This is a genomic window from Umezawaea sp. NPDC059074, assembly GCF_042738955.1.
Taxonomy (GTDB): domain Bacteria; phylum Actinomycetota; class Actinomycetes; order Mycobacteriales; family Pseudonocardiaceae; genus Umezawaea.
On record NZ_JBHYHC010000066.1, the window covers coordinates 1 to 50011 of the forward strand.

At 70.2% G+C, this 50011-nt stretch carries 47 protein-coding genes; 27 read left to right on the forward strand and 20 right to left on the reverse strand.

What is annotated here, in order from left to right; translation table 11 throughout:
• Positions 1 to 476 precede the first annotated feature (476 nt).
• From ACFWW9_RS27000 to uraH, 8 genes are all read right to left on the reverse strand, one after another.
• Entirely contained in the window at positions 477 to 857 is a 381-nt protein-coding gene (locus tag ACFWW9_RS27000; protein WP_390383591.1) for a gamma-glutamylcyclotransferase, read from the reverse strand.
• 12 nt (positions 858 to 869) lie between these two features.
• On the reverse strand, positions 870 to 2291 hold the full coding sequence (locus tag ACFWW9_RS27005; RefSeq protein ID WP_390383592.1) for an NCS2 family permease: 1422 nt from the start codon (positions 2289 to 2291) through the stop codon (positions 870 to 872).
• A 107-nt stretch (positions 2292 to 2398) separates the two neighbouring features.
• Positions 2399 to 2881, reverse strand: a complete 483-nt coding sequence (locus ACFWW9_RS27010; protein ID WP_390383594.1) for a nucleoside deaminase — start codon at positions 2879 to 2881, stop codon at positions 2399 to 2401.
• A gap of 67 nt (positions 2882 to 2948) precedes the next feature.
• Positions 2949 to 5174: a xanthine dehydrogenase family protein molybdopterin-binding subunit gene (locus ACFWW9_RS27015; protein ID WP_390383596.1), complete on the reverse strand. Its 2226-nt coding sequence runs from the start codon at positions 5172 to 5174 to the stop codon at positions 2949 to 2951.
• The gene (locus ACFWW9_RS27020; protein ID WP_390383598.1) at positions 5171 to 6526 is read right to left on the reverse strand and encodes an 8-oxoguanine deaminase; all 1356 of its coding nucleotides are present in this window, start codon (positions 6524 to 6526) and stop codon (positions 5171 to 5173) included. Before ACFWW9_RS27020 ends, ACFWW9_RS27015 begins: the two co-directional genes overlap by 4 nt.
• Positions 6523 to 6984: a (2Fe-2S)-binding protein gene (locus ACFWW9_RS27025; RefSeq protein ID WP_390383599.1), complete on the reverse strand. Its 462-nt coding sequence runs from the start codon at positions 6982 to 6984 to the stop codon at positions 6523 to 6525. The genes ACFWW9_RS27020 and ACFWW9_RS27025 overlap by 4 nt, the downstream gene beginning before the upstream one ends.
• Positions 6975 to 7847, reverse strand: coding sequence for an FAD binding domain-containing protein (locus tag ACFWW9_RS27030; RefSeq protein WP_390383601.1), 873 nt, complete (start codon positions 7845 to 7847; stop codon positions 6975 to 6977). Before ACFWW9_RS27030 ends, ACFWW9_RS27025 begins: the two co-directional genes overlap by 10 nt.
• Positions 7847 to 8146 carry a hydroxyisourate hydrolase gene (gene uraH / locus ACFWW9_RS27035; RefSeq protein ID WP_390383603.1) on the reverse strand — a complete coding sequence of 100 codons (300 nt, stop codon included), beginning with the start codon at positions 8144 to 8146 and terminating at the stop codon, positions 7847 to 7849. The genes ACFWW9_RS27030 and uraH overlap by 1 nt, the downstream gene beginning before the upstream one ends.
• Positions 8147 to 8276: 130 nt before the next feature.
• Here uraH and ACFWW9_RS27040 point away from each other — a divergent pair, with 130 nt between their 5' ends.
• Together ACFWW9_RS27040 and ACFWW9_RS27045 are read left to right on the forward strand one after the other, a co-directional pair.
• Positions 8277 to 9785, forward strand: coding sequence for a PucR family transcriptional regulator (locus ACFWW9_RS27040; protein WP_390383605.1), 1509 nt, complete (start codon positions 8277 to 8279; stop codon positions 9783 to 9785).
• A gap of 1 nt (position 9786) precedes the next feature.
• Positions 9787 to 10179, forward strand: a complete 393-nt coding sequence (locus tag ACFWW9_RS27045) for a hypothetical protein (RefSeq protein WP_390383679.1) — start codon at positions 9787 to 9789, stop codon at positions 10177 to 10179.
• Positions 10180 to 10240: 61 nt separating this feature from the next.
• Here the strand turns inward: ACFWW9_RS27045 and ACFWW9_RS27050 are convergent, their stop codons facing one another.
• The 5 genes from ACFWW9_RS27050 to ACFWW9_RS27070 all read right to left on the reverse strand — a co-directional run bounded on the left by ACFWW9_RS27050 (position 10241) and on the right by ACFWW9_RS27070 (position 14056).
• Positions 10241 to 10651, reverse strand: coding sequence for an Imm1 family immunity protein (locus ACFWW9_RS27050; RefSeq protein WP_390383607.1), 411 nt, complete (start codon positions 10649 to 10651; stop codon positions 10241 to 10243).
• A gap of 2 nt (positions 10652 to 10653) precedes the next feature.
• Entirely contained in the window at positions 10654 to 12075 is a 1422-nt protein-coding gene (locus ACFWW9_RS27055) for a DUF1996 domain-containing protein (protein WP_390383609.1), read from the reverse strand.
• Between the two features lie 184 nt (positions 12076 to 12259).
• Positions 12260 to 13495 carry a hypothetical protein gene (locus tag ACFWW9_RS27060; protein WP_390383611.1) on the reverse strand — a complete coding sequence of 412 codons (1236 nt, stop codon included), beginning with the start codon at positions 13493 to 13495 and terminating at the stop codon, positions 12260 to 12262.
• Between the two features lie 7 nt (positions 13496 to 13502).
• Positions 13503 to 13799, reverse strand: coding sequence for a hypothetical protein (locus tag ACFWW9_RS27065; RefSeq protein ID WP_390383613.1), 297 nt, complete (start codon positions 13797 to 13799; stop codon positions 13503 to 13505).
• Positions 13796 to 14056: a zinc finger protein gene (locus ACFWW9_RS27070; RefSeq protein WP_390383615.1), complete on the reverse strand. Its 261-nt coding sequence runs from the start codon at positions 14054 to 14056 to the stop codon at positions 13796 to 13798. Before ACFWW9_RS27070 ends, ACFWW9_RS27065 begins: the two co-directional genes overlap by 4 nt.
• Before the next feature lie 43 nt (positions 14057 to 14099).
• Between ACFWW9_RS27070 and ACFWW9_RS27075 the strand changes: the two genes are divergently transcribed.
• From ACFWW9_RS27075 to ACFWW9_RS27105, 7 genes are all read left to right on the forward strand, one after another.
• Positions 14100 to 14954 carry a helix-turn-helix domain-containing protein gene (locus ACFWW9_RS27075; RefSeq protein ID WP_390383617.1) on the forward strand — a complete coding sequence of 285 codons (855 nt, stop codon included), beginning with the start codon at positions 14100 to 14102 and terminating at the stop codon, positions 14952 to 14954.
• Positions 14955 to 14971: 17 nt separating this feature from the next.
• The gene (locus ACFWW9_RS27080; RefSeq protein ID WP_390383619.1) at positions 14972 to 15208 is read left to right on the forward strand and encodes a DUF397 domain-containing protein; all 237 of its coding nucleotides are present in this window, start codon (positions 14972 to 14974) and stop codon (positions 15206 to 15208) included.
• A 166-nt stretch (positions 15209 to 15374) separates the two neighbouring features.
• Positions 15375 to 16304: an SMP-30/gluconolactonase/LRE family protein gene (locus tag ACFWW9_RS27085; protein WP_390383621.1), complete on the forward strand. Its 930-nt coding sequence runs from the start codon at positions 15375 to 15377 to the stop codon at positions 16302 to 16304.
• A gap of 254 nt (positions 16305 to 16558) precedes the next feature.
• The gene (locus ACFWW9_RS27090; RefSeq protein WP_390383623.1) at positions 16559 to 18994 is read left to right on the forward strand and encodes a nitrate- and nitrite sensing domain-containing protein; all 2436 of its coding nucleotides are present in this window, start codon (positions 16559 to 16561) and stop codon (positions 18992 to 18994) included.
• 41 nt (positions 18995 to 19035) lie between these two features.
• Positions 19036 to 19473 (forward strand): roadblock/LC7 domain-containing protein, encoded by a 438-nt coding sequence (locus ACFWW9_RS27095; RefSeq protein ID WP_390383625.1) that lies wholly within the window; start codon positions 19036 to 19038, stop codon positions 19471 to 19473.
• The gene (locus ACFWW9_RS27100) at positions 19473 to 19844 is read left to right on the forward strand and encodes a DUF742 domain-containing protein (RefSeq protein WP_259628708.1); all 372 of its coding nucleotides are present in this window, start codon (positions 19473 to 19475) and stop codon (positions 19842 to 19844) included. The genes ACFWW9_RS27095 and ACFWW9_RS27100 overlap by 1 nt, the downstream gene beginning before the upstream one ends.
• Complete coding sequence (locus tag ACFWW9_RS27105) at positions 19825 to 20418, forward strand: ATP/GTP-binding protein (RefSeq protein ID WP_390383627.1); 594 nt, start codon at positions 19825 to 19827, stop codon at positions 20416 to 20418. Before ACFWW9_RS27100 ends, ACFWW9_RS27105 begins: the two co-directional genes overlap by 20 nt.
• 40 nt (positions 20419 to 20458) lie before the next feature.
• Here the strand turns inward: ACFWW9_RS27105 and ACFWW9_RS27110 are convergent, their stop codons facing one another.
• Positions 20459 to 21835: a flavin-containing monooxygenase gene (locus ACFWW9_RS27110; protein WP_390383629.1), complete on the reverse strand. Its 1377-nt coding sequence runs from the start codon at positions 21833 to 21835 to the stop codon at positions 20459 to 20461.
• A 137-nt stretch (positions 21836 to 21972) separates the two neighbouring features.
• On the opposite strand from ACFWW9_RS27110, the gene ACFWW9_RS27115 reads away from it, so the two are divergent.
• Complete coding sequence (locus tag ACFWW9_RS27115; protein WP_390383631.1) at positions 21973 to 23112, forward strand: tryptophan dimethylallyltransferase family protein; 1140 nt, start codon at positions 21973 to 21975, stop codon at positions 23110 to 23112.
• Positions 23113 to 23144: 32 nt separating this feature from the next.
• Complete coding sequence (locus tag ACFWW9_RS27120) at positions 23145 to 24182, forward strand: phenylacetaldoxime dehydratase family protein (RefSeq protein ID WP_390383633.1); 1038 nt, start codon at positions 23145 to 23147, stop codon at positions 24180 to 24182.
• Between the two features lie 37 nt (positions 24183 to 24219).
• Here ACFWW9_RS27120 and ACFWW9_RS27125 read toward each other — a convergent pair whose 3' ends face one another.
• Entirely contained in the window at positions 24220 to 25083 is an 864-nt protein-coding gene (locus ACFWW9_RS27125; RefSeq protein ID WP_390383635.1) for a 3-hydroxybutyryl-CoA dehydrogenase, read from the reverse strand.
• 60 nt (positions 25084 to 25143) lie between these two features.
• Positions 25144 to 27033, reverse strand: coding sequence for a tachylectin-related carbohydrate-binding protein (locus ACFWW9_RS27130; RefSeq protein WP_390383637.1), 1890 nt, complete (start codon positions 27031 to 27033; stop codon positions 25144 to 25146).
• A gap of 204 nt (positions 27034 to 27237) precedes the next feature.
• Between ACFWW9_RS27130 and ACFWW9_RS27135 the strand changes: the two genes are divergently transcribed.
• From ACFWW9_RS27135 to ACFWW9_RS27155, 5 genes are read left to right on the forward strand one after another with little or no spacing between them, the layout of a single operon-like run.
• Entirely contained in the window at positions 27238 to 28599 is a 1362-nt protein-coding gene (locus ACFWW9_RS27135; protein ID WP_390383639.1) for a glutamine synthetase family protein, read from the forward strand.
• Positions 28580 to 29284, forward strand: coding sequence for a gamma-glutamyl-gamma-aminobutyrate hydrolase family protein (locus tag ACFWW9_RS27140; RefSeq protein ID WP_390383641.1), 705 nt, complete (start codon positions 28580 to 28582; stop codon positions 29282 to 29284). Before ACFWW9_RS27135 ends, ACFWW9_RS27140 begins: the two co-directional genes overlap by 20 nt.
• Complete coding sequence (locus tag ACFWW9_RS27145) at positions 29281 to 30654, forward strand: aldehyde dehydrogenase family protein (protein ID WP_390383643.1); 1374 nt, start codon at positions 29281 to 29283, stop codon at positions 30652 to 30654. The genes ACFWW9_RS27140 and ACFWW9_RS27145 overlap by 4 nt, the downstream gene beginning before the upstream one ends.
• Positions 30654 to 31421 carry a 3-oxoacyl-ACP reductase gene (locus ACFWW9_RS27150; RefSeq protein WP_390383645.1) on the forward strand — a complete coding sequence of 256 codons (768 nt, stop codon included), beginning with the start codon at positions 30654 to 30656 and terminating at the stop codon, positions 31419 to 31421. Before ACFWW9_RS27145 ends, ACFWW9_RS27150 begins: the two co-directional genes overlap by 1 nt.
• The gene (locus ACFWW9_RS27155) at positions 31421 to 32134 is read left to right on the forward strand and encodes a FadR/GntR family transcriptional regulator (protein ID WP_390383647.1); all 714 of its coding nucleotides are present in this window, start codon (positions 31421 to 31423) and stop codon (positions 32132 to 32134) included. The genes ACFWW9_RS27150 and ACFWW9_RS27155 overlap by 1 nt, the downstream gene beginning before the upstream one ends.
• Here ACFWW9_RS27155 and ACFWW9_RS27160 read toward each other — a convergent pair.
• The 3 genes from ACFWW9_RS27160 to ACFWW9_RS27170 all read right to left on the reverse strand — a co-directional run bounded on the left by ACFWW9_RS27160 (position 32131) and on the right by ACFWW9_RS27170 (position 35514).
• The gene (locus ACFWW9_RS27160; RefSeq protein ID WP_390383649.1) at positions 32131 to 32457 is read right to left on the reverse strand and encodes a hypothetical protein; all 327 of its coding nucleotides are present in this window, start codon (positions 32455 to 32457) and stop codon (positions 32131 to 32133) included. The two genes, ACFWW9_RS27155 and ACFWW9_RS27160, sit on opposite strands and share 4 nt — an antisense overlap.
• 14 nt (positions 32458 to 32471) lie before the next feature.
• Entirely contained in the window at positions 32472 to 34886 is a 2415-nt protein-coding gene (locus tag ACFWW9_RS27165; protein ID WP_390383651.1) for a CHAT domain-containing protein, read from the reverse strand.
• A 61-nt stretch (positions 34887 to 34947) separates the two neighbouring features.
• A complete protein-coding gene (locus tag ACFWW9_RS27170) occupies positions 34948 to 35514 on the reverse strand; it encodes a hypothetical protein (RefSeq protein ID WP_390383653.1) in 567 nt (188 codons plus the stop codon).
• Between the two features lie 119 nt (positions 35515 to 35633).
• Here ACFWW9_RS27170 and ACFWW9_RS27175 point away from each other — a divergent pair, with 119 nt between their 5' ends.
• The 5 genes from ACFWW9_RS27175 (at position 35634) to ACFWW9_RS27195 (ending at position 43333) form a co-directional block, all read left to right on the forward strand.
• Positions 35634 to 36182: a GNAT family N-acetyltransferase gene (locus ACFWW9_RS27175; protein WP_390383655.1), complete on the forward strand. Its 549-nt coding sequence runs from the start codon at positions 35634 to 35636 to the stop codon at positions 36180 to 36182.
• 38 nt (positions 36183 to 36220) lie between these two features.
• Positions 36221 to 38278 carry a threonine--tRNA ligase gene (gene thrS / locus ACFWW9_RS27180; protein ID WP_390383657.1) on the forward strand — a complete coding sequence of 686 codons (2058 nt, stop codon included), beginning with the start codon at positions 36221 to 36223 and terminating at the stop codon, positions 38276 to 38278.
• On the forward strand, positions 38275 to 38823 hold the full coding sequence (locus ACFWW9_RS27185) for an HIT family protein (protein WP_390383659.1): 549 nt from the start codon (positions 38275 to 38277) through the stop codon (positions 38821 to 38823). Before thrS ends, ACFWW9_RS27185 begins: the two co-directional genes overlap by 4 nt.
• 62 nt (positions 38824 to 38885) lie before the next feature.
• Positions 38886 to 41087, forward strand: coding sequence for an ATP-binding protein (locus ACFWW9_RS27190; RefSeq protein ID WP_390383661.1), 2202 nt, complete (start codon positions 38886 to 38888; stop codon positions 41085 to 41087).
• A gap of 47 nt (positions 41088 to 41134) precedes the next feature.
• Positions 41135 to 43333 (forward strand): ATP-binding protein, encoded by a 2199-nt coding sequence (locus tag ACFWW9_RS27195; RefSeq protein ID WP_390383663.1) that lies wholly within the window; start codon positions 41135 to 41137, stop codon positions 43331 to 43333.
• A gap of 818 nt (positions 43334 to 44151) precedes the next feature.
• On the opposite strand, the gene ACFWW9_RS27200 is transcribed toward ACFWW9_RS27195, so the two are convergent.
• Complete coding sequence (locus ACFWW9_RS27200; protein WP_390383665.1) at positions 44152 to 44706, reverse strand: YceI family protein; 555 nt, start codon at positions 44704 to 44706, stop codon at positions 44152 to 44154.
• Between the two features lie 174 nt (positions 44707 to 44880).
• Here ACFWW9_RS27200 and ACFWW9_RS27205 point away from each other — a divergent pair, with 174 nt between their 5' ends.
• The 6 genes from ACFWW9_RS27205 (at position 44881) to ACFWW9_RS27230 (ending at position 49883) form a co-directional block, all read left to right on the forward strand.
• Entirely contained in the window at positions 44881 to 45720 is an 840-nt protein-coding gene (locus tag ACFWW9_RS27205; RefSeq protein ID WP_390383667.1) for a helix-turn-helix domain-containing protein, read from the forward strand.
• Between the two features lie 60 nt (positions 45721 to 45780).
• A complete protein-coding gene (pgsA, locus tag ACFWW9_RS27210) occupies positions 45781 to 46389 on the forward strand; it encodes a phosphatidylinositol phosphate synthase (RefSeq protein WP_390383669.1) in 609 nt (202 codons plus the stop codon).
• Positions 46386 to 47312, forward strand: a complete 927-nt coding sequence (locus ACFWW9_RS27215) for a phosphatidylinositol mannoside acyltransferase (protein WP_390383671.1) — start codon at positions 46386 to 46388, stop codon at positions 47310 to 47312. Before pgsA ends, ACFWW9_RS27215 begins: the two co-directional genes overlap by 4 nt.
• On the forward strand, positions 47309 to 48442 hold the full coding sequence (locus ACFWW9_RS27220; RefSeq protein ID WP_390383673.1) for a glycosyltransferase family 4 protein: 1134 nt from the start codon (positions 47309 to 47311) through the stop codon (positions 48440 to 48442). Before ACFWW9_RS27215 ends, ACFWW9_RS27220 begins: the two co-directional genes overlap by 4 nt.
• Positions 48439 to 49437 (forward strand): NUDIX domain-containing protein, encoded by a 999-nt coding sequence (locus tag ACFWW9_RS27225; RefSeq protein ID WP_390383675.1) that lies wholly within the window; start codon positions 48439 to 48441, stop codon positions 49435 to 49437. Before ACFWW9_RS27220 ends, ACFWW9_RS27225 begins: the two co-directional genes overlap by 4 nt.
• Positions 49438 to 49637: 200 nt before the next feature.
• Positions 49638 to 49883, forward strand: a complete 246-nt coding sequence (locus ACFWW9_RS27230; RefSeq protein WP_390383677.1) for a helix-turn-helix transcriptional regulator — start codon at positions 49638 to 49640, stop codon at positions 49881 to 49883.
• Positions 49884 to 50011: the final 128 nt, after the last annotated feature.

Here is a 50011-nt window from a genome sequence, read left to right on the forward strand (position 1 = left end):
GTGTGGGAGAGTAGGTCACCGCGGGGCAATCTTTCCCGGTGGGGGACTCCAGTTCTGGAGTCCCCCACCGGGCTTTTTTGCGTTTGGGGGTATGCGGTGGCGGGGGTCGCCTGGTCGTGAGGCCCCCCCGATTCACACGCTAGTCGAGGGGTCTGACAGTTTTGGTCAGCTTGGCGGCGGTCTGGGTGAACGGACCGTTCACGCGTCCTGGGAACCCCCGAAATCCACACTAGTCCAGGGGTACGACAGTTCTGGTTGCTGGCGAAGTTTCAGGTGAACGGACCGTTCATCGGCTCCGGGAGCCCCCGAATTCCACTCTAGCGGTGGGGTACGACAGTTTGTTGGCTGTGTCCTTGACGGAAGTGGGTGGTCGGGGAGCCCCCTGCTGGCCCGACCACCCCACGTCCGCGGTCCTCTCCACCCCCAGCGGGGAGGTCCTCATCTGGGAAGAGTGGGGAGGAGGGTGGCTGATACGTTCAGCCGCTCTTTTGCTGGGTCAGGTAGGCGTGCCAGTCACCTATGTGGGTGATGTCGACCAGGTCCGGGCTGGTGAGGTAGTTGGGTCTGAGGATGGTGGCGAGGCAGGCCGCGCCGTCGGAGAGTTCGATCACACCCAGCTCCAGCTCCGGGGGTTCTGAGGGGAGTAGGTGGTCGCGCAGGATGGTGAGGGGGAGGTCGTAGACCTCGCCTTTGACCGTCCCCGTTCCTGAGGCGTGCATGGCTGGGAAGCGGTCGCCTACGGAGAAGTACCGGTACTTCGGTGCGCTGGTCGCCTGGTAGAGCATGGGGGTGCCTTGCAGTTCGCCGTGGAGTGGGCCGCCGCGCATGCCGCCGCCGTTGAGGAAGATCAAGGTCATGGGGTCTCCTGGTCAGCGTAGGACTGCGGTGATGGCCTCGACGCCGAAGTAGACGACGAAGAGACCGGCGATGACCGTCATGAGCCAGCCGATCTCGCGCCACTGGCCCTTGCAGAGCTTGATGAGGACGTAGGAGATCAAGCCCGCGCCGATGCCGTTCGTGATGGAGTAGGTGAACGGGATCAGGGCCGCCGTCAGGAACACCGGGATGGTGTAGTCGGTGTCCTGCCACGGGATGCGGCGGACCTGGGCCATCATGAGGCCGCCGATCACGACCAAGGCCGGGGCGGCTGCTTGAGCCGGGACTACCGCTGCCAGTGGGGTGAACAGCAGCGTGGCGGTGAGGAGGGTGCCGGTCACGATGCTGGCCAGGCCGGTTCGTGCGCCTTCGCCCACGCCTGCCGCCGACTCCAGGAACACGGTGTTCGGGGAGGAGCCGGTGATGCCGCCCGCGATGGCTCCGGCACCGTCGACCAGCAGGATGCGGCCCATGCCCTCGACCTTGCCGTCCTTGGTGAGCCCGGCCTCGTCGGAGACGCTGGTGATGGTGCCCATGGCGTCGAAGAACCCCGAGAGCACGAGCGTGAACAGGAAGACCGTCGCACTGATCGCGCCCGCCGAGGCGAAGCCGCCGAACAGGTCGATCCGGCCGAACAGGCCGAAGTCGGGGGCGGCGACGATGCTGTCGGGCACGGTCGGCTCGACCAGGCCCCACCCCTCGACGTGGAAGAGGGAGTTCACCACGATGGCGAGCACCGTCGCCGTCCCGATGCTGATCAGGACCGCACCGGGCACGCCGCGGCTCATCAGGACGATCATGAGCAGCAGGCCTACCGCGAAGACGACGATCGGCCAACCCACGAGGTGGCCGTCGACGCCCATCCGCACGGGCACGGTGGAGTGGGCGGCGTCCGGGGTTCGGGTGACGAAACCGGCGCTGACCAGGCCGACGAACGCGATGTAGAGGCCGATGCCCACGGTGATGGCGATCTTCAACGGGGCCGGGATGGCGTTGATGATCCGCTCCCGGACGCCGGACACCGCCATGACGACGATGCAGACGCCTTCGAGCACCACCAGGCCGAACGCCTGCGCCCACGTCATGGTCGGGGCCATCTGGAACGCGACCACGCCGTTCACCCCGAGCCCCGCGGCCAACGCCAACGGGGCGTTGCCGACGACGCCCATCAGGATCGTCATCACGCCCGCCGCCAGCGCCGTGGCGGTCGTGAGCTGCTCGGTCGACAGGCGGGCGCCGGTGATGTCGGCGGACGCGCCGAGGATCAGCGGGTTGAGCAATACGATGTACGACATCGCCACGAAGGTGGTGATCCCACCGCGCACCTCGCGGCCGAGGGTGCTCCCGCGTTCACCGACGCGGAAGTACCGGTCGAGGGGTGTTCGTGCGGGGATGTCATTCCTTAGCTGGGTCATGACGTCCTTCCCGTGCCGGTGGGCGCGTTCGGCGGGGCCCGTGCTTGCCGGCCTCGGTCCCGTCGAACGCGTTTTCTTTTCGGTGCCCCGGTCGGCACCAGGTCTTCCTAGTAGTCGACGCGGTCGGCGCGGGACAGCCAGGCGCTGAAGGGCGCGTTGTCCACGTCGGTGCTGACCCGGTCGACGGGCAGGCTCCAGTCCTCCCTGGGCTTGCCGAACAGCTCGTAGAACTCGCGGTCGTCGAACCCGGCCGCGGCGGCGTCGTGGCGGTCGGCGGCGAACACCACCCGGTCCACCCGCGCCCACAGGGCGGCCGAGAGGCACAGCGGGCACGGCTCGCACGACGACACCAGTACGCACCCGGTGAGCTTGAAGTCGCCGATCGTCTGGCAGGCCGCGCGGATCGCGACGACCTCGGCGTGCGCGGTCGGGTCGAGCAGCGGCGTGACCTGGTTGGTGCCCGTGGCGATCACCTCGCCCGCGCGGACGATCACCGCGCCGAACGGGCCGCCGCCGTCGGCGACGTTGCGCGTGGCCAGGTCGATCGCGTCGCGCAGCCAGGCCTGGTCGGCGTGCAGGGACGTGGTCATGAGTGCTCCTTGGGCGTGCTCGTCCGCGCCGCGGCCGGAAAAGGCCGCGGCGGGACGGGAGGGGTGACTAGGTCTGGGTGATGTGCTCTGGTCGGACCGGGACACGGGTGAGCGCCAGGCCGGTCGCGGCCCTGATGGCGGCCACGATGGCCGGGGTGGACGAGATCGTCGGCGGCTCGCCCACGCCCCGGACGCCGTAGGGCGCGTGGGGATCGGCCAGTTCGAGCACGTCGATGCTCATCGGCGGCATGTCGAGGACGGTCGGGATCAGGTAGTCGGTGAACGACGGGTTGCGCACCTTGCCGCCCGCGGTCTGGATCTCCTCCATGACCGCCAACCCCAGACCCTGCGCCGATCCGCCCTGGATCTGGCCCAGCACCGCCTGCGGGTTGAGGGCGTTGCCCACGTCCTGCGCGCAGTCCAGCTCGACCACCTTCACCAGGCCGAGCTCCACGTCCACGTCGACGACCGCGCGGTGCGCCGCGAAGCCGTACTGCACGTGCGCGTTGCCCTGCCCCGTTTCCGGGTCGATCGGCTCGGTCGCGCGGTGCCGCCACTCGACCGTCTCGTCGACCACGTCGTCGCCGAGCAGCTCCACCAGGTCCACTTCGGACAGTTCCCGCCCACTCGCGAGCTTGGCCAGCTTGTCGCGCACGGCCGCGCAGGCCGCCTTCACCGCGCCGCCGGTGACGTAGGTCTGCCGCGACGCCGACGTGGAGCCGCCGTTGCCGATGGTGGTGTCCATCGGCAGGATCGTCACGCGCTGCACGCCGAGTTCGGTCCGCACGATCTGCTGCATGATCGTCACCAGGCCTTGGCCGACCTCGCACGCCGCCGTGTGGGCGAGCGCGACGAGTTCGCCGTTGATGACCTGGACGCGCACGCGGGCGGTCGAGTAGTCGTCGTAGCCCTCGGAGAAGCACACGTTCTTGATGCCGACGGCGTAGCCGACGCCACGCACGACACCTTCGCCGTGGGTGGTGTTCGAGACGCCGCCGGGCATCGAGCGCAGGTCCACGGTCGTGGCCACGGGCGGCATCGGCTTGTCCTTCACCAGCTTCAACAGCTGCGCCACCGGGGCCGCTGAGTCGACGACCTGGCCGGTCGGCATGACCGAGCCCTCGGTCATCGCGTTCGCGATCCGCAGGTCGACCGGGTCCACGCCGAGCGCCTCGGCCAGCTTGTCCATTTGGGACTCGTAGGCGAAACCCGCTTGCACGGCCCCGAATCCGCGCATCGCGCCGCACGGCGGGTTGTTCGTGTACACGCCGTAGCAGTCGACTGTCACGTTGTCGACCTCGTACGGGCCGACGCCGAGCGTGGCGGCGTTCGCGACGACCGCGCCGGTGCTGGACGCGTACGCGCCGCCGTCGAGGAAGATCCTCGCCTTGACGTACACCAGTTTCCCGTCACGGGTGGCGCCGTGCTCGTAGTGCAGCACGGCCGGGTGCCGGTGCACGTGGCCGTAGAACGACTCCTCGCGGTTGTAGACCATCTTCACCGGCTTGCGGGTGTGCAGCGCCAGCATGCACGCGTGGACCTGCATCGACAGGTCCTCCCGGCCGCCGAACGCGCCGCCGACGCCGGACAGCGTGAGCCGCACCTTGTCCAGCGGCATCCCGAGCGCCGACGCGACTTGGCCCTGGTCGACGTGCAGCCACTGCGTGGCGATGTAGAGGTCGACGCCGCCGTCCTCGGCGGGCACCGCGAGACCGGACTCCGGGCCGAGGAACGCCTGGTCCTGCATGCCGACCTCGTACCGGCCGGTCACCACGACGTCGGCGGTCGGGGCCTGGTCGCCGCGCCGGATCGGCACGTGCCGCACCAGGTTGCCGCCGGGGTGCAACGGGGTGTCGTCGGCCGCGGTTTCCATGTCCACCACGGGTTCCAGGACCTCGTACTCGACCTTGATGCGCTTCATCGCGCGCGTCGCGGTCTCCGGGTGGTCGGCCCCGACGAGCGCGACCGCCTCACCCTGGTAGCGCACGACGTCGACCGCGAGCACGGGCTGGTCCTTGTGCTCCAGGCCGTACAGGTTGGAGCCGGGCACGTCCTGGTGCGTCAGCACGGCGTACACGCCGGGCACCTTCAACGCCTCGGTCAGGTCGATCGACACGATCCGCGCGTACGGGTGCGGGCTGCGCAGCGTCGAACCCCAGATCATGTCCTCGTGCCACAGGTCCGACGCGTAGGCGAACTCGCCGCGCACCTTGAGGTTGCCGTCCGGGCGCTGGGGGCTCGTGCCGATGCCCCCGGTGACGCTGGAGGTGAGTTCTGCGGGGGTGAGACTCATGCGGATACCTCGATCAGCTTCGCGCTAGCAGCCTTGAGTTCACGGGCCAGGTCGTCGGCGGGCGCGGTGCGGAGTTCGTCGTCGGACACCACGGTCCGACCGCCGACCAGCAGCAGCCTCAACGGCGGTTGCGGGCCGAACACCAGTGCCGCCACGGGATCGGTGATGCCCGCGTGGTCCACGCCGTCGAGCCGCCACAGCGCCAGGTCGGCGAGCTTGCCCGGCTCGATCGAGCCGATCTCGTCCTGGCGGCCGAGGCAGCGGGCGCCACCCATCGTGGCCAGCCACAACGCCTGCCGGAACGTCATCGCCTTCGGCCCACCGCGTTGCCGCGCCTGCATCACGGACTGGCGCAGCTCCGCGACCAGCCCACCGTCCTCGTTCGACGCCGCCCCGTCGACCCCGAGGCCCACGGGCGCGCCCGCGTCCAGCAGGTCGCGCACCGGCGCGATGCCCGTGCCCAGCCGACCGTTCGACGTCGGGCAGTGCGCGGACCCGGTGCCCGTCGCGCCCAGCCGCTTCACGGCGTCGCCGGACAGGTGCACGGTGTGCGCGAGCCACACGTCGTCGCCGAGCCAGCCGAGGCGTTCGGCGTACTCGGTGGGCGTGCAGCCGTTCTCGGCCTGGCACTGCTCCTCCTCGTCGACGGTCTCGGCGAGGTGGGTGTGCAGGCGGACCCCCTTGCGGCGGGCCAACTCCGCCGCGCCGGTCATCAGCTCGGGGCTCACGGAGAACGGCGAGCACGGACCGACGGCCACGCGGACCAGCGCGTCGCGCGCCGGGTCGTGGTAGTCGTCGACGGCCTTCTCGGTGGCGGTCAGCGCGGCCTCGGTCTCCTCGACCAGGTTGTCCGGCGGCAGCCCGCCGTGCGACCGGCCGCGGTCCATCGACCCGCGGATGGCGTGCAACCGGATGCCGATCCGCCTGCCCGCGCCGACGAGCGCGTCGAACTGGTCGCCGCCCTCGCGGGGGAACACGTAGTGGTGGTCCGCGGCGGTCGTGCAGCCGGTGACCGCGAGCCGGGCCAGGCCGGCGGACGCGGCGGCGTGCGTGACGCCCGCGTCCAGGCCGCGCCACACCGGGTACAGCTCGGTCAGCCACTCGAACAGGGTCGCGTCCTGCGCGAAACCCCTGGTGGCCCACTGGTAGAGGTGGTGGTGTGTGTTGACCAGGCCCGGCGTGAGCAGGCAGCCGGAGCCGTCGACGTAGGTGTGCGGGCCCTGCTGCGCGGGAGCGGGGCCCGCGCCGACGGACGTGATCGTGTCGCCCTCCACGACCACGTGCCCGTAGAGGTGCTCGGTGCCGACAGCGTCCACAGTGGACACCGCGACCCGGTCGATGACGGTGATCATCGGCGAGCCGCCGCGAGCCGCACGGCGTCCAGGATCTTCTCGTACCCGGTGCAGCGGCACAGGTTCCCGGCCAACGCCTCGCGGATCTCCGGGTCGCTGGGCTTCGGCACGCGGTCGAGCAGGTCGTGCGCCGCCACGACCAGGCCGGGCGTGCAGAACCCGCACTGCACCGCGCCCGCCTCGACGAACGCCTCCTGCACCGGGTCGAGCCGGTCGCCCTCGGCCAGGCCCTCGACCGTGCGCACCTCGCGGTCCTGCGCCTGGCCCGCGGCCACCAGGCACGAGCACACCGGGACGCTGTCCAGGTACACCGTGCAGGAACCGCACTCGCCCTGCTCGCAGGCGTTCTTCGAGCCCGGCAGACCCAGCCGCTCGCGCAGCATGAAGAGGAGGCTCTCGCCCTCCCACACGTCGTCGGCCTGCCGCTGCTCGCCGTTCACGGTCACGGTCACGCGCATGCGCGAGCCTCCTCGTCCAGGTGGTCCTGCCACGCCCAGCCCAGCGTCCGCCGGGCGAGCACGGCCAGTGCGTGCTTGCGGTACGCGGCGCTGCCGCGCACGTCGTCGATCGGGCTCGCGGCCTCGGCGACCAGCTCGCCGAACCGGCGCTTCACCGAGTCCAGCAGCGGTTTCGGCGCGTCCCAGTCCAGTTCGCCCGCCAGGAACTCCTCGGCGGCCGTGGCGTGCCGGGGCGTCGGGGCGGCCGAGCCCACGGCCGCGCCGACCCGCTTCTCGGCGGGGTGCAGGGCGATGGCGAACGAGCACACCGCGATGACCATGGCGTTGCGCGTGCCGACCTTCGCGAACTGCTCCGGGCCCGGCGAGGGCGTCAGGTGCACGGCCGCGATCAGCTCGTCCGGCTCCAGCGCGTTGCGCTTCACGCCCAGGTAGAACTCGGCGGCCGGGATCATCCGGGTGCCGCGCGTGGAGGCGACCTCGACGACGGCGTCGCCCGCCAGCAGCACGGGGTGCGTGTCGCCCGCGGGGGAGGCCGCGCCGAGGTTGCCGCCGACGGTGCCGCGGTTGCGGATCTGCGGCGACCCGACCGTGCGGGACGCCATCGCGAGACCGGGCAGCTGCGCGCCGAGCTGCTCGATGATCCGCGCGTACGGCACGCCGGAGCCGACGCGGAGCTTCCCGTCGACGGTCGACCACTCGCGCAGCTCGGCGACGCGGGTCAGGTCCAGCAGCGACGACGGCCTGCGGTGGTCGAAGTTCAGCTCGACCATCACGTCCGTGCCACCGGCGATCGGCACGGCGTCCGGCCGGTCTGCCTTCACGGCCAGCGCTTCGGCGAAGGTGTCGGGGCGGAGGAAATCCATCAGCTGCCTCGGTAGGTCGAGTACGCGAACGGGGACAACAGCAGCGGCACGTGGTAGTGCTCGGCCGGGTCGGCGACGTGGAACGTCAGCACGACCTCGGGGAAGAACGGCGCGATCGGCCCGGTGTCGAACACCAGCCGGTAGACGCCGACCTCGGTGGCGTCCCAGCCGGTGATCCGGCCGTCCGCGCCGGTCTCCCCGGCCGACACGAGCGTCCCGTCCGCGCGTTCGAGCCGCACGGCGAGCCCGGTGGCGGGTCGGCCGCGCTGCGCGTCCAGCACGTGGGTGGAGATCGTCACTCGCCCTCCAATCGGTGTGTGAGCCAGTACACAGAGCGGGGCCGGTCGACTGCTACGGCCCCGCGCATGAACCCAAGGCTCCTACAGGCAGTGCTTTTGTGCTTTCCTACAAACCCGATCGGACGAGGAGGTGGACGTGGTGCTGGTGCGCGCCCTGCTCGGGATGCCGGAGCTGCGCTTGCGCCTGAGGTCCGGCGACGAGCTGCTCGACCGGCCTGTGACCAGGCTCTACGGCACCGAACTACCTGATCCGGCACGGTACCTCTCCGGGGGCGAGCTGGTGCTGTCCGGACTGCTGTGGCATCGGGAAGCCGCAGATTGCGAGGTGTTCGTGTCGTCGCTCGCGCACGCTGGCGTGGCGGCGCTGGCGGCCAGCGAACCGGAGGCACGCGAGCTGCCGTCGACGCTGGTGGAGGCGTGCGCCCGGCACGGCGTGCCGCTGCTGGAGGTGCCGGTCGACCTGTCGTTCGCGACCATCACCGAACGCGTCGTGCTCGAACTCGCCGCCGAGCGGGTCGGCGACGCGGGGACCATGCTCGGACGGCACCGGCGGCTGCTGACCGTCGTCGCCGAGGGCCTGCCCGCGCTGGTGGAGGCCGGTGCGCGGGAGCTGGGCGCGAGCTGCTCGGTGCTGTCCACCACCGGGAGGCTCGTGGCGGGCGCCGAGGTCGACCAGCCCGCCGCGCTCGTCCGCGACTTCCTGCGCGCGGACCGGCTGCCGAAGGTCGTGCGCGGCACGACGCTGCTGCCGGTGGCCGACCGCGGCGGCGGCAGGCTCACCGGGTGGATCCTCGTCGTCGCGGGCGACCTGGCGCACGACGAGGTCGCAGCCGAGCTGGCCAGCCTCGTGGCGCTGGAGCGGTCGCGGATCGCGCAGGGCCGGGCGATCGAGAACCGGGCCGCCGGACCGCTGCTGCGGCTGGTCCTGGACGGGTCTGCGGGGCCGGGGGAGCTGCGGTCGCGGATGTCGGCGGCGGGCTTCGACCCGGACGCGCCGCTGCGGGTGCTGGCGCTGTCGGCGTCCGACCGCCGCGTCGACCTCGCGGCCGCCGTGCTGGAGGAGCTGGTCGCGCGGATCGCGCCCCGCGCCCTGGTCGCGACGATCGGGCCCGAGGTGTTCGCCGTGACGCCCGCGGACGTCGAGCAGGTGGCGGAGACGGCGCGGAAGGCGTTGCGGACACTGGAACCCGGCCTGGACTCGACCCGGCTGCTGGTCGGGATCAGCTCACCGGTCGGCGTGGCCGGACTGCGCGGCGCGCTGGAGGAGGCGTCGCACGCGCGGCGGCTGGGGGAGTCGCGGGCCGGGCGCACGTGCGTGGTGGCGGGCGAGGAGATCGCGCTGCACCAGCTGTTGTTGGCCGGGGTGCCGGAGGAGTTGCGGGCGTCGGTGCGGCGACGGCTGCTGGGCGCGGTGCTGGACTACGACGCCGAGCACGGCACGGACCTCGTGGGCACGCTGCGGGTGTTCCTCGACGACTCGGGCTCGTGGACGACCGCCGCCGCGAAGCTGCACGTCCACGTGAACACCCTGCGCTACCGGATCGGGCGGGTGGAGGAGCTGCTGGGCGTGGACCTGGGGTCGTTCGCCGTCCGGGTGGACCTCTACTTGGCCCTGCACTCGGGGTCCGGAACGCCGTAGCATTTCCGGTATGGCCGAGGTCCCGGTCCAGAACCTGGTTCTCTACGCCGTCGTGGTGGCCACGCCGGTGGTGCTGGGCTGGGTCGCCATCACGGCCCCGAAGGTGGCGCGGAAGATCAAGCGCCGAGCGCCGGTCGTGCCCGGCGGGCCGTCGATCGAACAGGTGTCGGCCGATCTGCGGCGCGTGCACCGGGTGCTGGCGGAGTTCGAGTCCGGCACCCCCGTGGTGCGCCGCCGCGGCGCCCGGCAGGCGTACGACGCGCTGCTGGTGCAGGCGTGCCGGGCCGTGGAGGTCGAACACCGGCTGGGCTACCTGCCCGAGGGCATGGACCGCGAACTGGAACGGCTGCGCGTCGAGGAGTCGCTGCGGTCCGCGGGACTCGCGATCCCGTGACCACCGCGGAGGAACCCGTACAGGGCGGGCCCCTCCACGGCGCTTCCGGCGACGGGGGACGTCACCGGGCCTGTTGCCACGGCACTCTCGTCGGCCGCTGACCGGTCACGAGGAACTCCTCGATGGCCACGGCCAGCGTCGGCACGGGGATCTCGCAGTGCGTGGGGAACTCGATCCCCGCGTAGACGGTCCGCTGGGGCGGGCCCTCGCCGAGCGTCACCCACGTGCCGGTGACGCTGTCGGTGAACAGGATCGCGCCCCGGTCACCCCGCACCCCGACCGTCACCTCGTGGTCCGGGTACCCGGAGTCCAAGGTGGGGCGGTCGGTGTGGATCAGCAGCGCGTTGTCGCTGCGCGGATCGGTGAGCCGGTCCAGCAGGCGCTGGACGTCGTCGCCCCGGCGCAGCTCGTCGACCTGGCCGAGCCACCCGCGGTCGCCCGTCACGGCCACCGAGTAGTGCGCCTCGATCATGCCTACTCCTTGCAGGTCTTGTTGCTGTTGATGCAGTCGACGAGCCGGTTCATGATCTGGTCGGACATGACGTTCGCGAAGTCGTCGTGGTCGGTCAGCGGGTCGTGCTTCTCGGCCGGGAACGAGTCGACCTTGTACTGCGCGTTCTGCTGCACGTCGGCCGGGATGTCGTAGGTCAGCGTGATGCGCAGCTGCGGGATCGCCTTGAAACCGTTCTGGCACTTGCCGTTGGCGTCGGCGAACGCGACGTGGTCGCGGTGGTTGGCGCTGTCGGTGTTCTTGCCGTCCCAGCAACCGGGGAAGTCGTGGATGCGCTTGACGTTGGCGCCGTTCGGGCAGATCGGGTACTTGTCGGTCAGCACCTTGTCCTCGAAGCCCGCGCAGGTCCAGGACGCCTTGGTGTTCTTGTCGCCGTTGATGGAGCGCTTGGCGTCGCCGTAGAGGATCTTGAGGAACTTCGGCATCGCCACGACGTCGCCGACCGGGCTGCCCCGGAAGGTGATGTCGGCGGCCTTCGGCTCCTGGATCACGCCGTCGTTGCCGGGGAGGTCGATCGCGGCGTCCTTGCCCAGGTTGGCCTCGTTCTGGGCCACGTCCGCGCCCGCCTGGCCGTTGCCCGCGTCGGCGTTCTGGTCCTTGTTGTTCTGGCCCTGCTTGTTCTGCTGCTGGTTGTTGTTGTTCTGGCCGTTGCGCTGGTTGCCGTTCTGGTCGTTGTTGTCGCGCTGGAGGCCCTGGGGCTTGTCGTTCTGGTTGTTCTGCCCGTTGTTCTGGCCGTTGCGCTGGTTGTTGCCCTGCTGGTTGTTGCCTTGCTGGTTGTTCTGGCCGTTCTTCTGCTGCTTGGCGTTCGGGTCGGCGGCGGCCGAACTGGGGGCGGCCGCGCTGGGGTCGGCGGCGGCCGAGTCGGCGGCGGCCTTGTCCTTGGCGGCCTGGCCGTTCTTCTGCCCGGCGGCGTTGTCCGCGGCGGCGGCCTCCGCCTCGCCCTTGTCGATCCGGATGACCGGCCAGAAGTAGGCGGACTTGTCACCGTTCGCGCAGGTGGTGCCACCAGCCTGGAGGCTCTGGTTGCTGGAGTTCGCGTCGGTCGTGAGGTTGCCGACGTAGTCGTGGAGGTGCTCCGCGCCGTTGTTCACGCCGGGCGCCGCGATGAAGTTGTCCCCGTTGAAGTGCTTGTTCTCGTTCAGACCGCAGTCGACCGTGAACGTGCCGGTGGTCGCGTCCTGCTGCGCCTTCGGGGTCTTGACGTTGGGCTTGACCTTGGTGATGTCGACGAACAGCGATTTGTCCGCGCCATCGGCCTTGGCCTCCCCCTGGTCCCCGGTGGTGGTGAACGCGACGGCCAGACCAACCGTGAGTGCCAATCCGGTCATTCCCGCTGTCAGCTTCGCGCGGCGGGAGAAGGTGTGCCGTCCCTGGGAACGCGTCATGTGATGTGTCACCTCGTCGTTTGGTACGCGCAGAGCGCTTCGAACCCCGGCCGCCTGACGGCGGTGGACACTGGGGCATACGTACCAATGCCGTGCCGATGCTCCTCCGCGATCCCGTCGTTATCGGTCCGTTATCTTCGGATTTCTGGACCAACGGGGTGTGCGGGGGGTGTGGCCTGGTGTTTCACGATTCCCTCACGGTTGGTGAATCGGCACCGACTTGAAGCCGATTTAAGGCCCGCCGGCCGCCGACGCCGTAGAACGCGCGGTCTGACGAAAGCCCTTGAGCCACATGGGTTTCCATCCCGAACCCAGCGGCGTGGAGGAGCGGAACGGGAACCGCCTCCACGGGCCGCACCGGTTCGTCGAGACCCAGCATCCGGTGAATCGTCAACCGGAGAACGGCCGCCGCCGACCCCGGTCGGGACGTGATCGACTCGACGAGCACCTCGTGTCCGCCGTGCGCCGCGTCGAGCTGCGGCAGCAGCGGCCGGGAGAGGTCGAGCACCGTCGCGCGCCGGGCCAGCACGTCGGCCGGACTGCCCGCGCGCACGTCGGGGAACGGGACCAGCGCGATCCGCCGACCGATCGCCGCCGCGTACTGCGTGGTCGACCCGTGGTCGCCCAGCACCACGTCGCTCGCCACCACCGCCGCCCGCCACCCCTCCTCGGGCGGGACCAGCAGCAGCCCGTCGCGCAGGCAGTCCGCCAACCACGACCGCACCTGCCACGGCCCGTGCACGGCCCAGGTGTTGGGGTGCAGCACCGCCGCCACGCGCGTCCGCTTGTCGGCCCGTTCGTCCAGCAACCGCCGGAACACCTCCGGGTGCGCGCCGAACACCGACTGCGGCGTCCACGTCGAGCAGACCGTGATCAGCTCCCGCTCGACGCCCAGCGCGCGGCGGTAGTGCTCGCGGTGGGGCAGGCTCGCGACCATCCGGTCCAGGCACACGTCTCCGCCGACCACGGCCGCGGGAACGGCCTCCGGGCAGGACTCCCGCAGCACGGCCAGTTCACCCTCGTGCGCCACCACGATGGCCGCCGCGACCACGCGACCGTTGCGCACCAGCGCTTCCCGCGCCAGCCCGTGCGACCGCCACGGGCGCGTCCGCGACTTCAACGCCCCCACGCCGTGCGGCAGCACCAGCACCGGCCCCCGCACCCGGTCGACACCGCGGTGGCTGGCGGCGAGCACCAGGTCGAACCGCTCGGCCACCGCCTGCCGCCAGGGCAGCACCACCCCGCCCAACCCGCGGACGAACTCCTCGGTCCCGTGCCACGCCCCGTCCCAGTCCGGCACCGCGAACACCACCTGCACGCGCAGGTCCCCCTCCAACACCGGCAGCACGTCCACCAGCCGCGTGCCAGCCACCACGTGCGGCACGAGCACCAACACGGTCTTCAGGCCCGCCCTGGTCACACGTCGCTCAGCACCCGGTCCGACCGGTCCTTTGATCCACTCCATACCCGCCAGCCTGCCCGCGCGGACGTCTCGGAAGCGCGCCGGCTGTTGGTGTGACGCAGCCGTTGATGTAGCCGTTGATGATGTGCCCGGCATTTGTGTGGTCGAGTAGTAATTGGCCGGTGGTCAAAAGGTGGTCGGCTAGTTCGCGTTGGGAGTCCGGGTTTACCGGGGTGGCGCCCAGGGTGGCTATGAGGAAATCCGTTACGTGGGTGGTGACGTGTTTCAGTTCCGCTAGTAGTTCGCGGTCTTCCTTGATCATGTGCGGGTCTTCGCGGTGTCGTAGCACTGTTGGCAGGTGGGCCAGAGCCACTCCGTCTTGGTGTTTCGTTGGCGGGGTACTTGCAGGTCAAGGCCGCAGAAGGTGTGGCCCTCGTCGCCTGGTAGGAGGTCCTGGGAGATGACGTGGCGGCCGCCGTGGGCCGGTTGCCAGCGGAAATCGAGCACGGGTCGAGGATGGCGCTTAGGGGGTGTTGTTAACCACGGGGAACGGGGTTTTAACGGTTGTCCCCACACCATCGTGGTAGTGGTGTCGTGGGGATTCGGCTTTAGAGTTGGGTGGGTGAGCGACTTTCAAGCCTCCATGATCGAGCGGGCCATTGGGCGGACGTTGCGGAAGTGGCGGCGGGGGAGGGATTTGAGTTTGGTGGAGGCCGGGCGGTTGATGCGGTGCTCCAACGCGAAGATTTCGATGATGGAGAACGCTGTGCGGCCCATCAACCCCGTGGACGTGATGGCTGCCGGGTTCGCCTACCAGGTGTCGGGGCCCGAGCGGGACAAGCTCTACGGCGACGCGGTCTACGCGAAGCAGCAGCGGCTGATCGACGGGGTTGAAGGTGGGCTGCTGTTCGACGCCGCGCTGGACTACATCGAGTTGGAGTTCGAGGCCTCGTTGTTGCGGATCTTCCGGTTCGACCTGCTGCCGGGGCTGCTCCAGATCCCGGAGTACACGAGGGCGACCATCCGGGCCGATGATCTTGAACGGGTGGAGGTGATCCTGGCGCAGCAGGAGGTGCTGAGGGCTGAGAGGCAGGCGCGGCTGCACGAGAAGGATCCACTGCGGGTGCGAGCCGTGTTCAACGAGGCGATCACCCGGTCGGTGGTGGGTGGGCCCGCGGTGATGAGGGCGCAGTTGTTGCACCTGATGGCGCTGACCGAGTTGTCGAACGTCGAGATTCGGATCATGCCGTTCAGCCAGGGGGCCTATCCGGGGATGGGGTCGACCTTCACGCTGATGTCCTTTCCGCACGAGCAGCACGTCGATGTGGTGTACGTGGAGAACTTCATGCAAGGGCAGTACATGGAGCGCCCGAGTGATCGCGAGCTGTGTAACCTCAGGTTCGAGGGCATGTGGAGACTCGCGATGAGCCCCGAGGAGTCGCTGGAGCTGATCGCGGAGGCCGCCGAGAGCTTGTAGTGGCTAGGGGGAGCGCGATGAGTGAGATCCAGTGGCGCAAGTCGAGCCGGAGTGTCAGCCAGGGGGCGTGCGTCGAGGTCGCAGTCTCCTGGCGTAAGTCGAGTCGCAGCGTGAGTCAGGGCGAGTGCGTCGAGGTGGCGTACGCCGGGCTGGTGCGGGACTCGAAGGATCCCTCTGGGGCTGTTCTTGCTGTTGGGCGGCGGGGTTTTGCTGCTTTCGTGGGCGCTGTGAAGGCCAATCGCTTCGGGGGCTGATGCATGTGCCATCATGTGATTAGGCCATGAAGGTTATTCGCATCTCTTATGGTGATGTGATCTCCATTCGACCTGTCGGTTTGCTGAAGAGCGGTGGTTCAGCCACCGTCACTGCGAAAGACTCCTGCGTGCGGGCACAAACCGCACAAACGACAGGAGTTGGGGCATGTCTCGCAAATTCGGCGTGATGGCTGCCGTCGTACTCGGTCTATCGCTGGTGAGCGCGGTACCCGCGGTGGCGGACCACGGTCGTGCGTTCCCGACGGAGTTCGCGCTTCCCAATGGTTTTCTGCCCGAGGGCATCGCCATCGGCTCCAAGCCGACGGCGTACTTCGGGTCGCGCGGGGACGGGTCGATCTACCGGGTCGACCTGCGCACCGGAACCGGTTCCGTGTTCAGCGCCGGGCCTGGCACACCGTCGGTCGGGTTGAAGATCGACTCGCGGGAACGGCTGTTCGTCTCCGGCGGCGGGGCGGGGAATGGTCGAGTGGTCGACGCTCGTTCCGGGGCGATCCTGAAGAGCTACCAGTTCTCGCCGGACGCCGACACTTTCGTCAACGACGTCGTCGTGACGGACAAGGCGGTCTGGTACACGGATTCGCGTAAGTCGGTGCTTTACAAACTGGCACTGGGGCGCGGTGGTTCGTTGCCCACCGAAGCGGTCGCGGTGCCGTTGACCGGCGACTTCGTCCTGACACCCGGTGTTAACAACGCGAACGGCATCGCGGAGACCCCGGACGGTCGCGCGCTGCTCATCGTGCAGAGCAACACGGGCAAGTTGTTCCGCGTCGACCCCTCCACGGGGGCGACGAAAGAGGTCGATCTCGGTGGCGAGTTGTTGACCAACGGGGACGGCCTGCTGGTCGTCGGCCGGTCGCTCTACGTGGTGCAGAACCGCCTGAACACCGTGGCCGAGTTCGCGGTGGACCGCAGGGGAACCAGTGGTCGGCTCGTGCAAAAGGTGACCGATCCTCGGTTTGACGTGCCGACGACCGTCGCCTCGTTCGGCGGCAGGCTCTACCTGCCGAACGCGCGGTTCTCCACGCCGCCCACGCCGGACACGACATATAACGCCGTCGCGATCCCCAAGCCGTGAGTCGTAACGGGAGGTAAAGCAGGAGGTGGACGGGGTCGGCGTTCCCAATTCAGGGATTCCACGTCGGCCCCGTGTTCCCATGTGTCACACGAATGGGTACCCTCTCGCACGCGCCGTGCGAGTGATCGCTGTCTCTTGGTAATGATGATCTTCAGTGTTACCGTTTCGTGGCCAAACGAATGTCGTGGCCGCTGGCGGATCTCACGTGCAGCGCCTGCCCTGGCAAAACCAGATTCACGAAGCTGCGGAGCGCTGTGAAGCAGAAGAGCAAAACGGAGACCGACCACACGACAATCAGGTCCCGGCTCACGGGCGTGGTCGTCGTGCCCAGTGTCATCCTGCTGGTGATGTGGTTCGCCTTCTCGTCGTACACCGTCTTCGACGGCTTCTACATCCGCGCCGTCGCGTCGAGCGTCAAGGACGCGTCGATCCCGGCGGTGAACACGTTCGTGGCGATCCAGCGCGAACGGCAGCTCTCCATGACCGCGCTCAGCGTCAGCTCGCCCGACCTCGAACCGCTGAGAGCCCAGCAGCGCCAGGTCGACCAGGCCGTCACCACGATGAAGGCGGCGTTCGACAAGCTCTCCGGCAGCGCCCCGCCCGAGGTGAACGACCGCATCTCGCGGCTCAACGCCACCCTCGCGGAACTCCAGCAGCGCCGCGCGCAGATCGAGGCGGGCCGGGTCAGCAAGGCCGACATCTACGCCTACTTCAACGGCGTGATCGACGCGGGCACCGCGCTGTTCGGCACGCAGGCGCGGATCGTCCCGGACAACGAGGCCGGTCAGGGCGGTCTGAACGCGACCGAGCTGTTCCGCGCGGCGGACTGGATGTCCCGCGCGTCCTCGATCGCCGCGGGCGGCACGAACGCCGGTGACCTGTCGAACGCCGACCACCTGGAGTTCTCCGGCCTGGTCGGGTCCTACCACTCGTCGCTCACGTCGACGATGCCGTTCGCCGAGCCCGAGGTCCAGACGCTCTACCGCGACCTGGAGGCCTCCGACGCCTGGCGCAAGCTCACCGAGCTGGAAGACCGGATGGTCGGCGACGCGTCGACGCGGGTCGACCTCGCGGAGTGGCAGAACCTGATCACCCCCGTGTCCGAGGGCCTGGTGACGCTCGCCGTCAAGCAGGCGGCCGCCGCGTCCGACATCGGTCTCGCGAACGGCAACAGCAAGTTCATCCTCGTCATCATCGGCAGCCTCATCGCCCTGATCGTCGTGCTCGGCGGCATCATGCTGGCGGTGCGGATCTCGCACACGCTGGTGAACAAGGCGTTGATCACCCGCCTCATCGGCCTGAAGAAGGACTCGCTCCAGCTCGCGCACGAGCGGCTCCCGAACATCGTCGAGCGGCTGCGCAAGGGCGAGCCGGTCGACGTGGAGGTCGAGGTCCCCTCGCTCGACTACGGGCGGGACGAGATCGGGCAGGTGGCGGACGCGTTCAACGCGGCCCAGTTCACCGCCGTCGCCGCGGCCGTCAAGGAGAGCCAGGTCCGCGACGGCGTGAACCGGGTGTTCCTCGACATCGCCCACCGCAACCAGGGCCTCGTGCACCGCCAGCTCAAGATCCTCGACAAGCTGGAGCGCGAGGAGGAGAACCCGGACCAGCTGGACGCCCTGTTCCAGCTCGACCACCTCGCCACCCGCGCCCGCCGCAACGCCGAGAACCTGATCATCCTCGCGGGCGAGCAGCCCGGCCGTCAGTGGCGCAAGCCCGTGCGCATGATCGACATCCTGCGCGCCGGTGTCGCCGAGACCGAGCAGTACGTCCGCGTGAAGATGAACCCGGTGCCCGAGACCGCCCTGGTGGGCGGCGCGGTCGCCGACACGATCCACCTCATCGCCGAGCTGGTCGACAACGCCACGGCGTTCTCGTCGCCCCGCTCCCAGGTCCAGGTGCACAGCAGCCAGGTGCCCCAGGGCATCGTGGTCGAGATCGAGGACCACGGCCTCGGCATGAGCCCGGAGGACCGGGCCCGCGCCAACGAGATGCTCGCCAACCCACCCGAGTTCGACGCCATGTCGCTGCGCGGCGAGTCGCGCCTCGGCCTGTTCGTGGTGGCTCGCCTCGCGGACCGGCGCAAGATCCGCGTGGAACTGCGCGAGTCGCTCTACGGCGGCACGCTCGCGCTGGTGCTCATCCCGTCCGAGATCATCGCCGGACCGTCGTCCAACGTCGAGCCCGCCAACGCCGCCGAGGTGGCGACGCGGCGCGGGGCGCCCGAGCACAACCTGGTCCACTCCGAGGTCACCCGCCAGGGCGACCTCACCGAGGAGGCCAGGTTTCCCGGAGGATCGGTGGAGTTTTCCAGTGGAGTGGAGGACTTCTGGGCGAAGGCCGAGACGGACGTCGCCGGAGATACCAGCGCAGCGCCGCGATCGTCCGTGATCGCCCAGGTGGAGCTGCCCCAGCGGCCGAGGGAAGCCCAATGGCCGCTGGACGACCCGGAAGCCCCGGAGACCGTGCAGATGGAGATCGAATCGCCGAGGGACCGGCCCGAGCTCCCACGCAGACGTCGCCAGCAGAACCTGGCGCCCCAACTCGCGACGGACGATCATCTCGCCCCGCCCCCGCCCATCGCGGAGGCCGAGATCGAGCGGTCCGCCGAACGCACTCGTCAGGGCTTGGCCGCCTTCCAAAAGGGCGCGCGCGAGGCTCGTCGCAGCGACAACGACCTCGAACCGTGATTCGTCGTGGATGACGTGAGCCTGGAAGGGGCAATCTCCACATGAACGACATGAACAGCCAGCACAACGAACTGAACTGGTTGTTGGAAGACCTGGTCGGTCGAGTGGTGGGAGCACGGCACGCCGTGGTCCTCTCCGCCGACGGGCTCCTCCTCGGCCGGTCGCCGGGACTGTCGAAGGACGACTCGGACCACCTGTCCGCGATGGCGTCGGCCTTCCAGAGCCTCGCCAGAGGGACGGGACGGCAGTTCGGGGGCGGCGCCGTGCGGCAGACCATCGTCGAGATGGAGCACGCGTACCTCTTCGTCACCGCTGCGGGCCACGGGGCGTGCCTCGCTGTGCTCGGGGAGGAGGACGCCGACATGGGCATGATCGCCTACGAGATGAACATGCTCGTGAAAAGAGTCGGAACTTACCTCTCCTCGGCGCCGCGGGTCGAAGTAGTGCCGCCCCTGCCCTCGGCTCGTAGGTCGTCCTGATGACCGGCCGCGGCGACTGGTGGTACGACGAGGCGGCGGGCCCGGTGGTGCGCCCGTACGCGATGGTGCGCGGCCGCACCCGACCGGTGACCGCCGAGCTGCACCTGGTGACCCAGGTGCGCGCGATGCCGTCCGCCTCCGACCCGGAGTCGTTGACGGTGGAGCACTTGGAGATCATGGAGCTGTGCAGGCGCCCGCTCTCCGTCGCCGAGGTCGCCGCCTACCTCGACGTGCCGCTCGTCGTGGTGAAGGTGTTGTTGAGCGACCTCATCCAGCGCGGTGACGTCGTCATCCGCGATCCCGCACGGATCGCGGAAATTCCGGACAGGAACCTACTTCAGGCGGTGCTGGATGGCGTCCGTGGAATCTGAGCGGCCAGGCGGAGAACTGCTCGTCCCCACCCCGGTCAAGATCGTCATCGCCGGTGGCTTCGGCACCGGCAAGACGACGATGGTCAAGTCGGTCAGCGAGATCGCCCCGCTGCAGACCGAGGAGCTGCTGACCGAGGCGAGCGTCGGCGTCGACGACCTCGCGGGCGTCGAGGGCAAGACGACGACCACGGTCGCGCTGGACTTCGGCCGCATCACGATCAGCCCGGAGATCGTGCTGTACCTGTTCGGCACGCCCGGCCAGGGTCGGTTCTGGTTCATGTGGGACGAGCTGGCGCAGGGCGCGATCGGCGCCGTCGTGCTGGTCGACACCCGAAGACTGGACAGCAGCTTCCCGTCGATCGACTTCTTCGAGCGCCGGGACATCCCGTTCATCGTCGCGGTGAATTGCTTCGAGAACGCGCACACCTACGGCATCGACGAAGTGCGGCGCGCGCTCGACTTGGACGCCGCGATCCCGGTGATCCTGTGCGACGTGCGCGACCGGGAATCGAGCAAGTCGGTTCTCGTCGGCATCATCGAGCACGCCATGGCCCGCCTCGACGCGATGGCCTGATTCGGCCGGAGCCCCGCCACTCCGGTGGCGGGGCATTCCCTCAGCCGTGCTCGCGCATCCGCACGGGCGAATGCCGGGCGCGTTCCCGTTTGAGCGCGCCCAGGTACGGGGCGACATCCACCTGGATGGAGTCCTGCGCGGTCGTGCCGTACCGGCTCGCCGTCGCGGAGAGGTGTTCCTCCACCTCCGCCTCCATGACGTCCGCGGGCGGCAGGACGGCTTTTTCCTGGATCAGGTCCGCGATCCATTTCGACTGCATTTCCACGAGTCGCGTGATGGAACCGACGGGCTTGAGCAGACCCGCGAAGTAGAGCCCTTCGTGCCGCGGGGCGACGACCCGCTGGTACAGCCCCACCCTGCCGGTGCTGGTGAAAGCGCAGTCCGGGGGCAGGAACGGGAACGAGATGTGGTACCCGGTGCAGTAGATCACCGCGTCCAACTCCTCGCTCGTGCCGTCGGTGAACCACGCCGTGGAACCCTCGAAACGAGCGATGGACGGTTTCACCGTGATATCGCCATGGCTGATCCGGCTGAGCAGTTCGTCGGAGATCGTCAAAGGCCCGGTGAACAGCTTGTGGTCCGGCTTGGGGATTCCGTAATCGGTGAGTTTCCCGCGAATAATCCTCAGCAGCAGGGTGATGAACCGTTGTTGCTCGGCGAACTTCATGCGGCTCCACCAGCGGGTGGTGGCGATCTCGTCGATCGGGATCCCGACGAGGGTCTTCGGGACCACGTGGAGGCTGCGGCGGAACGACAGGATTGTTTTGGAAGCCAGGCGGGACAACTCGACCGATAGATCGGCCGCCGAATTACCGAAACCGACGACCGCGACTCGCTTTTCCAGGTGGTCGAACGGGGTCGAGTAGTCGAACGTGTGCAGTTGTTCGCCGGGGAATGAATCGGCTCCCGGAATGCCGTCGTGCGGGCGCACCGGGTCCCACTGGTGGCCGGTGGCGACCACGACGTGCCGGAAGCTCCTCCGGGTCCGCTCGCCGGTGGGCCGGTGCACCGTCGTGACCTCCCACGTGGAATTTTCGCCCTGTTGCACGCCTACGACGTCCGTGTCGAACTCCAGTCGGGGGAGGAGGTCGTGGGCCCGCGCGTAGGCCTCGAGGTAGTCCCGGATCTGGTCGTGGCGGGGGTGCCGCGGATAGTGCGACGGCATGGGGATGTCGGCGAACCCGGTGATCTTCTGCGATGTGTTGAGGTGCAGCGATCGATATCCGGGGCCGGGTTCGCCGGTGCTCGGCTGTCGCCAAATACCACCCACACCGCTGGTCCGGTCCACGCAGACGAAAGGGACGTTGCGTTTGCGAAGTGTTCGGGCGATCGCGAGACCCGAGATGCCGGCTCCGATCACGCAAACGTGATCGACGATGGGCTGTTCGGCGTATTGACTTTTCTTCTTGCTGGCCACAGGGAGAGTCACCCTTTCGGTCTAATTCGGTGACGGAGTGTGCGGGGAAACATGGCTGTGACCCATAGCTCAGTCGGCAGGCGGTCATTGCGTTTTATAAGGCGTATGGAGTATTCCTTACGCCCGGAGGTGCGGAAATGTCCAGTCGCGCTACGGTCGTCGACGCTGCGCAGCGCGATGGGCTGTTCACCGTTTCCACTATCTCCTACACCCAGTTCGTCGTGGACACCTGGATGGCCCTCTGTTCCGGCCTGGGATATCCTCCCGAGATCGCCGCGGAGCCGCTGGCCGAACTGGAGTTCATCACCGCCGGATGGGGCGCGAATCTTATAGGTCCGCAACGGCGTTATCCCTCTTATGTCTCACGGGACGGCTTCCCGGTCGAGTTCTCGGTCAGCTGGCGGGACGGGGTGCCGGAAGTCCGGATCCTATTCGAGTCGCTGGGGCCGGAGCTGAGCCCCGCGAGTTGTCAAGCGGCTGGTCAGGAGCTCACGCGCTCCCTCGCCGGGAAACCGGGGGTGTCGGTCGACGGGTACGCGCGGATCGAGGACCTGTTCGTCGTGGAGGCGCCGGAGCTGTACCGGCCGACGGTGTGGAACTCCCTCGCCTGGCGGCAGGGCGCCGCTCCCCGCTACAAGGTCTACCTCAACCCGCAGGCGCAGGGCGTCGAGCGCTCCGCCGAGGTCGTCGGCGAGGCCATGGCCCGGCTGGGCCGGGCGCGGGCGTGGGAGCCGGTCGCCCAGCACTGCCGCGCGCTCGCCGCGGACGGCCACGAGCTCGAGTTCTTCGCCCTCGACCTGACCGACGACGGCGACGCCCGCGCGAAGGTCTACTTCCGACATCCCCCGATGGACCTGCCCGAGCTGAACCGCGTGGCCTCCCTCGCCGCGGCGCACGACCAGGACCGGGCACTGCGCGCGTTCCACGCGGTGTACGGGCAGGACGCGACGCGGGTGGAGAACTCGCCGATGACGTGCCTGTCGTTCCGCGCGGACGGCGACGGCGCCGCCGAGGCCAACGTCTACCTGCGGCTGCCGCGCAACGCGCCGTCGGACGCCGACGCCGGTCGCCGCATCGCCGACGTCATGAGCGGCGAGGACCTCGACCCCGCGCCCTACCTCGCCATGCTGGAACGGGTCGCGCCGCGCTCGCTCGACGGCTCGGCCGGGCTCCAGGAACTGCTCGCCTACCGCACGGGTGGCGGGTCGCGCGCCGACATCGGCGTCTACCTGCGGTGCAGCGTCTACGGCACGTCCGTGGACACCCGGCACGTCTGAGGAACGCCCACCACATCCCGAGGAGCACCCCCATGCCCAGCACCCACCGGCCCGCGGGCCACGAACCGCGCGGGGGCCCCGCGCACCAGGTCAGCTGGCCGGACGGCGTGGACGCCGTGGTGTTCGCGCAGTTCGGTGTCCAGGCCCCCACCCGCGAGGCCGCCGAGGGCGCGGTCGCCGCGGTCGTCGACCTCCTCGCGCTGCCGGGCGGCCCGGCGAAGGTGGACCGCGGTCGGCACGAGGACGCCGCGGGCGCGGTCAACGAGGTGTTCCTCTGCTACTGGACCGACGTCGCGGGCCACGCGGCCTGGTGGGAGTCCGCACCCGTGCGCGAGTGGTGGACCGGGCTCGACGTGGACGGCCCGGTCGGCCACTGGGTGGAGGTGCTGACCAGCCCGGTCCGGCGGCACGAGACGATGTACTCCGCTCCCGCGCCCGTCGGCCCCGCCGAACTCGGGCAGCCGATGGAGCCGACGGACCTGCACGACTACGCGTTCGCCGCGCTGGACCGGATCCCGGACAGCGAGCACGACGCGTTCGAGGCCGAGGGCGTGCCGTTCGAGACCGACCTCCCGGAGGGCGCGTCGACGCTCGGCAGGCGGGTCACCGTCACGCGGGCGCCCGGCAACCTGTGCCTCATCCGCACGGCGCAGGACTGGTCGGTCGCGCCGGACGAGCAGCGCGAGGTCTACCGGGACAAGGTCGAGCCCGGTTTCCGCGCGGGCTTCGAGTACATGCGGGACAACCCCGTCGACAGCGGCTGCCTCTCGGCGCGGCTGCTGCACGACGTGCACCCGACGACCGGCGAGGACCTGCCCGGCAGCTGCACGGTCGCGTGGTGGGCCGGGATCGCCGACCTGATGCGCTGGGCCCACCACCACCCGACGCACCACCGGATCCTCGGCGACTTCTGGACGGCGCTGGTGGAGCCCTACAACGTCGACCTGCGGCTGCTGCTGTGGCACGAGGTCCACGTGGCCGAGGCCGACGCCGTCCGCTTCGCCTACGTCAACTGCCACCCCGGCACGGGCGCGCTGGCCCGCACGTCCGCGGCGGTCGTCGCGAGCTGACCGGTGGGGCCGCCCCGAGGTGGGGCGGCCCGTCCCGTCAGCGCGCGTAGTCGTGGAACCCGCGCCCGCTCTTCTTGCCCAGCAGACCCGCGTCCACCATGCGCAGCAGCAGCGGCGGCGGGGAGTACAGCGGCTCCTTGAACTCGTCGTACATCGACTCGGCGATGGCCTTGGTCGTGTCCAGGCCGATCAGGTCGGCCAGGCGCAGCGGGCCCATCGGGTGCGCGCAGCCCAGCACCATGCCGCTGTCGATGTCGTCCGCCGACGCGAACCCGGACTCCAGCATCCGGATCGACGACAGCAGGTAGGGGATCAGCAGGGCGTTGACGACGAAGCCCGCGCGGTCCTGCGACCGGATGACCTCCTTGCCCAGCACGGTCGTCACGAACTCGCGCGCCCTGTCCTGGGTCTCCTGCCCGGTCAGCAGCGACGGCACCAGCTCGACCAGCTTGAGCACCGGCACGGGGTTGAAGAAGTGCACGCCGATGACGTGCTCGGGGCGGCTCGTGGCCATGCCCAGCTTCATGATCGGGATGGACGAGGTGTTCGACGCGAAGATCGCGTCCCGGTCCTCGACGACCTTGTCCAGCGCCGCGAACACCTCGGTCTTGACCTGCTCGACCTCGGCGACGGCCTCGACGACCAGGTTCCGGTCGGCGAAGTCGGCGATGTCGGTCGTGAACCGCATCCGCTCCAGCGCGGCGTCGCGGTCCCGCTCGGTCAGCTTGCCGCTGCGCACGCCCCGGCCGAGCGAGGTCGCGATCCGCGCCTTCGCGGCCTCGGTCGCGCCCAGGTCCACCTCGGCGATCAGGACGTCGAGACCGGCACGCGCGCACACCTCGGCGATCCCGGAGCCCATGAGCCCGGAACCGACCACTCCCACACGTTGAATGTCACTCACACCGCGATCGTGCCAGGTCGGGGAACGGGACGGGCAGGCCAGCCCCGTTCCCCGGCCGAGCTAGTTGTCGAACCCGCGGTCGTAGACCGGCGTGGCCGCGCCGGGAGCGGTGTCGTACAGCTCCTCGATCGTGGTGGAGCCGTGGAGGTTGCGGAACACCAGCGTCACCGAGCCGTCGGCGCGCGTGCCGATCGTCGGGTCGAGCGTGGCGTGGACGTGCGAGGTCGGCACGGCCGCCTGCTCCAGCACCTCGGCCCACGGGCGGAACGTCGTGGCGTCGGCGGCGGTGTTGCCGGTCGTGTACACCCGGCCCGCCGCGTCCCGCACGGCCAGTTCCACGCGGTCGCCGTAGCGGGCGATCGTGGGCGAGCCCACGGCCGTCACGCCGGGCAGCGCGACCCAGCCGCCGGTGGCGGTCTGGACCTGCACCGCGCCCGCCGCGTCGCGGGTGGCGACCCACTGCTTGCCGTTGCTGAAGGCGATGGCGGGTGTGCTGGCCGAGCCGATCACGCCGAGGTCGACGAACTCGCCGGGCACGCCGTCCTCGTCCTGCTTGAAGCGCACGACGGAACCGGTGGTGGTGCGAGCGGCGACCCACTCGCCGTCGTTGTCACCGAGCACGGCGACCGCGGGGCCGACCAGGTTCGCGCCGCCGACCTTCCGCCACGCGCCGAAGTCGCCTTCCTCCTCCACGCGCTTGCTCGCCCACAGCGCGCCGTCCTCGCCGACCGCGTACAGCGCGGTGCGGCCGCCGGAGCGCTTCACGGCGGCGGGCTCGGTCGGGAAGAAGCCGCCGATCGACGTCGTCAGCGTCGTGCCGGTGCCGCGCAGCACCTCGCTGTTCTGCGCGCCGGCGAAGAACTCCTCGGGCAGGTCGGGGTTCAGCACGCCCTGCGGGACGCCGTTCACCGCGGTGCCGGTGATGACCTTCTGGGTGAAGCCGGTGCCGTTGGCCTTCTCGGTCAGCTTCACGAGTTGGCCCGCGTTGTTGACCCGGTACTGCACGAGACGGCCGTCGGCGGTCTCGGCGAGCGTGCTGGGGGTGTCGAGCACGCGCGCGACCGCGGGGCGCGGCGTGACGGCGTAGTCGGTGCGGGTGCAGGAGTTCGGGACCGCCAGCACGTCGCGGTTGCCGCCCCACTGGGTGCCGACGATCCGCGCGCTGGGGCTGGGGGTGGTGTTGGTGTCCTGGTCGTAGCGGAACCAGTCCAGCTCGCCGTTGTCCGTGCGGATCGCGTAGATCACGTCGCCGCCGGGGGAGAAGGCCGTGCTGAACGCGCCCCAGCCGGAGCCGGACACGACCGGCTCGACGACCATCCGCTGCGAGGCGTACTCGTAGCGGTAGCGGCGCAGTTCGCCGGTGAAGAAGTCGCGCTCCAGGATCACGCCGGGGCCCGCGGCGGTGATCTCGCCGAACACCAGGGGGCCGGTCTTGCGCGCGTCCACGAGCCTGCCGGTGTTGTTCGGCGTCCACGGGCCGGGCTGGTCGACCCACACGCGCAGGTGGTTGTCCACGTCCACCGCGTAGAGGTGGCCCAGCGAGTCGACGGTGATCCGGTCGCGCCACGCCTCGTCGACGTAGGCCTCCCAGTCGGTGCCGAGGACCTCGTAGCTCAGGCCGTTGGGGAAGACGGCCCAGCCGCCCGCGTCCGTGTAGCGGAAGCGGCGCAGCTCGCCGGTGTCGGTGATGTTGTAGACGACGCCGTCGACGCCCGCGAGGGTGCGACCGCCCCAGGCGGCGCCGATCTGCGCGCCGGGGCCCCACGTCGGCAGGCCTTCGGCGACACCGGTGTGGTCGTACTTCCACAGGGTCCCGTCGGCTTTGACCACCATGATCCGCGCGGACGCGCACGTGGCGCCCACGGCCTGCGCGGCGGGCGCGGCCACCAGGCTCAGCGTGGTGGCGACCAGTCCGGCGGTGGTGAGCAGGGCGAGGTGTCTGGCTCTCACGTGAGTCCGTCCCCTTGTCGGCAGGGGACGTCGTTCACCGCCAGCAGTGGCCCCCGGACCTGGCGGGCAACACCTTAACTCGTTCGTGTCACTGGGGTAACTCCCCTTTGTTCCCACCGCGGGGGAGCGTTGACACAGCTCAGACGCGCGTGTAGCAATAGCGCGCAATGGTTCCGTAACAGACCTTTAGGGAAGGGAACCGGGATGCACAGCGAAGGTCTGCTCAGCGAGGTCGAACTCCGGTCGATGGTCGAGGCGGGCACGATCGACACGGTGCTCGTCGCGATCGTCGACATGCAGGGCCGGTTGCAGGGCAAGCGGTGCGCGGCCCGGTACTTCGTCAACGAGGTGCTGTCGCACGCGACCGAGGGCTGCAACTACCTGCTCGCCGTCGACGTCGACATGAACACCGTCGGCGGGTACGCGATGTCGTCGTGGGACACCGGCTACGGCGACTTCGTGATGAAACCCGACCTGAGCACGCTGCGCCGCCTCCCGTGGCTGCCCGGCACCGCGCTGGTGATGTGCGACGTGGAGTGGGAGAACGGCGACCCGGTCACCGCCTCGCCCCGGCAGGTCCTGCGCCGCCAGCTCGACCGGCTCGCCGAGCGCGGGCTGCGGGCGTTCGTCGGCACGGAGCTGGAGTTCATCGTCTTCGACGACACCTACGAGCAGGCCTGGGACAAGGCGTACCACGGTCTCCGGCCGTCGAACCAGTACAACGTCGACTACTCGATGCTGGGCACCGGCCGGATCGAGCCCCTGCTGCGCGACATCCGCGTCAGCATGGAGGGCGCCGGGATGCAGGTCGAGTCGGCCAAGGGCGAGTGCAACCCCGGCCAGCACGAGATCGCGTTCCGCTACACCGAGGCGCTGGCCACGTGCGACAACCACAGCATCTACAAGACCGGTGCGAAGGAGATCGCCGCGAACCACGGCAAGAGCCTGACGTTCATGGCGAAGTACAACGAGCGCGAGGGCAACTCGTGCCACATCCACCTGAGCCTGCGCACCGACGACGACCAGCCCGCGTTCGCCGGTGACGAGCCGCACGGGTTCTCCGCGCTGATGGAGCACTTCCTCGCCGGCCAGCTCGCCCACCTGCGCGAGCTGACCTACTTCCTCGCGCCGAACATCAACTCCTACAAGCGGTTCGTGCCCGGCAGCTTCGCGCCGACGGCCATCGCCTGGGGCCGCGACAACCGGACGTGCGCGCTGCGCGTGGTCGGCCACGGCCAGTCGCTGCGGTTCGAGAACCGCGTGCCCGGCGGCGACGTGAACCCGTACCTCGCCGTCGCCGCGCTGATCGCGGCCGGGCTCAAGGGCGTGGACGACGAGCTGGCGCTGGAGGAACCGTTCTCCGGCAACGCCTACGCCTCCGAGCGCGCCACCGTGCCGACGACGCTGCGCGACGCGGCGGACGCGCTGGCGGACAGCGCGCTGGCCCGTGAGGCGTTCGGCGACGACGTGGTCGACCACTACCTCAACGCGGCCAAGGTCGAACTGACGGCGTTCGACGCGGCCATCACCGACTGGGAGCGCGTGCGTGGCTTCGAACGGCTCTAGGCCCCTCGTCGGGCTCACCACCTACCTCGAACCGGTCCGCTTCGGCCTGTGGGACACCAAGGCCGCCGTGCTGCACGAGACGTACGTCGAGTGCGTGCGCGCGGCCGGGGGCAACCCCGTGCTGCTGCCGCCCGGCGGCGACTGGCGGCCGGAGACGCTGGGGTGGCTCGACGCGCTGGTGATCACCGGCGGCGCGGACGTGAACCCCTTGGCGTACGGGCAGGAGCCGGGGCCGTTGACCGACGCGCCCCGGCAGAGCCGCGACGACTCGGAGTTCGCGCTCGTCCACGCGGCCCTCGCGCTGGACCTGCCGCTGCTCGGCGTGTGCCGGGGGATGCAGGTGCTCAACGTGGCGCTCGGCGGCACGCTGCACCAGCACGTGGAGGGCCACGTCAAGAGCCCCGGCGTGTTCGCCGAGACGGAGGTCGACGTGGTGCGCGGCAGCGCGCTGGCCGGGATCGTCGGCGAGCGGACCGCCGTGCTCTGCCACCACCACCAGGCGCTCGACGCGCTCGCCCCCGGCCTGCGCGCGGTCGCGACCGCGCCGGACGGGATCGTCGAGGCGGTCGAGCTGGACGGCAGGGGCTTCGCGATCGGCGTGCAGTCGCACCCGGAGCAGAACATCGAGGACGTGCGGCTGTTCGCCGCACTGGTGCGCACGGCGGAGGAGAGGGCCAGCAGGTGACCAGCACGTTCGACGTGATCAACCCGGCGACCGAGGAAGTGGTGCGCAGCGTCGACCTCACCTCGGTGGAGGAGACGGACGCGGCCATCGCTCGGGCCGAGAAGGCGTTGGCGTCGTGGCGGTCCGTCACGCCCGCCGACCGCGGCAGGCTGCTGCGGCGGTTCGCCGACGCGGTGGACGGCGCGATCGAGGAACTGGCCGCGCTGGAGGTGCTGAACTCCGGGCACACCATCGGCAACGCGCGGTGGGAGGCGGGCAACGTCCGCGACGTGCTGCACTACTACTCCGCCGCGCCGGAACGCCTGTTCGGCAGGCAGATCCCGGTCGCGGGCGGCGTGGACGTCACGTTCCACGAGCCGCTCGGCGTCGTCGGCGTGATCGTGCCGTGGAACTTCCCGATGCCGATCGCGGGCTGGGGCTTCGCGCCGGCGTTGGCGGCGGGCAACACGGTCGTGCTCAAGCCCGCCGAGCTGACGCCGTTGACCGCGATCCGGCTCGGCGAGCTGGCCCGCGAGGCGGGCATCCCGGAGGACGTGTTCCAGGTGCTGCCGGGCAAGGGTTCGGTGGTGGGCAACAGGTTCGTGACGCACCCGGCGGTGCGCAAGGTCGTGTTCACCGGGTCGACCGGCGTGGGCAAGCAGATCATGGCGGGCTGCGCGGACCAGGTGAAGCGGGTGACGCTGGAACTGGGCGGGAAGTCGGCGAACATCGTGTTCGCGGACTCGGACCTGGAGAAGGCGGCGGCCACCGCGCCCTACGGCGTGTTCGACAACGCCGGGCAGGACTGCTGCGCGCGGTCGCGGATCCTGGTGCAGGACAGCGCCTACGACCGGTTCATGGAGCTGCTGGAGCCCGCGGTCAAGGGTGTCGTCGTCGGTGCTCCCGGCGACGAGATGACCGAGATGGGTCCGCTGATCTCCGCCGCGCACCACGCCAAGGTGTCCTCCTACGTGCCGTCCGACGCGCCCGTGGCGTTCCGCGGCTCGATGCCCGAGGGGCCCGGATACTGGTTCCCCCCAACGGTGTTGACCCCCGCGTCGCCGTCGGACCCGGCCGCCGTCGAGGAGATCTTCGGCCCCGTCGTGTCGGTGCTGCGGTTCACCGACGAGGCCGACGCCGTCCGGCTGGCCAACGACAGCGAGTTCGGCCTGTCCGGCTCCATCTGGACCCGCGACGTCGGCCGCGCGCTGCGCGTCTCCCGCGGCGTCGAGGCGGGCAACCTGTCGGTCAACTCGCACTCGTCCGTGCGGTACTCCACGCCGTTCGGCGGGTTCAAGCAGTCCGGGCTCGGCCGCGAACTGGGGCCGGACGCCCTGGCGTCGTTCACCGAGACCAAGAACGTGTTCATCTCTTCCGAGGAGCAGAACTGATGGTACGACGGCTCGAAGACCGCGTCGCGGTCATCACCGGTGGTGGCAGCGGGATCGGGCTCGCGTCCGCCCGCAGGCTGGCGTCGGAGGGCGCGCGGGTCGTGATCGTCGACGTCGACCGCGACGCGGGCGAGGCCGCCGCGAAGGAGGTGGACGGCAAGTTCCACCGGGTCGACGTGACCAACGAGGAGGACGTGCGCGCGCTCTACGCGGCCGTGCACGGGATGTTCGGGCGGATCGACATCGCGTTCAACAACGCGGGCATCTCGCCGCCCGAGGACGACTCGATCCTCACCACCGGCATCGAGGCGTGGGAGCGGGTCAACCGGGTGAACCTCACCTCGGTGTACCTGTGCTGCAAGTACGTCATCCCGTACATGCTCGACGCGGGCAAGGGCTCGGTGATCAACACGGCGTCGTTCGTCGCCACGATGGGCGCGGCCACCTCGCAGATCGCCTACACCGCCTCGAAGGGCGGCGTGCTGGCGATGTCGCGCGAACTGGGCGTGCAGTTCGCCCGCGACGGCGTGCGCGTCAACGCCCTGAGCCCCGGACCGGTCAACACCCCGCTGCTCAAGGAGCTGTTCGCCAAGGACGCCGAGCGCGCGGCCCGGCGGCTGGTGCACGTGCCGCTCGGCCGGTTCGCGGAGCCCGAGGAGATCGCCGCCGCGGTGGCGTTCCTGGCCAGCGACGACTCCTCGTTCATGACCGCGTCGAACTTCCTGGTCGACGGCGGCATCTCCGGCGCCTACGTGACGCCCTTGTAGTGGAGCCGCCGTCCACGGCCGACGCCGCGGTGTTCCGGCCGGTGCGCGCGGGCAACGCGTTCGAGGAGACCGTCGAACGCCTGCTGCAAGCGATCCGGCTGGGCATCGCGGTCCCCGGCGACCGCCTGCCCGCCGAACGCGACCTGGCCACCCGGCTCGGCGTGAGCCGGGTGACCCTGCGCGACGCCATCCGGTCGTTGCAGGAGGCCGGGTACGTCGAGTCGCGCCGAGGCCGGTACGGCGGCACGTTCGTCAACGAGGTGCTGCCGCTGCCCCAACCCCTTTCGGAGCGGGGCGGCGGCGGTGACCTCGTGGACGCGTTGACGTTGCGGCGGGTCCTGGAGGCGGGCGCGGCCGAGGCCGCCGCCCTCCGGGAGCTGGAGCCGGACGACCGCGACAACCTGCTCGCCCGGCTCGCCGAGTGCGAGGCGGCGGGCGTCGGGGAGTACCGGCGGCGCGACTCGCGGCTGCACCTGGCCGTCGCGGAGGCGACCGGGTCCGCCTCGGTGACCGCCGCGGTCGCCGACGTGCGGATGAGGGTCAACGAGCTGCTGGACTCGATCCCGGTGCTGCACCCGAACCTGGCGCACTCGAACGAGCAGCACCGGCGGATCGTCGCGGCGGTGCTGGCGGGCGACGCGGCAGGCGCGCGGCGGGAGATGGCCGAACACCTGGAAGGCACCGCGTCCCTGCTGCGCGGGTTCCTCAGCTAGGCCTGCGGGCCTTCGGGAGCCGGGCGCGGAGCGGGAGAGCCGAGGACCACGGTCTCGTCGCCCATCACCTTCGCGAGCGCCTTCTTGCCGTTCATCTTCCAGTAGGCGAGGAAGAACACGGCCATGCCGAGCGCGAGACCGATGGCGTACCAGGCGAAGGGGTCGCCCGCGGGGTCGTACAGGTTCGTCACCACGCCGCCGCCGATCACGCCGACGACCGCCACGAGGTCGGTCACGGCGGCCTTGTCCGCGGTGCGCACCAGCGTGCGGTAGGTGATGAAGCCGACGACCAGGCCGAAGACCAGCGCACCGACAACCGTCATGACCACCACTCCCGTCAAGGCCGCAGGCGCAGTCCGGCGACCGCGTAGAGGGTATAGGCCAGGCCCATCACGTTGCCGCGGGCGATCATCCGCCACCGGAGTTCCCGCAGCGCCTGGCCCGCGCTCGCCCCGTCGACCAGCGACCGCAGGAACCCCGTCATCGCCCACCCGGCCATGCCCTGCTCGACGGTGACCTCGGTGCCCAGCACCCCGGCCGCGCCCGCGCGGTTGGCGAAGGCGTCGACGAAGGTGGACAGGGTCGCGGTCGTCATCTCGGCGGTGTGGCAGCCGTTCATGACGACCAGCGGCTTGCGCCTCGGCCAGTGCGGACGCGGCCAGACGGCGCTGTTCCGCCGCCAGTTCGCCACCTCGACCGGGTCGACCAGGCTGGTGCCGAACCGCAGCACCGGCGACGGCAGCGCGTTCGCGGCGAGCTTGTGGTAGCCGCCGTGGCAGTAGAGGTAGACGACGTCCATCGTCTCCGCGGCCAGCGCCTCGGCCAGCTGGCCCGCGCTCGTGACCCGGCTCGTCATGACCGAACCGGCGGGCAGCGCCGCATGGAGGTCGGTCAGGTGGGTCGCGGTGAGCCGTTCGTCGAGACCGGGGTCGACGGCCACCTCGACCGCCTCCGGCACCTGCCTGGAGTGCACGTGCCAGGTGACCGATCCCGTGCTCGCGGGCTGTTCGACGACGGACGACAGGCCCCAGAAACCGAAGGGGCACAACGTGTTGCCGACGTGCTCGGGCTCCGGGCAGTGCGGGGGCACCGGGCCGCCGCTCCCGCCGGGGCCGAACCGCGCGACCGACGGGCACACGGCGAAAGCGGCGTTCGGGTCCTGCGGCATGAGCAGGTCGTAGACCAGCGACCACGGCACCGGGCCGATCCGGTCCGGGTCGCTGATCGCCGGATCGGCGACGGTGAGCACCGCGGGCCGGTTCCTGGACCGGGCCTCGTGCCGGATCAGGTCGGCCAGGGAGTCGAACACCTCGTTGCGGAACAGGCGTTCGTAGAGCACGGCCCCGAGCCGGGCGAGGTCGGCCAGGTCGCGGGTGAAGTCGGCGAGGCTCTTGCCGTGGTCGGCGTCCAGCCTGCTGATCGGGCCCTCGGCGAGGTGGATGTCGTACAGGAGTTGCCGGGCCGCGCGCACGGCGTTGTCCGCGGCGTTCGCGTTGATCCACGCCGGGTTGTCCGCGAAGCCCACGCCGTTGACCAGCGCCCGTGCCCCGTTGTCGGTGACCAGGATGCTCGCGGCCCGCTCGGCGAGCGGGCCGAGGTCGGCGAACGTGCTGGTCAACCGGTGCAGGAGGCGGGCGTGCGGGCCGTCGCCGGTGGCCGTGCCGACCGGGAGGAACAGCTGCTGCGCGTGCACGGCGACCACGCCGTAGTAGACGACCAGCTCACCGGTCCACACCGTCGGCTCGGCGGGCGTGGTGATCGGGAACCGGACCCAGCGGGTTCGGGGGCAGCGGGGGCCGTGGACGTCCGGGCAGTCGCAGGTGAAGCTCTGGCCCGTGGCGGGCAGGGTGAACCGGACCACCTGCGGGGCGAGCGTCGCGTCCATGCTCAGCGCGGCGCGCAACGGGAGGTCGCCGTCGGGGAGCCGCTCGGCGGGCCAGCGGGCGTCGGCCTCGGTGAGCAGGCTGGTGGACCGGTGGCCGCCGATGTTCACCAGCACCTCGTAGGCGGTGCCCGGCGCGAGCGGCCGGTCGGCGGGGACACCGGTCTCCGTGCCCGGCTCGACGACCAGGGAGTTGACCGACCGCGCCTCCGGGAGGGCGGGGCGTGGCTCGCGTCGGGGAAACCAGTCGGGCTCCTCGTCGGACTCCTCGGGCCGGTACTCCGTAGCAGGCGGAAGACCCTGGTACGGGCCGTTGTCGGGGTGCTCGCCGATCGGGCCGCGGCTCGTGTACCAGGGGTCGGAGGGCAGGTGCGCGGGCCGGAACAGGCCGAGGACGTCGTCGACCCGCGCCGTTCCGGTGCCGCGGATGGGGCTCCCGGTGACCGTGACGCCGCCGACGGTCCCGACGAGGGCGGCCGTGGAGTCGAGGCCGGTCAGTTCCGTCCACGACTCCACGAACAGCGCCACCGGCCTGCCCAGCGCGACCAGGTCGCCGCGGAACGCCGTGGCGACGGCCTGACTCCAGTCGTCGTTCTGGCGCACGGCGACCACGTCGCCGGGGGTGTCGCGGAGGAGGGTGAGCACGGCCTTGCGGTTCGACGGCGTGAAGTGCCGCAGGTCGGCCGCGGCGGCGGTGAACATCCGGGCCGGGCGCGAGACCACGGTCGTGGTCGCCTTGCGGGGGTCGAGCCCGAGGGCGACCCGCTGCCACCCGGACTCGTCGGCGACCACCACGAGCGGGTGCGACACCGTGAGCGCGGCGACCGCGTCGAGCGGATCGCCCTCGTGCCGCGAGACCGTGAAGTCCATGCCCCGAAACTAGCGGGACACGCCACTGCCGCACGTCACCCGGACGTGCGGCAGTGGGGGATCAGCGTTCGAAGCGGCCGTGGTTGTCCCAGCCGCCGGGGCCCCGTGGGCCGGGGGCGTGCGGCGGGGCACCCCGCTGGTCCATGCGGGAGATGCCGGGGCGACCGTGGCCCCGGCCGTAGCCGTCGTGGTCCAGCAGCGCGACGACACCGCCGCCGATGATCAGGCCCAGGACGCCCACGGCGACCAGTTGGGTGGCGCGGTGGGCGGCCACCTGCCGGAACCGCCTGCGCGGCGGGGGTGCCGTGGCGTAGGCCGGACCGGCCGCCGCGGTGGGCGGCGGGGGCGGGCCCACGGGGGCCTCGGCCGCCGACGCGGTCGACGCGGCTGCCGGAGCGGGCTCGGGGGCCGGTGCGGCGGCGGGCCGCGGCGTCTCGGCCGCGGGTTGTGGCTGGTGAGCCGGGGTTTCCGCGGCGGGCAGCGGGGTCGTGGGGTGGACGGGGGTCGGCTCTACGCGGTCGGTCGGCTGCTCGGCCCGTGGTGGCTGCTGCGCGGGTTCGGGCGTGGAGCCCCGTGGGTCGTTCGGGTCGGGCATGGTGTGCTCCTGCGTCTCGCGGACCCGGTCCATCACCGGATCCGCCTTCAGGATGCGCTCCCGAGCTGTGCGGACCCTGAGCGCGGCCTGTCGCTCGCCTTAACGGCGGAAATGCCGCGACAAGACGGGTGCGAACCGGGTTCGATCGACCCATGCTGAACCTCCAGGCGCTCGTCGACAAGCCCACCCTCGTCGGGGAGCGGGTCCGGCTGGTCCCGCTCGACGCCAGTCATGCCCCCGCCATGTTCGCGGGCGTCAACGACCCCGAGGTCCGCCGGTTCACCGGCACGCACGCCGAGTTCACGTTCGAGGACGTCGAGCAGTACTCCGCCACCCGCCGGGAGCAGACCGATCGGGTGGACCTGGCCGTCCTGCGCGCCGAGGACGGGAAGGTGCTCGGCGACATCGTGCTGAACGACCTCGACGCCGCCAACGAGAAGATGGGATTCCGGATCGCGCTCATCGCCGAGCAGGGCAAGGGGTACGGCACCGAGGCGACCCGCCTGCTCCTGCGCTACGCGTTCGACGTGATCGGCCTGCACCGGGTCGAACTGGAGGTGTTCGACTTCAACCCGCGGGCCATCGCGTCCTACCGCAAGTGCGGCTTCGTGGAGGAGGGCCGGCTGCGCGAGGCGCTGCTCTGGGAGGGGCGGTGGCACGACGCTCTGCTCATGGGCGTGCTGCGCACCGATAACATCTGACGGGTAGACCGAGCTTTTCCCACCACCGAGGAGTCACCGTGTCCGAGTCGCGTCCCGCATCCGCCGTCGCCCCACCGCGCGTGGTGGTGCCGTCGGGGACTACCGCGGGGGCGGCGGTGCGCGAGGCCGACCTGCCGGGGAAGGGCCCGGACGCGATCGTGGTCGTCCGCGACCCCGAAGGCCACCTCCGCGACCTCTCCTGGGTGCCCGCGGTCGACGTCGAGGTGGAGGCGGTCGCCGCCAACACCGAGGACGGCCGCTCGGTCATCCGGCACTCCACGGCGCACGTGCTGGCCCAGGCCGTGCAGCAGCAGTTCCCGGACGCCAAGCTCGGCATCGGCCCGCCCATCAAGGACGGCTTCTACTACGACTTCCAGGTCGAGAAGCCGTTCACGCCCGAGGACCTGCTCGCGCTGGAGAAGCGCATGAAGCAGATCGTGAAGGGCTCGCAGCGGTTCTCCCGCCGCGTGGTCGAGTCGGTCGAGGCCGCCAAGGCCGAGTTGGCTCTCGAACCCTTCAAGCTGGAGCTGGTCGACATCAAGTCGGACGTCGACACGGCCGAGGTCATGGAGGTCGGCGGCGGCGAGCTGACGATCTACGACAACCTCGACCCGCGGTCCGGCGACCGGCTGTGGGGCGACCTGTGCCGCGGCCCGCACCTGCCGACGACCAAGCACATCCCGGCGTTCAAGCTCAGCCGCGTCGCCGCCGCGTACTGGCGCGGCAACGACAAGAACCCGCAGCTCCAGCGCATCTACGGCACGGCGTGGGAGTCGCAGGAGGCGCTGGACGCGCACCTGGAGCTGCTGGCCGAGGCCGAGCGCCGCGACCACCGCAAGCTCGGCGTCGAGCTGGACCTGTTCAGCTTCCCGGACGAGATCGGCTCCGGCCTGGCGGTGTTCCACCCCAAGGGCGGGATCATCCGGCAGGAGATGGAGAACTACTCGCGGCAGCGCCACACCGAGGCGGGCTACGAGTTCGTCTACTCGCCGCACATCACCAAGGGCGCGCTGTTCGAGACCTCCGGGCACCTCGACTGGTACAAGGACGGCATGTACCCGGCGATGCAGCTCGACGCCGAGTACAACGAGGACGGCACGGTCCGCAAGCCGGGCCAGGACTACTACCTCAAGCCGATGAACTGCCCGTTCCACGACCTGATCTTCAAGTCGCGCGGGCGGTCCTACCGCGAGCTGCCGCTGCGGATGTTCGAGTTCGGCTCGGTGTACCGGTACGAGAAGTCCGGCGTGGTCCACGGCCTGACCCGCGTGCGCGGCATGACGCAGGACGACGCGCACATCTTCTGCACGCCCGACCAGGTGCAGGACGAGCTGAAGTCGCTGCTCGGGTTCGTGCTGGGGCTGCTCAAGGACTACGGCCTCGACGACTTCTACCTCGAGCTGTCGACCCGCAACCCGGAGAAGTCGGTCGGCTCCGACGAGGTGTGGGAGACGGCGACCGAGGCGCTGCGCGAGGCCGCCGTGTCCTCGGGCCTGGAACTCGTGCCGGACCCCGGTGGCGCCGCGTTCTACGGCCCGAAGATCTCCGTGCAGGCCAGGGACGCACTGGGTCGCACGTGGCAGATGTCCACGATCCAGCTGGACTTCAACCTGCCCGAGCGCTTCGAGCTGGAGTACTCCGCGAACGACGGCACGCGCCAGCGCCCGGTCATGATCCACCGCGCGCTGTTCGGCTCGGTGGAGCGCTTCTTCGGCGTGCTGACCGAGCACTACGCGGGCGCGTTCCCGGCGTGGCTCGCGCCGGTCCAGGTCGTCGGCATCCCGATCGCCGACGAGCACGTCGACCACCTCTTGGCCGTGCAGAAGACGTTGCGCTCCCTCGGAGTGCGGGTGGACGTCGACGCGTCGGACGACCGGATGCAGAAGAAGATCCGCAACCACACCATGCAGAAGGTGCCGTTCATGCTCGTCGCGGGCGGCAACGACGTCGAGTCCGGCGCCGTGTCCTTCCGCTTCCGCGACGGCACGCAGATCAACGGCGTGCCGGTGGACCGCGCGGTCGAGACCATCGTGAGCTGGATCGGGCGTCGCGAGAACTCCTCGCCGACCGCCGAATCCGTCACGGCGGCCCAGTGAGCTCCGAGCTGGAGGAGCAGTCCGGTGTCGGGGTCCACGACGCGTTGCAGCGCCTGTGGACCCCGCACCGGATGTCCTACATCAAGGGCGAGGGCAAGCCGGTCGGCAGCGAACCGGACGGCTGCCCGTTCTGCCAGGTCGTCGGCATGGACGACGTCGAAGGCCTGATCGTCGCGCGCGGCACGCTGGTCTTCGCGGTCCTCAACCTGTACCCGTACAACCCCGGCCACCTCATGGTCCTGCCGTACCGGCACCTGCCGGACTACACGGACCTGACACCGGAGGAGACGGTGGAGTTCGCCGAGTTCACCCAGAAGGCCATGCGGGTGGTCCGGCACGCCGCCGCCCCGCACGGCTTCAACATCGGGATGAACCAGGGCGTCGTCGCGGGCGCGGGCATCGCCGCCCACCTGCACCAGCACGTGGTGCCGAGGTGGGGCGGCGACGCGAACTTCATGCCCGTCATCGGCCAGACGAAGGTCCTGCCGCAACTGCTGGGGGAGACCAGGCAGATGCTGGCGGACGCGTGGGAGACGGTGGAGTAGCAGGTCGCCGCTGTCGGCACTATTGCGCCGACAGCGGCCGGCGAGCCGGTCACACTGCGACGGTGACGCTCAACGAGTTCTCCGGAACGTCGTACGGAACCGTGGTGCAGGCCGAGGACGTCACCCTGCTCACGGCCGCCGCTCCGCCGGTGGCGATGGCGGGACTGCCCGCGCAACCGGTTTTTGTGGGGCGTGAAAAGGAACTCGGCCTGCTCGTGGACGCGCTGGGCGGATCCGACGAGCAGGCGGTCGTCGTGTGGTCGCTGGGCGGCTTGGCGGGTGTGGGGAAGACCGCGCTAGCCGTTCGCGCCGCCCACCAGGCATTGGGTGCGGACTGGTTCCCCGGTGGCGTGGTCATGGTGAATCTGCGCGGCTACGATCCGCCCGCCGCTCGTGTGACCGCGCACGCCGCCCTCGCCAGCCTGCTCGGGGCGCTGGGCGTCGAGAGCACGCACATCCCGGCGGGGGTGGACGACCGGGCACGGCTGTGGCGGTCCGTGCTGGCGCGGCGGGAGCGGACACTGGTACTGGCCGACAACGTGTCGACCGCTGATCAGGTCCTCCCGCTGTTGCCCGGTACGGAGGACCACCGGGTGGTGATCACCAGTCGGCACCGGCTGGCCGATCTCGAAGGCGCCCGGCTGGTCGACTTGGACGTGATGTCGCCCGCCGAGGCTGTCCGGATGCTGTCGGACGTGCTCGCCGCCGCGGATCCGGGCGACCGCCGCGTCCTCGACGATCCCGCTTCGATCGACACGATCGTCAGGCTGTGCGGACACCTGCCGCTGGCGATCAGGGTCGCCGCGGCGCTGCTGGCCTCCGAACCGGACTGCTCGCCCGCCGAACTGGCGGTGGAATTGGCTGATGAGCGCAGACGGCTCGAGGCCCTGCGGTACAGCGAGGGTTTGGAGGTCCGAGCGGCTTTCGACCTGTCGTACGCGCACCTCGAGGAAACCGACGCCCGGTTGTTCCGGTTGATCGCGCTCAACCCCGGCCCGGAGATCGGCATCGACGCGGTGGCCGCCCTGGTCGGTGTGGAGACGATCGAGGCACGTCGTGTCGTGCGGCTGCTGGTGCGGGCCCACCTGCTGCAACCCGGCTCCACCCGCGGCCGCTGGCGCATGCACGACCTCCTGCACCTGTACGCGGCGGAGAAGGCTTCCGAAGACCCCCAGCGCCTAGAGGTGACCACCAGACTGCTTGCCCACTACGCCTCGGGGATCTCCGACGTCGACGCCGTGCTGCGCAGGCTGGTGCCGGAGGAAGGGGGCCGACTCCAGGCACTGGAGTGGGCGGACACCGAGCGCACGAACCTGCTCGCGGCGGTCTCGTTGGCCTTTGCGAGCGGCCATGACGAGAACGTCGTCCTGATCTCGTTGAAGCTGAACGAGTACTTGGACCTGAGGCACCTGAGGCACGAGGTGGTCGCCATCGGTGTTGTCGCACTGGCCTGCTCACGGCGACTCGGAGACCGAAAGGCCGAGAGCCAGATCCTGATCGACCTGGGGGTCGCTTATCGGCGAACCGGGCAACTGGAAGAAGCCCTCGACAGCTGCAGGCAGGCGATCGACGTCTGCCGGAGGAGCGGGGATCGCCTAAGCGAGGGCAAGGCGTTGAACTGCGCGGGCGACGTGCACCGGCTCATGGGCGATCTGCCGAAGGCGATCGAGACCGTCGGTCAGGGTCTCGCGCTTCTGCGCGAGCACGGGAGTCCGACGCAGATGGGTGGTTCGCTGTTCAGCCTCGCAGTGGCCCACCGGCTCCTTGGGCAGTTCGACAGGGCGATCGAGTACCACCAGCAGGACCTGCTGATATGCCGTGATGCCAACGCGCGGGTCGCAGAGGGGCGAGCTCTGAACCACCTCGGCGTCGCCTACCGCGAACTCGGTCGCTTCGCCGAGGCCGTCGAGCACCACCGGCAGAACCTGGTGATCTGCGCCGAGATGGGCGACCGGAGCGGAGAGGCGGCGACCCACGCGTTCCTGGGCGTGACCTACGGCGAGTGGGGCCGCTGGTCCGCGGCGATCGCCAGCCACCTGCGCGCGCTGGACCTCTTCCGGGCGAGCGGGGACCGGCTCGGCGAAGGCGGCGTTCTCATCGCACTGGGCGGCATCCTCCGGCGCACAGGGCGGCTCGACGAGGCTCGCGTGCGGTGGGCGGCGGCTGTGGAGATCTTCGATTCCCTCCCCGGCACGGGCCCTGCGGCTTCCGCGGACGAGGCGAGGGCCCTGCTCGCCACCCCGTGGCCACCCCCAGTGGAATGATCGCCGGCTCCTTCCCGCGACCGCTACTGGCTGATCACACTGCCGGGGTGACCCACAACGACTTCTCGGGTGCCTCGTACGGCACCGTGGTGCAGGGCCAGGACATCACCCTGTCCCTACCTGCCGCGCCACCGGTCGCGATGGCGGGCTTGCCCGCGCAGTCGGTGTTCGTCGGCCGGGAGCGTGAGCTGGGGTTGTTGACCGACGCGCTTCGCCAAGCGGGCTCCGACCAGGCGGTGGTCGTCTGGTCCCTCGGTGGGCTCGGTGGTATCGGCAAGACGGCGCTGGCTGTACGGGCTGCCCAGCACGCGCTGCGGGAGGGTTGGTTCCCCGGTGGTGTGGTCATGGTCAACCTGCGCGGCTACGACCCGCCAGGCGAACGGATTTCGGCGTCGTCGGCGTTGGCCAGCTTGCTCGGGGCGCTCGGCGTGGTGGGGCAGCACATTCCCGCGGGGCTGGAGGATCGTGCGCGGCTGTGGCGCTCGGTGCTTGCCGAACGTGAGAAGACGTTGATCGTCGCGGACAACGCGTCCAGCGCCGACCAGGTGCGGTCGCTGTTACCGGGTACGGCCGAGCACCGCGTGGTGATCACCAGCAGGCACCGGTTGGCCGACCTCGGCGGGGCGAGGTTGCTGGACCTGGACGTGTTGTCGCCCGCCGAGGCGATGCTGGTGCTGGCCGACGAGTTGAGCGCGAGCGATCCGGAGGACCGGCGGTTGCGGGACGACCCGGTGTCGGCCCGCGCCGTGGTTCGGTTGTGCGCGGGATTGCCGCTGGCCGTGCGGATCGCGGCGGCGTTCCTCGTCGCCGATCCGGGGAGGTCTCTCGCGGAGTACGCCGAGGGATTGGCCGAGGATCACAAACGGCTCGTGGAACTCGACTACGGCGGCAGTTTCGCCGTGCGTGCGACGTTCGACACGTCCTACCGGCACCTGGACGCTTCCCAAGCCCGCCTGTTCCGGTTGATCGCGCTCAACCCCGGCCCGGAGATCGGAATCGCCGCGGTGGCCGCCGCGGTGGGGACCGACGTGTCCGAGGTCGGGAGACCGGTTCGAGAACTGCTGCGAGCACACCTGTTGCAACCCGGTTCGGCACCTGGTCGCTACCGCATGCACGACCTCGTGCACCTCTACGCCGCAGGTGAAGCCGCGTGTGACGAGGAGCGCGACGCCGCGATCACCCGACTTCTCGCGCACTACCGGGGCTCCCTTGCCTCGTACTGCAGGACGCAGGACGCAGACGACGAGATGTACGGCTACTTCCTCAACTGGGGGCAAGCGCTGACGTGGGTAGACACCGAACGCGTGAACCTGGTGGCCGGCATCGGCTTGGCGTTCACCACGGGTCACTTCGCGGACGTGCTCGAGATGACCTTGCTGATGTTCCAGTACCTCGAGGTGAGACACCACTGGGACGACCTGCACTCGACGCACGCCTTGGCCGTCGAGGCCGCACGGCACCTCGATGACAAGGCCCGCATGAGCTTCATCCTGACCAACATCGGCACTGCTCACCGGAGGGTGGGGCGGTTCGACCAAGCGGTGAGCCGTTACCAGGACGCCCTTGCGATCAGTCGGGCCGGAGGAGATCGCCTGGGAGAAGCGAGGGCGCTCAACTTCATCGGCCAGGTGCACCGGGACATGGACATGCCCGCGGAGACGATCGACAGCGTCCAGCAGGCCCTCGTGATCTTCCGCGCTCTGGGCAGCCGGTTTCTGGAGAGCTCGGCCCTGCACAACCTCGGGGTCGCTCATCGCCTGCTCGGACGTCACGACGAAGCCATCGCATACCACCTCGCGGACATGGCCATCTGCCACGACCTGGAGATGCGGTTCGAGGAAGGGCGGGTGCTCGACCACCTGGGACTGGTCTACCGCGACATGGGCCGGTTTGCCGAGGCGGTGGACCACCACCGGCAGAACCTGGTGATCAGCCGTGAAGTCGGAGACGAAACCGGTGAGTTCCGCACCCTCGCCCGACTGGGGGTGACCTACCGGGAGTGGGGACGCTGGGACGAAGCGGTCGCCTGCCTGCGGGAGGCGGTGCGCTACTTCGACCGGATCGGCGACCGCTACCTCCAAGCGGGGGCGCTGGTGGACCTCGGCCTGGCGCACCTGCGCTCCGGTGACGAGGACGAAGCGCGACGTGTCTGGGAGGACGCGCTGGAGGGGTACGAAGCACTGCCTGGAGTCGGTCCGGAGACCGCCGCCGAACGGGTGCGCGCGTTGCTGGACGCGAACGCCTGACAGCGCGCGAACTCGAATGCTCAACAGGGATGGGAAAGCGGACTCGGTCACCGGGACCCTCGAATGCGCATTTCTCTCGTTGTGGAGATCCACAACGAGTCGTCCGGCGCGGTCGCTGGCATCGTGGTGCGGGTGCCCGTGGTCTTGCCAGCCGCGCTTCCGATCGCCATGGCGGGATCGCCCGCGCAGTCGGTGTTCGTAGGGCGGGAGCGAGAACTGGGATTGCTCGTGGTGCACTGCGCGCGGCGGGCGAGAAAGCGGTCGTCGTCTGGTCATCGAGTGGGTCTTGAGGCGTCGGCAAGTCCGTGCGGGCCGTCCAGGACGCGTTGCGCGAGGGCTTGTTGCTCGGTGGTGTGCTGATGGCGAGCCCGCGCGTCTACACCTGTCCACCGACCGGGCAACGGCGTCCGCCGAGTTGACCAGTCTGCTCGTCGGACTGGGACGGGTTTGCCGTTGGCGGCCCAAGCGGTCGTCCGCGGCCTGGCGATAGGACTGCCGAAGCGATGACCCTCAACCACTTGGGCAAGGCCCACCGCTGGGGGCCGGGCCTTGAACGAACTGTGCGTGCTTTACCGGAAGGGGACAGGTTCGATGAAGTCAGAGCGCATGGGAGGGCCGCACTGGCGACGTTGAGCTCCCCCGGCTGCGTCGGCCGCAGAAGTGCGGGCTTTGCTTGCCACGAACGAGTGATGTTGGCCTACTCGTTTAACCATGTGGGGCAGAGAGATTCCACGAAAGAGTGACAACGAGTACCCGATAGGCGGATCAAGGCAAACGAAAGGGCCCCGATGGCGGTCGGGGCCCTTTCGCGTTCTCGGTCAGGACTGGAGGACGGCCTCGATGTCCAGGGAGATGGTGATCTTGTCGCCGATGACCACGCCGCCGCCGTCGAGCGGCATGTGGATGTCGACGCCGAAGTCGTTGCGGGAGATCTCGGTGGTGGCCTCGAAGCCCACGCGGGTGCCGCCGTAGGCGTCCGGGCCGAAGCCGTTGAGCTGCAGCTTCAGCGGCACGCTCTTCACGACGCCGTGCAGGTCGAGCTCGCCGTCGAGGATGAAGTCGTCGCCGTCGGCGCGCAGGCCGGTGGAGCGGTAGGTCATGGTCGGGTACTTCTCGACCTCGAAGAAGTCCGCGGACCGGATGTGGTTGTCGCGGTCGGGCTGGTTGGTGTCGATGGACGCCAGGTCGATCGTGGCGGTCACGGACGAGTCGGCGGGGTTCTCCGCCGTGGTCAGGGTGCCCTCGAAGGTGCGGAAGGTGCCGCGGACCTTGCTGACCATGAGGTGCCGGACGCTGAACGCGACGGTCGAGTGTGCGGCGTCGATCGCCCAGGTGCCGGCGACGTAGCCGGGGATCTGGATGGCGGTGGTCATGGCGGTGTCCTCCGTGGTGCGGGTCTAGGGGTTCTTGTTGAACATAAAACTACAACGCTTGAAGTTTAAAGTGATTCCCCTATGTGGGCTGGATCACTCTATGAGATCGGGTGATCGCGTACAGACCCGGTTGGCTGATCGTCAAGTGCCATCCCACTCGATACGGTGCGATTCATGACCGCACCCGAGCGCTCGAGGCTCGCGCGAGATCGACTCTCCCGTGAGTTACGCAGGCTGCGGACCGAGGCCCGGATGACCGGTACGGCCACGGCGCAGGCGACCGGTATGAGCCAGTCCAAGCTTTCCAAGATCGAGAACGGCATGCTGCTCCCGTCGGTCATCGACGTGGAACGCCTGGTGGCCGAGTTATCCGCGACCAGGGAAACCAGAGTCGAACTGGTCGAACTGGCCCGCCAGCTGCACGCCGAGGCCGAGACCAGGCGGGTGGTCCTGCACCGGGGGGCGCACCGCCACCAGCAGACCGTGGCCCGCATCGAGGCCCGCGCGACCACCAGCCGCTTCTTCCAGCTCGCGGGCGTCCCGTCGCTGCTGCAGAGCGAGAGCTACCTCCGCGTCGTCCTGGCCGCCACCCCCGGCCGCGAGCAGGACTCGGCCGTGACCACCCTCCGCGCCCGACGCGCCCGGCTCGACGACCCGAACAAGAAGTTCGTGTTCCTGCTCAGCGAGAGCGCGCTCCGGTGGCGGATGGGGTCGGCCGACCTCATGTGCGACCAGATCGACCACCTGTCCCAGACCATGCGCCGACCCAACGTCTCGCTGGGCGTCATCCCGTGGTCGGCGGACGCGAACCTCGTTGCGCTGCACGGGTTCCAGGTCTACGACGAGCGCGTGGTGACGATCAGCGTGCTGACCGGGAACGCCACCATCACCGACCCGCACGACGTCCGCGAGTACGTCGCGCTGTACAGCAGGCTGGAGCGCCTCGCGGCGCGCGGCGACCAGCTCGAGGCGCTGCTCGCCCGGATCTCCAGGGACCACCGGCAGCTCGGCTGAGCTGGGCGGTTACGCTGCCGTGGACACATCGTCCCCGCCGGTAGGTGCAGTCGCAGCCCCATGCTGAACATCTTCGCTCGCGCTTCGGTCTCCCGCGTCACCGATCCCATCGGGGCGTGGCTGGTCCGACTCGGGCTCACCCCGAACTCCGTCACCGTGCTGGGCACCCTCGGCACGGTCGCGGCCACGCTCTGGTTCTTCCCACGGGGCCAGCTCTTCGTCGGCACGCTCGCGGTCACCGCGTTCGTGCTGTTCGACCTGCTCGACGGCGCCATGGCGAGAGCCCAGGGCAGCGGCACGCCCTTCGGCGCCGTCCTCGACGCCAGCTGCGACCGCGTCGCCGACGGGGCGCTGTTCGCCGCGCTCGCCTGGTACGCGTTCGACACCGGCAACCGCTGGCTCGCCGCCGCGTCGCTGGTCTCGCTGGTCGCGGCGCAGGTCGTGTCGTACGTGAAGGCCCGCGCCGAGGCGTCCGGCCTCAGCGCGGACGGCGGGCTGGCCGAACGGGCGGAGCGGCTGATCATCGTGCTCGTCGGCTCCGGCCTGTCCGGGCTCGGCGTGCCCTACATCCTGGACGTGGCGCTGTGGCTGTGCGCGGTGCTCACCGCCGCGACGGTCGTGCAGCGCCTGCTCTCGGCCCACCGGTCCGCGACGGAGGTCGTCGGATGAGCATCGGGGAAAGACTGGTCGTGCTCGGCTACTCGGCGGGCTGGAAGCTCGTCCGGGTGCTGCCCGAGCGGTGGGTGGCCGCGGTCTTCGACTTCGCCGCGGACCGCGCCGCCAAGCGCCACGGCCCGAGCACGCGGCAGTTGCGCGCGAACCTGTCGCGCGTGGTGCCGCAGGCGGGCGAGGAGGAGCTGGACGAACTCGTCCGCCAGTCGCTCCGGTCCTACGCCCGGTACTGGCGCGAGGCGTTCCGGCTGCCGTCGATGGACCTCAAGGCCGTCTACGCCACGTGCGACTCGCTCGTCAGCGGCCAGGAGAACCTGGACGCCGCGCTGGAGCAGGGGTCGGGTGCGGTGCTGGCGCTGCCGCACAGCGGCAACTGGGACATGGCGGGCGTCTGGCTGGTCGGCCACTCCGGCACGTTCGCCACGGTCGCCGAGCGGCTCAAGCCCGAGTCGCTGTACCGCCGGTTCATCGAGTTCCGCGAGACCCTCGGCTTCGAGGTGCTGCCGCTCACCGGCGGCGACCGCGCGCCCGCGAAGGTGCTCGCGGAACGCCTGCGCGAGAACAAGGTCGTGTGCCTGCTCGCCGACCGCGACCTCACCGCCACCGGCGTGCCCGTGACGTTCTTCGGCGAGCAGACGATGATGCCCGCCGGCCCGGCGCACCTCGCCGCGACGACCGGGGCCGCGCTGCTCCCGGTCGGCCTGTGGTTCACCGAGGACGGCTGGGTGTTCCGCATCCACCCGCCGATCCGGGTGGCGGGGACCGCGCAGGTCGCGGCCGCCACGCAAGCGCTCGCGGACGTCTTCGCGGCGGACATCGCCGCGCACCCGGCGGACTGGCACATGCTCCAGAAGCTGTGGCTGTCCGACCTGCCGGAGGGCAGGCAGCGCGCGCTAGCCCGCAGGCGGGAGTCGACGTGAGGGTCGGCATCGTCTGCCCGTACTCGCTCGACGTCCCCGGCGGGGTGCAGGCGCACGTCGTCGACCTGGCCCGCGCGCTGATCGGCCTCGGCCACGAGGTGGACGTGCTCGCGCCCGCCGACGAGGACACCGTCCTCCCGGACTTCGTCACGTCCGCGGGCCGCGCGGTCGGCATCCCGTACAACGGCTCCGTGGCCCGGCTCTCGTTCGGCCCGGTGTCGTACTCCCGCGTCCGCCGGTGGATCACCGAGCACGACTTCGACGTGCTGCACCTGCACGAGCCGACCGCGCCCAGCCTGTCGTTCCTGGCGCTCATGGTGGCGGACGGCCCGATCGTGGCCACGTTCCACACCTCGACGCCGCGGTCGAAGATCCTGGCAGCGTTCCAGGTCGTGCTCCAGCCGTTCGTGGAGAAGATCACCGCCCGGATCGCCGTGTCCGCGCTGGCCCGCCGCGTGCAGGTCGAGCACCTCGGCGGGGACGCCGTGGAGATCCCCAACGGCGTGGACGTCGGGTTCTTCGCCGACGCGAAGCCGCTGGACGGCTACCAGCGCCCCGGCGGCACGGTCGGGTTCGTCGGCCGGTTCACCGAGCCCCGCAAGGGGATGCCGGTGCTGCTGGAGGCGTTCCGGACCCTGGCGCGCGAGCTGCCGGACGTCCAGCTGCTGGTGGTCGGGCGCGGCGACGACGAGGAGCTGCTCAAGGACGCCGGGCCGGAGCTGGCCGAGCGGATCGTGCTGCTCGGGCAGGTCGACGACGAGACCAAGGCGCGCGCGCTGCGCAGCGTGGACGTGTACTGCGCGCCCAACACCGGCGGCGAGAGCTTCGGGATCATCCTGACCGAGGCGATGTCCGCGGGCGCGGCCGTCGCGGCCAGCGACCTGGACGCGTTCCGCCGCGTGCTGGACGACGGCAAGGCGGGCGTGCTGACCCCCGTGGAGGACTCCGCCGCGCTGGCCGAGGGGCTGCGCGACCTGCTCGCCGACGCCGACCGGCGGGCCGAGTACGTGGAGGTCGCCCGGCAGCGGGTGATGACGTTCGACTGGTCCGTGGTCGCGAACCAGGTGCTGCGGGTCTACGAGAGCGCCATGGCCGCCGACCCCCGTCGGGTCGTGGAGGCCTCGGAGTGAGCAGCTCGTGGTTCGCGACGACGTTGTTGATCGTCCTCGCCGTGGTCGCGCTGATCGGGCCGTGGGTGCTGGGCATGGCGAACCGGCTCGACCGGCTGCACGTCCGCACCGACGCGGCGTGGGCCGGGCTGGACGCCTCGCTGGCCCGTCGGGCCGTTGTGACCAGGACCGTGGCTCCGGTGCTCGCCCCGGACGTGGCCACCATGTTGCGCAACGTGGCGGACCGGGCCGAGCGGGCGCCGCGCGCCGAGCGGGAAGCTGCCGAGAACGAGTTGAGCGGGTTGTTGGCCGACCTGGACCGTGGCGCGTTGCCCCCGGTGCTCGCGGCCGAGCTGGCGGACGCGGAGCAGCGGGTCGTGCTGTCCCGGCGGGTGCACAACGACGCCGTGCGCGACACGCTGGCGTTGCGGAAGCGGCGGGTGTGCCGGTGGTTGAAGCTGGCGGGCACGGCGCCGCAGCCGGAGTACTTCGAGATCGCCGAACCGCTGGAGGCCGCCGAGTCGACCGTGCTGACGCCCCGCACGTCGGCGCGAGTGCTGTTGGTGGACGGGACCGGGCGGGTGCTGCTGTTCCAGGGCCACGACCCGGCGCGGCCGCAGGAGTCGTTCTGGTTCACCGTGGGCGGCGGGGTGGACGCCGGTGAGGAACTGCGGGACGCGGCCGTGCGCGAGGTGGCCGAGGAGACCGGGCTGGAGTTGGCCGCCGAAGAGCTCGTCGGGCCGGTGTGGAAGCGGCACACGGTGTTCAGCTTCGACGGGCTGAGCTACGCGGCCGAGGAGTGGTTCTTCCTGGCGGGTGGACCGGTGCCGGACCAGTTCGTGGTCGACACGTCCGGGTTCAACGACGCGGAACGGGCGACCGTGCGGCGGCACCGGTGGTGGACGGCGGAGGAGTTGCGGGCCACCGAGGAGGCGATCTACCCGGTGCAGTTGGCGGATCTGCTGCCGGAACTGCTCGGGACGTCGTGGGACGGGTCGCTGCGCGCTGTCCGGTAGGACAGGGTGATACGGCAAATGGGTGGTCGCCCGGAATGCTGGTGCGTTTTTTGCCCGGATCGGCTTTCCTGGTGTGGGGTCTTACGCCGGGGGAGGGCGTTGTGGGGGAAGCAGTCGATCAGGATGAACGTGTCCGCACCCTGCTGAGCGCGTTGGTGCGCCGGGTGCGTGAACTGGGGCCGGTGGAAGGTGGGGCCCCGGTGTTGGACGTGTCCGAGTTGGGGTTGCGGGTCGTGCTCACGCCTGCCGTGCGGGTCGATGTTGGGGTCTTGAGCCCGCGTGAGCTCCAGGTGGCGCGGATGGTGGGGATGGGGTCCACCAACAAGATGATCGCGTCGTCGTTGGGGATCAGTTTGTACACGGTGTCGACGCATCTGCGGCGGATCTTCGCGAAGTTGGATGTGTCTACTCGGGCGGCGATGGTGGCGGTGTTGGCTGGGCGGTAGGTGCTTGGTGGGTGTGTCCCCGTCCCCACCCCGCTCGCGCGAGTGTCTCCATGGACCAACCGCTTTGTCAAGGCGGGAAAGATGCCTTGACAAAGCGGTTGGTCCATGAGGGCGCTTCGGATCGGGGT

Coding starts and splice junctions, on each gene's coding strand:
- ACFWW9_RS27175 (WP_390383655.1), top strand. CDS start 35,634: ATGCTGAACCTCCAGGCGCTCGTCGACAAGCCCACCCTCGTCGGGGAG.
- ACFWW9_RS27085 (WP_390383621.1), top strand. CDS start 15,375: ATGTCTCGCAAATTCGGCGTGATGGCTGCCGTCGTACTCGGTCTATCG.
- ACFWW9_RS27015 (WP_390383596.1), bottom strand. CDS start 5,174: ATGAGTCTCACCCCCGCAGAACTCACCTCCAGCGTCACCGGGGGCATC.
- ACFWW9_RS27095 (WP_390383625.1), top strand. CDS start 19,036: ATGAACGACATGAACAGCCAGCACAACGAACTGAACTGGTTGTTGGAA.
- ACFWW9_RS27150 (WP_390383645.1), top strand. CDS start 30,654: ATGGTACGACGGCTCGAAGACCGCGTCGCGGTCATCACCGGTGGTGGC.
- ACFWW9_RS27160 (WP_390383649.1), bottom strand. CDS start 32,457: ATGACGGTTGTCGGTGCGCTGGTCTTCGGCCTGGTCGTCGGCTTCATC.
- pgsA (WP_390383669.1), top strand. CDS start 45,781: ATGCTGAACATCTTCGCTCGCGCTTCGGTCTCCCGCGTCACCGATCCC.
- ACFWW9_RS27000 (WP_390383591.1), bottom strand. CDS start 857: ATGACCTTGATCTTCCTCAACGGCGGCGGCATGCGCGGCGGCCCACTC.
- ACFWW9_RS27100 (WP_259628708.1), top strand. CDS start 19,473: ATGACCGGCCGCGGCGACTGGTGGTACGACGAGGCGGCGGGCCCGGTG.
- ACFWW9_RS27205 (WP_390383667.1), top strand. CDS start 44,881: ATGACCGCACCCGAGCGCTCGAGGCTCGCGCGAGATCGACTCTCCCGT.
- ACFWW9_RS27215 (WP_390383671.1), top strand. CDS start 46,386: ATGAGCATCGGGGAAAGACTGGTCGTGCTCGGCTACTCGGCGGGCTGG.
- ACFWW9_RS27105 (WP_390383627.1), top strand. CDS start 19,825: ATGGCGTCCGTGGAATCTGAGCGGCCAGGCGGAGAACTGCTCGTCCCC.
- ACFWW9_RS27070 (WP_390383615.1), bottom strand. CDS start 14,056: ATGGTGTGGGGACAACCGTTAAAACCCCGTTCCCCGTGGTTAACAACA.
- ACFWW9_RS27065 (WP_390383613.1), bottom strand. CDS start 13,799: ATGATCAAGGAAGACCGCGAACTACTAGCGGAACTGAAACACGTCACC.
- ACFWW9_RS27050 (WP_390383607.1), bottom strand. CDS start 10,651: ATGATCGAGGCGCACTACTCGGTGGCCGTGACGGGCGACCGCGGGTGG.
- ACFWW9_RS27020 (WP_390383598.1), bottom strand. CDS start 6,526: ATGATCACCGTCATCGACCGGGTCGCGGTGTCCACTGTGGACGCTGTC.
- ACFWW9_RS27005 (WP_390383592.1), bottom strand. CDS start 2,291: ATGACCCAGCTAAGGAATGACATCCCCGCACGAACACCCCTCGACCGG.
- ACFWW9_RS27165 (WP_390383651.1), bottom strand. CDS start 34,886: ATGGACTTCACGGTCTCGCGGCACGAGGGCGATCCGCTCGACGCGGTC.
- ACFWW9_RS27055 (WP_390383609.1), bottom strand. CDS start 12,075: ATGACGCGTTCCCAGGGACGGCACACCTTCTCCCGCCGCGCGAAGCTG.
- ACFWW9_RS27030 (WP_390383601.1), bottom strand. CDS start 7,847: ATGGATTTCCTCCGCCCCGACACCTTCGCCGAAGCGCTGGCCGTGAAG.
- ACFWW9_RS27080 (WP_390383619.1), top strand. CDS start 14,972: ATGAGTGAGATCCAGTGGCGCAAGTCGAGCCGGAGTGTCAGCCAGGGG.
- ACFWW9_RS27200 (WP_390383665.1), bottom strand. CDS start 44,706: ATGACCACCGCCATCCAGATCCCCGGCTACGTCGCCGGCACCTGGGCG.
- ACFWW9_RS27135 (WP_390383639.1), top strand. CDS start 27,238: ATGCACAGCGAAGGTCTGCTCAGCGAGGTCGAACTCCGGTCGATGGTC.
- ACFWW9_RS27010 (WP_390383594.1), bottom strand. CDS start 2,881: ATGACCACGTCCCTGCACGCCGACCAGGCCTGGCTGCGCGACGCGATC.
- ACFWW9_RS27025 (WP_390383599.1), bottom strand. CDS start 6,984: ATGCGCGTGACCGTGACCGTGAACGGCGAGCAGCGGCAGGCCGACGAC.
- ACFWW9_RS27115 (WP_390383631.1), top strand. CDS start 21,973: ATGTCCAGTCGCGCTACGGTCGTCGACGCTGCGCAGCGCGATGGGCTG.
- ACFWW9_RS27120 (WP_390383633.1), top strand. CDS start 23,145: ATGCCCAGCACCCACCGGCCCGCGGGCCACGAACCGCGCGGGGGCCCC.
- ACFWW9_RS27170 (WP_390383653.1), bottom strand. CDS start 35,514: ATGGACCGGGTCCGCGAGACGCAGGAGCACACCATGCCCGACCCGAAC.